A 57,509-nucleotide genomic window follows, 5' to 3' on the forward strand; every position below is an offset into this window, starting at 1 on the left:
ACCAGCATGGCGGCCAGGGGCGCGACGATCATCGCCGCGAGCACGCCGATAGCTCCAAGCGGATTGTTATTGTCGCGGCGGCCGCCGAAGAAGAAAGCGAAATTGCCAAGCATGGAGATGGCGCCGGCAAGCGTCGCCGTGATCGTCATTGTCAGCGTGTCGCGGTTCTGCACATGCGCCAGCTCATGCGCCATGACACCCGCCACTTCCTGCGGCGTTAGAGCATGCAGGAGGCCGGTCGAGGCGGCAACGGCGGCGTTCTGCGGATTGCGGCCGGTGGCAAAGGCGTTCGGCTGCGGATTATCGTAGAGGTAGACCTTCGGCATCGGCAGGCCGGCATTGCGCGCCAGATCGCGCACTATGCCATAGAATTCCGGCGCGCTGCGCTCATCCACCTCCTGCGCGCCATAGGTGGACAGCACCATGCGGTCGGAATTCCAGTAGGAAAAGAAGTTCATGCCGGCGGCGGCGACAAATGCGATCATCATGCCGGATTGCCCACCGATCAGATAGCCGACGCCCATGAACAGGGCGGTCATGAAGGCGAGCAGCATGGCAGTACGCATGAGATTCATTCGGTGTCTCCAACACGATCGGCAGTCCGAACCTTTCTCTTTGCGGCCGGACGCACTATGATTTGGCTATTCACCCGGCTATTTCAACAGTTCCAGGCCGCAGCAAGCCATGCAGACAGCAGATAACGACAATAAAACCGACATCGAAGCCGGCGAAGCGCCCCGCAAACCGCTCTCGCCCGCCGCCAAGCGTGCACTTGCCGAGGCCGAGGAACGCCGCAAGGCGCAGGCACAGGCCGACCTTCCCCCCGAAATCGGCGGCCGCGGCGGCGCCGACCCTTCACGCTTCGGCGATTGGGAGATCAACGGTCGGACGATCGATTTTTGATTAGTCGCTCCTACGGATCATTTGGTACGGCGTAGAAAATGCAGAGCCTATCTCGCCCCGGACGGGCGAGATAAACCTCCAATATGCCGCTCAAGATCAAGCCGCATCCGCCTTGTTCTGCCGATTGGCAATCAGATCATCAACTACAGCCGGATCGGCCAGCGTCGATGTATCGCCGAGCGCGCCAAAATCGTCCTCGGCGATCTTGCGCAGGATGCGGCGCATGATCTTGCCCGAGCGGGTTTTCGGCAGGCCGGGGGTGAACTGGATCTTGTCCGGCGAGGCGATCGGGCCGATTTCGGCGCGGACGTGTTTCACCAGCTCTTGGCGCAGCGCGTCCGAGCCTTCTTGACCGACCATCAGCGTCACATAGCAATAGATGCCCTGGCCCTTGATCGAATGCGGATAGCCGACGACGGCTGCTTCCGAGACATGCTTGTGCGAGACCAGCGCCGATTCGACCTCGGCCGTGCCGAGACGGTGGCCGGAGACGTTGAGGACGTCGTCGACGCGGCCGGTGATCCAGTAATAGCCGTCCTCGTCGCGGCGGCAGCCGTCGCCCGTAAAGTACTTGCCCTTGTAGGTGGAAAAATAGGTCTGGATGAAGCGCTCGTGATCGCCATAGACCGTACGCATCTGGCCGGGCCAGCTGTCGGCGATGACGAGATTGCCGTCGGCAGCACCTTCCAGCACCTTGCCTTCACTATCGACCAGTTCCGGCTGGACACCGAAGAAGGGAAGGGTGGCGGAGCCGGGCTTCAGGTCCGTCGCGCCCGGAAGCGGCGTGATCATGTGGCCGCCGGTTTCCGTCTGCCACCAGGTATCGACGATCGGGCTCCGGCTGTCGCCGACCACCTTGTAATACCATTCCCATGCCTCAGGATTGATCGGCTCGCCGACCGTGCCGAGCAGGCGCAGACTGGAGCGGGACGAACGCTTGACGAAATGATCGCCCGCGCCCATCAGCGAGCGGATCGCCGTCGGTGCCGTGTAAAAGATATTGACCTTGTGCTTGTCGATGATGTCCCAGAAACGGCCCTGATCGGGGTAGTTCGGCACGCCCTCGAACATCAGCGAGGTCGCGGCATTCGCCAGCGGCCCGTAGACGATATAGGAATGGCCGGTGACCCAGCCGACATCGGCGGTGCACCAGTAGATATCACCGGGGTGATAGTCGAAGGTGTATTCATGCGTCATCGCCGCATAGACGAGATAGCCGCCCGTCGTGTGCAGCACGCCCTTCGGCTTTCCGGTCGAACCTGACGTATAGAGGATGAAGAGGGGATCTTCCGCCTTCATCTTCACCGGCGGACAATCCGCCTTCACCTTGCCGGTTTCCTCGTGATACCAGAGATCGCGGCCGGGCGTCCAACCGGTCTTGCCGCCGGTGCGGCGCACGACCAGAACCGTCTTGACATCAACCTTCTGCTTGGCGGCGATCTCGACCGCCTTGTCGGTGTTTTCCTTGAGCGGGATCGACTTGCCGCCGCGAATGCCCTCGTCGCAGGTGATGACGAAGGTCGACTGGCAATCGACGATGCGGCCTCCCAGCGCTTCCGGCGAGAAACCGCCGAAGACGACGGAATGTACAGCACCTATGCGGGCGCAGGCGAGCATTGCATAGGCGGCTTCCGGGATCATCGGCATATAGATGGTGACACGATCGCCCTTCTTGACGCCCTGCTTCTTCAAGACGTTCGCCAGCCGGCAAACATGCTCGTAGAGCTCGTTATAGGTGACCTTCTTGTCGATATAGGGATTGTCGCCTTCCCAGATGAAGGCGACGCGGTCGCCGTGCTTCTTCAGGTGCCGGTCGATGCAATTATAGGAGACGTTGGTCAGGCCGTCCTCGAACCATTTGATCGAGACCTTGCCGGTAAACGACGTATTCTTGACCTTGGTGTAGGGCTTGAACCAGTCAATGCGCTTGCCGTGCTTGCCCCAGAACTTGTCGGGATCCTCGACGCTCTGCCTGTACCATTTCTGATATTTCGCCTCATCGATCAGGGCGTGTTCCTTGACCGCTTTCGTCACCGGATGAATCTTTTCCGACATGGTGTCCTCCTCGAATCCTGGCGCCCTTTTCGCAATTATGGGCACCCTTTCCAAGCAATCAATAGCAGCTCAAGTTACGACAGCAATTGGACAAAGCGCATTTCATCCGCAAAGAATTGCAATTCCACGACGCTGCGGTTATATAGGGCCATATTTCCCGGACAATGTGGTGTTACACCCCGGACCGCGACACCGGCGCGGACTGACAGAAGGACTATATCTATGGCTCAACAATTGCTCATGCCGAAGGCAACGGCCATCTGGCTTGTGGACAATACAGCCTTGTCATTCGACCAGATCGCGCAGTTCTGCAAGCTGCATCCGCTCGAAGTGAAGGCCATTGCCGATGGCGAAGCCGCCCAGGGCATCAAGGGCCTCGACCCGATCGCCACTGGTCAGCTGTCGCGCGACGAAATCGCCCGCGCCGAGGGCAATCCGAACCATAAGCTGAAAATTTCCGAGCCGAAGGTCCGCGTGCCGGAATCCAAGCGCCGTGGCCCGCGCTACACGCCGGTTTCCAAGCGTCAGGATCGCCCGAACGCCATTCTCTGGCTGGTGCGCAACCATCCGGAACTGAAGGACGCGCAGATTTCCCGCCTGGTCGGCACCACCAAGTCGACCATCGAGCAGATCCGCGACCGCACGCACTGGAATTCGACGAACCTGGCCCCGATGGACCCGGTCACGCTCGGCCTCTGCAGCCAGATCGATCTCGACATGGAAGTCGAAAAGGCCTCCAAGGGCCGTCCGCTGCCAACCGCCGCCGAACTCGGCGCGACATTGCAGCCCGCGCAGGAGACCGAGAAGCTCGGCTTCAGCTACGAGCGCGACGAGCCCAAGGAAAAGGAAATCGACGCCGACGCCGTTTTCGCCAAGCTGAAGTCGCTGAAGTCCACGACGCCGGACGACGACGACGATCAGTACTGAGACGTGATCGATCGCCTGTTTTCAAAGCCCTGGTTTCCCGACCGGGGCTTTATTTTTTTGAGGATACTTGAGCCTATCGCGCTCCGAAAATCGCCGAACCGACCCGGACACTCGTAGCGCCGAAGGCAACCGCGATCTCATAATCACTCGACATGCCCATCGAGAGCTTGTCGACGCCGGCCTTGGCCGCGAGCTTGGCGAGAAGCGCGAAATGCGGCCCCGGATTCTCGTCCGCCGGCGGAATGCACATCAAGCCCTCGATTGGGAGCCTAAGCTCGTTGCGGCAGAGATCAACGAAGGCAACCGTATCGTCAGGCGCAATCCCGGCCTTCTGCGGCTCCAGGCCGGTATTGACCTGGACGTAGAGCCTGATCGCCTTGCCTTGCCGATTGATTTCATCAGCCAAGGCGCGGGCAATCTTTTCCCGGTCAACCGTCTCGATGACGTCGAATAGCGCCACGGCGTCGGCCGCCTTGTTCGATTGCAGCGGTCCGATCAGATGCAGCTCGATGCCTGATGTCTCGGCTTTCAGACCCGGCCATTTGCCCTGGCTTTCCTGCACGCGGTTTTCGCCGAACACGCGCTGGCCGGCCGAGATCGCCGGGCGGATCGCATCGGCATCGAAGGTCTTGGAGACGGCAACGAGCTGCACGGCGCCATCGGGCCGGCCGGCCTGACGTTCCGCCACCGCGATATGGGAACGAACCTCGTTCAACCGCTCTTGAAGTTCCATCTTTTCGCCTCGATATATCTGCTTATTCCCAAGACTTTGCAGTAATGAGGCAGGCGGCCTTTGCCAAGGGCGAATGCCGTAGAATCCGGCTTTGCTTTGCAAGATAAAGCACTTGCAGCGCCCGCTAAACTTGACGCTTGGTTGGTTTCGTGATGAAGGTCACGGCCAACTCCCCATGATTTTCCGGAATACAAGAACAGATGGCTACCGAACGTTATAACCCGCGCGATGCCGAGCCCCGCTGGCAGCAGAAATGGAACGATGAGAACGTCTTTCTCACCGACAACGCCGATCCGCGCGAGAAATATTACGTCCTAGAGATGTTCCCCTATCCATCGGGCCGCATCCATATGGGCCATGTGCGCAACTACGCCATGGGCGATGTCGTCGCCCGCTACAAGCGTGCCCGCGGTTATAACGTCCTGCACCCGATGGGCTGGGACGCCTTCGGCATGCCGGCGGAAAACGCCGCGCGCGACAACAAGGTGCATCCGAAGGAGTGGACCTACCAGAATATCGCCTCGATGAAGGCGCAGCTGAAGGCCATGGGCCTGTCGCTGGACTGGAGCCGCGAATTCGCCACCTGCGACGTCGAATATTACCATCGTCAGCAGATGCTCTTCATCGACATGATGCAGAAGGGCCTGATCTATCGCAAGAAGTCCAAGGTCAACTGGGATCCGGTCGACAACACCGTGCTTGCCAACGAGCAGGTCATCGACGGCCGCGGCTGGCGCTCCGGTGCATTGGTCGAGCAGCGCGAGTTGACGCAGTGGTTCTTCAAGATCACCGATTTCAGCCAGGAACTGCTGGACGCGCTGGATACGCTCGACCATTGGCCGGAAAAAGTGCGACTGATGCAGAAGAACTGGATCGGCCGCTCCGAGGGGCTGACGATCCGTTGGGAAATCGTGCCGGAAACCGCGCCAAACGCCGACCGCGAGATCGCCGTCTATACGACGCGTCCGGATACACTGTTCGGCGCCTCCTTCCTGGCGATTTCGGCGGACCATCCGCTGGCCAGGGAAGCCTCGGCCCTCAATCTCGAGGTAGACGCCTTCTGCGAGGAATGCCGCCGCGCCGGCACGTCGCTGGCGGCATTGGAGACCGCCGAGAAGAAGGGCATCGACACGGGTATCCGCGTCCGCCATCCGCTCGACCCGTCCTGGGAACTGCCGGTCTATGTCGCCAATTTCGTGCTGATGGATTACGGCACTGGCGCGATCTTCGGCTGCCCCTCCGGCGACCAGCGCGACCTGGATTTTGCCCGCAAATATGACCTGCCGGTCATTCCCGTCGTCATGCCGAGAGACGGCGACGCCGCAAGCTTTGCCATCGGCGATATCGCCTATGGCGACGACGGCGTGATGATCAATTCGCGCTTCCTCGACGGCATGAGCCCGGAAGAAGCGTTCGAGACGGTGGCGGCGAAGCTGTCGGCCGCAAGCCTCGGCAATGCGCCGCAGGCCGAACGCAAGGTGAATTTCCGCCTGCGCGACTGGGGCATTTCGCGTCAGCGCTATTGGGGCTGCCCGATCCCGGTCATCCATTGCGACGATTGCGGCGTCTTGCCGGTGCCGAAAGAGGATCTGCCGGTCAAGCTGCCGGATGATGTCACCTTCGACCTGCCGGGTAATCCGCTCGACCGCCATCCGACCTGGCGACATGTCGCCTGCCCGCAATGCGGCAAGGATGCGCGTCGCGAAACCGACACCATGGATACCTTCGTCGATTCGAGCTGGTACTACACCCGCTTCACGGCCCCCTGGGCCGACGAGCCGACCGACAAGGCCGCTGCCGATCATTGGCTGCCCGTCGATCAGTATATTGGCGGTATCGAGCATGCGATCCTGCATCTGCTCTATTCGCGCTTCTTCACTCGCGCCATGCGCGAGACCGGCCATGTCGACGCCAGGGAGCCCTTCAAAGGCCTGTTCACGCAGGGCATGGTGGTGCACGAGACCTATAGCCGCGGCAATGGCCTGACGCGCGAATGGGTGTCGCCGGCCGATATCCGCATCGAGGAAACCGACGGCCAGCGCCGCGCGACCTTGCTGTCGACCGGCGAGGATATAGCCATCGGCGCCATCGAGAAGATGTCGAAGTCGAAGAAGAACGTCGTCGACCCGGACGATATCATCGCCTCCTACGGCGCCGATACCGCCCGCTTCTTCGTGCTCTCCGATTCGCCGCCGGACCGTGACGTCATCTGGTCGGAAGCGGGTGTCGAAGGCGCGCATCGCTTCACGCAGCGCATGTGGCGCCTGGTGTCGGAAGCCGCCGACGAACTGAAAGCTGTTGTTCCGGCTCCAGCAAGAGAAGGCGAGGCGCTGGCAATTTCCCAGATCGCCCACCGCACGCTGAAGGCCGTTCAGGCCGACTATGACAAGCTCGCCTTCAACAAGGCCGTCGCGCGCATCTACGAATTCGTCAACGCGCTGGCAGCGCCGCTGGCCAAGGTCGCCGCCGGCGGAACCGATACCGGCTATCGTTCCGCCGCTCGCGAGGCGGTCGAAATCCTGATCGCGCTGGTCGCGCCGATCACGCCGCATCTGGCGGAAGAATGCTCGACAGCGCTTGGCAACACGCATCTCGTCGCCATGAGCGCCTGGCCTGACTATGACGAAGCACTCGTCGTCGAGAACGAGATCGTCTATCCGGTGCAGATCAATGGCAAGAAGCGCGCCGAATTGACAATTGCGCGCGATGCGGATCAGAATGCCGTGCAGCAGGCCGTACTCGCCTTGGATGCAGTCACAAGCGCATTGAATGGTCAGGCGCCAAAGAAGATCATCGTCGTTCCACAGAGGATCGTAAACATTGTCGTCTGATAAGCTCTTCAAATTCGCTCGCCTTACGGGCGTTGCGTCCCTGATCGCCGTTGCGGGTCTACTGTCGTCCTGCCAGGTGCGGCCGCTCTATGCTCTGAGCACGGGTGTTACGCAGAAGCTTGCCGATGTCTCCTTCTCCGACGCCAATTCGCGCGTCGGCCAGGAAGTACGCAATCAGCTGATCTTCATCGCCGGTCGCGGCGCAGGCGAGACAAAGACGCCGAAATATACGGTCGATCTGAGCGTCAGCTCCGGCACAGGCGGCGTTCTCTACCTGCCGTCCTCGGCGACATCGGCCGCCGGCCGTACCACCGTCACGGCATCCTTCACGCTGAAGAATGCCAGCGACGGCAAGGTGCTGAAATCCGGCAGCCGTGCGGTCACTTCGCTGGTGGACTTCCCGACCCAGGAATTCGCCAAGCAGCGCGCCATTCGCGATTCGGAAGACCGCGCCGCCCGTGAAGTTGCCGAGATGGTCGCCGCCGATATCGGCGCGGCACTTAGCCGCTGATCTGAGCGCGGTATGTCGGAGATCAAATCCCACGAGTTTGACGGATTCCTTCAAAACGCCGCACGCAACTACCGCCTCTTCGTCATCTATGGCCCGGATCGTGGTCTTGTTTCCGAGCGGGCAGGGCAGGTGGCCGGTAAGACCGCCGTCGACCTGAAGGACCCTTTTTCGCTGATCAAGCTCGATGTCGGCGATCTCCAGAACGATCCTGGCCGATTGCTCGACGAGGTCAACGCCATCGGCCTGTTCGGCGGTGAAAAGCTGGTCTGGATTCGCGGCGCGGCCAATGAAAAGGCCCTGATCGATTCGCTGCAGATCATCGCCGACAATCCCCCCGACGCCAGTTTTGTCATCATCGAAGCCGGCGATCTCAAAAAAGGTTCCGGTCTGCGCAAGGTGGCCGAAGCATCGCGCAAGATCGCGACCATCCCTTGCTACGCCGATGACGGCCGCGCGCTGAACAGCTTGATCGACACCGAGCTTGCAAGCGAAAATCTGCGTATCTCACCCGCAGCGCGGCAGATGCTGCTGGAGCTGCTGGGCGGCGACCGGATTGCGTCGCGCAATGAGGTGCGCAAGCTGGCGCTCTATTGCCGCGGGGAGGGGACGATTGAGGAGGGTCATGTCGCCGATATCATCGGTGACGCCAGCGCCATTTCCGCGGATGACGCCGTCGACGCCATCCTGAAGGGCGATTCGGATGCTTTTCTACATGCCATGCAGAAGATCGCCGCCTCCAAGACGTCGATGTTTCTGGTGCTGCAAGGCTGCCTGAGGCAATTTCAGCTTTTGGACGTGATGCGTACGGAGATGGACGAGAAACGCGTGCCGCCGGCGCAAGTCATGCAGACACTCGGCCGGCATCTGCATTTCCGCCGCAAACCCATCATCGAGCAGGCGCTCCGGAGCTGGACGGCGCCGGCAATTGCCCGAGAAATGAACCGCCTGCAGTCGGCGATCCTTCAGACCAGACAGCGCGCGAGCCTCGAAGATACGATCGCCACGCAGACATTGCTGGCGACCACACTGCAATCGGCCCGCAAGGGCTAGAGAGCCGTCTTTATTTGAAGGCGGGATGATCTCTTTAACATATTGATTTTAAATAATAATATTATCTGCTTTCGAATGACGCCATCCGAAAGCAGATGTCCCGGTGTTTCACGGGAAACAGCTCAGCGCCGCTCAAGCAGCCGACAAATTTCTTCCAGCTGTTCCAAGGTCTTATAGGAAATCTTCACCTGGCCGCCATTGCCGCGATGGTTGATCGCGACATCAAGCCCGAGCGTGTCGGAGAGGGTACGCTCCAGCGCCAGCGTATCGGAATCCTTGTCATCCTTGCGGGCGCTAGCCGGCCGAGGATCATTCTGTGCCTTGATATCGTTCTGCGCCAGCCGCTCGGCGTCGCGCACCGACATCCCCTTGGAGACGATCGTGCGAGCAAGCGTTGCCGGGTCGGAGGTTGAGACCAGCGCGCGGGCATGGCCAGCCGAAAGGCTACCGCCGGCGAGCATGTCGCGCACCGGCTCCGGCAGCTTCAGCAGGCGCAGTGAATTGGCGACATGGCTGCGGCTCTTGCCGATAATCTCACCGAGGTCGTTCTGCGTATAACCATGTTCGGCAATCAGCTGCTCGTAGCCCAGCGCTTCTTCGAGCGGATTGAGATCGGCGCGCTGAACGTTTTCGACGATGGCGATTTCCAGCGCCGTCTTGTCGTCAACGTCGCGGACAATGACCGGAATCTCAATCAAGCCAGCCAGTTGCGCCGCTCGCCAGCGTCTTTCACCCGCGATGATCTCATAACGATCGGCAGAGACCGTACGCACGACAACCGGCTGCACGATACCGTGCTGGCGGATCGAACTGGCGAGGTCGTGCAGCTCGGTTTCATCGAAATAGCGGCGCGGGTTCTTCGGATTGCGGCTGATGAATTCAATCGGCACCATGCGATCCGGGTTTACGCCGGGTCTGCCAGCTTCCACGGGCGTCGGCTGATCCATCTCTCCGATAAGAGCCGCCAGACCGCGCCCGAGGCGCCGTTTCGAAAGATCATCATTCATCGCAATACTCACTCCAGAACAAACACACTATCAGGCAGCCGCCTTCCGCTGCCGCTCCCGCTGGATAACTTCCGACGCCAGTTGCAGATAGGCCTGGCTGCCGGCACATTTCAGATCGTAAAGGATCGCCGGCTTGCCATAGGAAGGCGCCTCAGACACGCGGACGTTGCGCGGAATCAACGTATGGTAGACTTTTTCGCCGAGATGGGTCCGCACGTCATTGACGACCTGCTGGGCGAGATTGTTGCGGGAATCGAACATCGTCAACACAATCCCCTGAATATCCAGGGATGGGTTGACGGTGCGACGCACCTGATCGACCGTTTCCAGCAACTGGCTGAGGCCTTCCAGCGCGAAGAATTCGCACTGCAGCGGCACCAGGACCGAATGCGCAGCCGCCATGGCGTTCATCGTCAGCAGATTGAACGAAGGCGGGCAATCCACCAGAATATAGGAAAAAGCCGTCGCACCAGCGCCATTGAGAGCCCGGCGCAGCCGGAAAACACGATCAGGCTGCTGCGCGATCTCCATTTCGATACCAAGCAGGTCCATCGTCGAGGGGACGATGTAAAGATTCGGCACAGCCGTCTCCTGAACCGTATCCAGGATCGTATGCGTACCGACCAGAAGATCGTAGGAAGACACTTTTCGGTCGCGACGGTCGATGCCGAGGCCCGTGCTGGCATTTCCCTGCGGATCGAGATCGACGATCAGGACACGCTCGCCAATAGCGGCCAGAGCCGTGGCAAGATTGATCGCGGTGGTTGTTTTTCCAACACCACCCTTTTGGTTTGCGATAGTAATAATCCGGTTTCGCTCGCCGATCATTTGCCGCATATCCATCATGGTTAAATTCGACGACGAGGGCGCATTAACTCCAAGATCACGGAATCGCTCTCGACAACACTGTTGTGTTTTACCAGATCGAACTCCCAACGACCACGGGCTTTCTGGATCTCGCGCTCGTAATCCCTACCTTTATGCAGCAGCAAACACAGGTTTTCATTGCGCTCGACCCACGGCGCCGCGTAATCCAGCAGCATATCCAGTTCGGCAAGCGCGCGTGCGGAGATCACATCGCAATCGGCAATGATCTTCGACGCCTCTTCGATACGCACTGCATGAACGGCGCCGCGAGCCTCGCATTCCCGAAGGCAAACCCGCAGAAACGCTGCCTTTTTCTGGTTGCTTTCCACCAGATCGACATGTCCGTCCTTCTGCTCGGCCAGGAGAATCGCAGTGATGATCCCTGGAAAGCCACCACCACTTCCGAGATCGACCCAACGCGCCGGCTTTGGATGAAGCTGGAAGATCTGGGCGCTATCGGCAATATGCCGGCGCCAAAGATCATCGATGGTCGAAGGCGCGACCAGATTGATGGTCTTCGCCCACTTCTGAAAGAGCTCGGCAAAGTGCTGCAGCCGCCCCTGTGTTTCACGTGAAACACGCACACCGTTTAATTCCATGGCAGGACTCTCACACCTTGCAATGTCTTGATATTACGAAACAAGCTTTCGCTCGCCCACAACCGTCAGCTTTCGCAGGTGCGCGAGCAGCAGCGATATCGCCGCCGGTGTCATCCCATCGATCCGCGACGCCTGGGCGATATTCTTCGGCTGCGCCTTCGCCAGTTTCTGCTTCAGCTCGTTCGACAGACCTGACAGAATCGAAAAATCGAAATCCTGAGGGATAAGCCGCTCTTCCTCGCGCCGAACCTGAACGATATCCGAGGTTTGCCGATCCATATAAACCGCATAAGCGGCCTCAATCTCGACCGCTTCGACCACGCGGCGATCGATAGAGCGCAGTTCCGGCCAAAGACCGGACAGCGAGTCGATCGAATGCTCCGGATAGGACAGAAGATCATAGGCTGTCCGGCGCTGGCCGTCCTTGTTGAGATGCAACCCTGCCTTCTCCGCCTCGCTCGGCGTAACGCTCAACGCCTTTAGCTGAGCACGCGCCCATTCAAGCTTTTCCATATAATCGCCGAACCGGGCAGCACGGGCATTGCCGACACAGCCGATGGTCGAGCCAAGCGGCGTCAAGCGGACATCGGCGTTGTCAGCGCGCAGCGACAGCCGATATTCGGCGCGTGAGGTAAACATGCGATAGGGTTCGGCAACGCCGCGCGAGGTGAGATCGTCGATCATCACGCCGATATAGGATTCGGTTCGGCTAAGCTGGATCGCATCACCGCCCGCAGCCAATCGCGCCGCGTTGAGACCGGCGATCAGCCCCTGCGCGCCCGCTTCCTCATAGCCGGTGGTGCCATTGATCTGCCCGGCCAGGAAAAGACCCGGGATCTTCATCACCTCAAGCGAGGGCTTCAATTCGCGCGGATCGACGTGGTCATATTCAATGGCGTAACCGCATTGCAGGATCCGGACTCGTTCCAGACCCGGAATGGTCCGGATGAAAGCATCCTGAACATCTTCGGGAAGGGAGGTCGATATACCGTTGGGATAGACCGTCGTATCGTCGAGCCCTTCCGGCTCCAGAAAGATCTGGTGGCCATCACGCTCGCCGAACTTAACGATTTTGTCCTCGATCGACGGACAATAGCGCGGTCCGACACCCTCGATCTGCCCGGAATACATCGCCGAACGCATGAGATTATCGGCAATGATCTTATGCGTCGCCGGCGTCGTCCGCGTCACGCCGCATTCGATCTGCGGATTCACGATCCGATCCGTCATGAAGGAGAAGGGCACCGGTTCGTCATCCGCGCCCTGGCGTCCAACCGCGTTCCAGTCGATCGTCGAACCATCAAGGCGCGCGGGTGTTCCGGTCTTCAGACGGGCCAGCGCAAGCCCATAGCGCTCCAGCGTCCCCGAAAGACCAACCGATGGGTCTTCGCCGACACGGCCCGCAGGAATTTTCCTGTCGCCAATATGAATCAGGCCCCGTAGAAACGTGCCGGTCGTCAAAACAACGGCGCCGCAGCGGAATGACCGGCCGTCCTTCAAAACTACCACCGAGACCCGGCCGTCGCTGATCGTCAGATCGAAGGCATCACCTTCGATAATATCGAGATTTTCGATCGCGCCGATCTCAACTTGCATGGCAAGGCGATAAAGCTTGCGGTCGGCCTGCGTGCGGGGACCGCGAACCGCCGGGCCTTTTTTCCGATTCAACATGCGGAATTGAATGCCACCGGCGTCAGCCACGCGGCCCATCAAGCCATCGAGTGCGTCGATCTCACGAACCAGATGGCCCTTACCGAGACCGCCGATCGCCGGATTACAGGACATCACACCGATCGTCTCGCGTTTGTGAGTGACCAGCGCCGTTTTCGCGCCCAAGCGCGCAGCTGCAGCCGCAGCTTCGCTGCCCGCATGTCCGCCGCCAACCACAATCACATCATATATAGTCTCGAGCATTGTCAGGCCCTCAGTGTTGCCGTCTGTTTGGCACACCAATTTCAGGAGTCAAGAAGGTTTCACGTGAAACGTTTTGAACGACCCATCTCATAGGTCGTGTTTCACGTGAATCATTTGCCGATGCAGAATTCCGAGAAGATCACATCGAGAAGATCTTCGACATCGACCCTTCCGGTGATCCGGCCGAGACTATGCCCGGCCTGACGAAGGTATTCCGCGCGAATATCCAATCCCGTGGAGATGGCGCTAACCGCCTGAGTTAGTGCCGCCAGACTTTCGGTCAGCAATGTCCGGTGCCGCAAGCGACTGGGCAGAGCCAATGATAGAGACGTCGAGCGTTCCTGGAGATCTTCGACCAACAGCTGATGCAATTCCGCCAGACCGGAGCCGGTGCTTGAGGAAATGCAGAGATCATATGCAGTTCCATCCGCCGGATGAATATCCGCTTTAGTACCAACACGAAAAATCCGACCGCCAAAACCAGGAAAGTCGGTCTGCGCCTCAGTGCCAATCTCGGCAAGAGAGAGGATAACATCGGCTTCCGCCGCTGTTCTCAAGGCACGCTTGATCCCTTCGCGTTCAATGACTTCCTCGGTTTCGCGCAATCCGGCGGTATCGTAGAGCCGGACCGCATAACCCTCCATATTGAGATCGACATGCAGGACATCGCGCGTCGTGCCGGCAATATCAGTGACGATCGCCACCTCGCGACGCGCCAGCGCATTCATCAGGCTGGATTTGCCAGCGTTGGGTGCGCCGACGATAACAACTTTCAAGCCGTCCCGAACAATCTCGCCGAAGCCGGCGCCGGCGAGATGCGCTGAAAGCTCCGCGCGCAGCTTCGCCATATCGTTCCAGACCATATCAGATACAGAACCTGGAACGTCGTCCTCGTCAGCGAAGTCCAGCTCCGCCTCGATCAGCGCACGAGCGCGCGTCAGACGATCGGCCCATCCTTCGTAAAGTTTGGAAAGACCACCAGCCGCGTGTTCTACTGCCAAACGACGCTGCATTTCCGTCTCGGCGGCGATGAGATCAGCGAGACCTTCAACCTCGACAAGATCCATCTTGCCGTTTTCCAAGGCGCGGCGCGAGAATTCGCCATGCTCAGCCAGGCGGCACCCTTCGATACCGGAGAGTTCGTCCAGAAGGGCGGCAACAACGGCCTTGCCACCGTGAACCTGGATTTCCGCACAATCTTCCCCCGTAAAGGAAGCGGGAGCAGGGAAAACCAAAACCAAACCCTGGTCGATCGTTAAACCGTTACGAGTCCGAATCGTTTTCAAAGCTGCTTGTCGCGGCTTCGGTAAACTGCCGGCGAGCGCAGCTATCGCGGCAAGCGCTTTCGGGCCGCTAATCCGCACCACCGCGACACCGGCCGGAAGAGCGCCGCTGGAAAGCGCAAAGATCGTATCGCCGACTGCATTCATAAATTGATCCGTATCCGAATCGATTCCCGGCCTTTATCAGCAAGGGGTCGATTTCTAACTATCACCCAATCTAACCGGCCTCCGTCGGGCTGACTCAAAACCGTCTAATGTTCCACGATATATGGATCACGAAGGCGAAGAATATCCCGCTATCGAAGCCTCCGCTGCGCTGGCAAACCACCAACACCAGCTCGATCTCAATGCATGTTCCGGAGATTATAAACGAAATCGGGCCGCAAGCGCGACCCGATCCGTATTATCATCAGCCTTCGTCACGATGAGCGACGGTCAATCCGGTTAAGGACTACGTGTTCATCGAGTCGAAGAAATCCGGATTGTTCTTCGTCTGCTTCAGCTTGTCGATCAGGAATTCGATCGCGTCGGTCGTGCCCATCGGCGCGAGGATACGGCGCAGAACGAAGATCTTCTGCAGATCCTGACGCGGCACCAGCAGGTCTTCCTTACGCGTGCCGGACTTGAGGATATCCATGGCCGGGAAGATGCGCTTGTCGGCAACCTTGCGGTCGAGGACGATTTCCGAGTTACCGGTACCCTTGAATTCTTCGAAGATCACTTCGTCCATGCGGCTGCCGGTATCGATCAGCGCGGTGGCGATGATCGTCAGCGAGCCGCCTTCTTCGATATTACGGGCCGCGCCGAAGAAGCGCTTCGGGCGCTGCAGGGCGTTGGCGTCGACACCGCCCGTCAGGACCTTGCCAGAGGAGGGAACGACAGTGTTGTAGGCGCGACCAAGACGCGTGATCGAATCGAGCAGGATGACAACGTCGCGGCCGTGTTCGACAAGGCGCTTCGCCTTCTCGATGACCATTTCGGCGACCTGAACGTGGCGCACAGCCGGTTCGTCGAAGGTCGAGGAGACGACTTCGCCGCGTACGGAACGCTGCATGTCGGTCACTTCTTCCGGGCGTTCGTCGATCAGCAGAACGATCAGATAGCAATCGGGATGGTTGGCAGTGATCGAATGGGCGATGTTCTGCAAGAGGACGGTCTTACCGGTACGTGGCGGCGCCACGATCAATCCGCGCTGACCCTTGCCAAGCGGTGCCACCAGATCGATGACGCGGGACGACAGATCCTTGTTGGTGGGAACGTCGAGCTCCATGCGGAAACGCTCGTTCGGATAGAGCGGTGTCAGATTGTCGAAGTGGACCTTGTGACGGATCTTTTCCGGATCGTCGAAGTTGATCGTGTTGACCTTCAGCAGCGCGAAATAGCGCTCGCCTTCCTTCGGTCCACGGATCGGTCCCTCGACGGTATCGCCGGTCTTCAGCGAGAAACGGCGGATCTGCGACGGCGAAATATAGATATCGTCAGGGCCTGGCAGATAGTTGGCATTGGCGGAACGCAGGAAACCGAAACCGTCCTGCAGAACCTCGACAACACCTTCCCCGATAATTTCAACATCCTGGCTGGCGAGCTCCTTCAGGATGGCAAACATCAGTTCCTGTTTGCGCATCGTGCTGGCGTTTTCGACCTCGAGCGATTCAGCAAAAGCCAGGAGTTCGGTCGGGGATTTGTTCTTAAGTTCTTGAAGCTTCATTTCAGCCATGAAGGGAATTACTCTATTTTAGAAGGGGAAAGGCAATGTTGATCGTATTCAGAGCCGCGATGGGGGAGCTCGCGGGCGATAGAACTGATACATGCCACGAAGAAGAGATGGCGGGAAAATAGCGATTCAGTTAGCGCCCCGCAAGGGGGGCCGGCGAAATGAAGAAAATTTAACTTCGACGCGCGATTCCGCCGCTTTCACGCGAAGGGCTTTACCACCGCCAGGATGACGATCACAATCATCAACAGTGTCGGTCCCTCGTTGATCAGCCGCCAGTGCCGGGCCGAATAGCGATTGTCATCGCGGGCAAAGGCCCGCACGGCGCGGCTGAGGAACATGTGAACGCCCGTCAGCACCACGACAAGCCCAATCTTGGCATGAAGCCATCCGCCATGGAAACCATAGACCGACCAGGCGAGATAGAGCCCGAAGATCCAGGTCAGCATCATCGCCGGCGTCATGATCCCCTTCAAAAGCCGCCGCTCCATCACCTTGAAGGTTTCGGATTGCTGCGAACCGGGCTCGGCATCGGTGTGATAGACGAACAATCTCGGCAGATACAGCAGGCCCGCCATCCATGAGATCACCGAGATGATATGCAGGGCCTTGACCCAAAGGTAGAGATCAGCGGGATGCCAGGCGAACAGGCCGATCGCCAGCACCACGAACAACAGGATCATGAAATAGGATCGCCGGCTGGCGCGGGCGCCGGCGGCCGCATCCGTCTGCTTCTCCATCGGCTGCTCGCTCATAGGCTCAGCCCTTCCATCCACGCACACGCTCCACCAGCGCCGTGACATTGGCCGGATCGGCCTGCGGTGTGATGCCGTGGCCGAGATTGAAGATCAGCGGGCCATGACCCAGTTGCTGCAGGATTTCGTCGATCCCGTCTTCCAGCGCCTTACCGCCGGCAACGACGCGCATCGGATCGAGATTGCCCTGGACCGGTCCTTCTTGCTGCAACTCCTTGGCAAAGGCGAGCGGCACCGACCAATCGAGCCCGATCGCATCGGCACCTGTCTTCTGCCGATAGGTCTTCAGCTGATAACCGGCACCCTTTGCGAAAGCGATGATCCGCGCCTCCGGCCGCTGTGCCTTCACCGAAGCGATGATCCGTGCCACCGGTTTGACGGCAAAAGCCTCGAATTCCTTCTCGCCAAGTACACCCGCCCAAGAATCGAAAATCTGCACGGCATCGGCACCGGCATCGATCTGCGCCACGAGATAGGCGACGGAGATATCGGCAAGCAGCATCAGCAGATGTTCGAAGGCCTTTGGATATCGGTAGGCGAAAAGTCGGGCAGGGGCCTGGTCCGGCGTGCCGTGGCCGGCGATCATGTAGGTCGCGACCGTCCAGGGTGCACCGCAGAAACCGAGAAGCGTCGTCTCCACTGGCAGCTCCGCGCGCAGCCGCCGCACCGTTTCCATGACCGGAGCGAGATATTCGACCACACCTTCCGCTTTCAGCGCGAAAATTCCCGCCTCGTCGATCGGATCCATTTCAGGGCCATGCCCTTCGGTATAACGGACATTGCGGTTCAGCCCATCGGGGATCACCAGGATATCCGAAAACATGATCGCTGCATCAAAGCCATAACGCCGGATCGGCTGCAGCGTCACTTCGACCGCATGCTCTGGGCTGTAACAGAGATCGAGAAAGCTCCCGGCCTTTGCCCTCGTCTCCCGATATTCCGGAAGATAACGTCCCGCCTGGCGCATCAGCCAGATGGGGGGAGGGGTCAGCGTTTCCCCGCTGAGTACCCTTAGGATCTTCCGGCGCGCACTATTCACAGTCATCATCCCATATAAAAACAAAGATATATCTTAAGTTTCTATTTCTTAGAGTCTGTGACTATCAAGGATTAAAATTCATCCACCCCTGATCCAATTTGTCGCGCATCCATCCGGGATTTCGCAAAACGTTCGGGCTCTCTCCGGGATATGTGGATGAGAAAAGCGTTAGATCAATAATTCTAAGTGCTTGGCGTCGATTCCGTTTCGCTGCGATCTGGGGATAGATTGGGGAGACGCACTGCCCAAAATAGATTATCCACATTACCCACAAGCCCCGATGAAAGCCTTCCCGAAAAACCGAAATGTGGAAAAGTCGGAGGTTTTCCACTTGCCCCCGACCGGGCGGTTCCCGTACCTCTCTTCTCTCCCAAGATATCAACAGGTGATGGAAAGTAGCGTGGAAAACCGGACAAGCTTCTTTCATCTTCATCTGATTTCTGACTCAACCGGCGAGACTCTGATCTCCGCCGGACGTGCTGCATCCGTTCAATTCCATGCCAGCCAGCCGATTGAGCATGTCTACCCACTGATTCGGAATCGCAAGCAGCTGCTGCCGGTTCTCGAAGCCATCGACCATAGTCCCGGCATTGTCCTCTATACGATCGTCGACCGCGAGCTTGCCGATTTCATCGATGAGCGTTGCCGGGAGATGGGCGTACCCTGCGTCAATGTGCTTGAACCGGTGATGAACGTCTTCCAGACCTATCTGGGCACGGCGTCGCGCCGCCGCGTCGGCGCCCAGCATGTCATGAATGCCGACTACTTCGCCCGCATCGAAGCGCTGAACTTCACCATGGATCACGATGATGGGCAGATGCAGGATGATTATAATGACGCCGATGTCGTCATCATCGGCATCAGTCGGACATCGAAGACGCCGACCAGCATCTATCTGGCGAACCGTGGTATCAAGACCGCCAATATCCCGATCATCGCCGGCGTGCCTTTGCCCGAAAGCCTGATCCAAGCCACCAGGCCGCTGATCGTCGGGCTGGTGGCGACCACCGACCGGATATCGCAGGTGCGCGAAAATCGTATTCTCGGGGCGACCACCGGCTTCGATCGTGGCGGCTACACCGATCGCGCCACCATCTCCGAAGAGCTGAAATATGCCCGGTCGCTCTGTGCCCGGCATAATTGGCCGATCATCGATGTTACCCGCCGCTCGATCGAGGAGACGGCCGCCGCCATTGTTGCCCTGCGCCCGAAGCTGCGCTAAGCGCTGCATAGCATTCTATTTCCAAGGTTCGTCCGATCATGACAACGCCGCTCATCCTTGCCTCTTCCAGCCCGTTCCGGCGGATGCTGATGGAAAATGCCGGCCTGCATTTCCAGGCGATTGCGGCTGATATCGACGAGCGTGTAATCGAGGCGCCGTTGGAGCGGGATGGAGCAGGACCGGACGCCGTGGCGCTGGTGCTGGCCAAGGCCAAGGCGAAAGAGGTGAGCGACCGCTTTCCGGGATCGCTTGTCATCGGCTCGGATCAGACCATGTCGCTCGGCAGCCAGGTCTTCCACAAGCCGAAGACGATGGCGGAGGCGGAGGGCCATCTGCGGAGCCTGTCCGGCAAGACCCACCGCCTGAACAGCGGCATCGCGTTGGCGCTGAATGGCGATATCATCTGGGAGCATGTGTCCCACGCCGAACTGACGGTGCGCGATCTCTCCGCTGATTTCATCCATCGTCATCTGACCCGCGTCGGCGACAAGGCATTGTCGAGCGTCGGCGCCTATCAGCTCGAGGGTGAGGGGATCCAGCTCTTCTCTAAAATCGACGGTGATTATTTCACCATTCTGGGATTGCCGATGCTGCCGCTGCTGCAAAAACTACGCGAATTGGGGGCGATCGATGGGTGATTCACGTGAAACACACAGCCCGAATGCCTTCGTCACCGGCTATCCCGTCAAGCATTCGCGCTCCCCGCTGATCCATGGCTACTGGCTGCGTACGCTCGATCTTGCGGGCAGCTATCGTGCTGTCGAAGTGACGCCGGATGATTTTCCGGCCTTTATTACGGCCCTGAAAGACCGTTCGAGCGCCTTCGTCGGCGGCAATGTGACGATCCCGCACAAGGAGATCGCCTTCAAGCTGGCGGATCGGCCGGATGAATTGTCCGAGGAACTCGGCGCGTCGAACACGCTCTGGCTTGAGGACGGGCTGCTGCATGCGACCAACACGGATGGTCGTGGTTTCACGGCCAATCTCGACGAGCGTCATCCCGGTTGGGATCGGACTGATAGGGCAGTGATCCTTGGTGCAGGTGGTGCCAGCCGCGCCGTCATCCAGGCGGTGCGCGACCGTGGCGTCAACGAGATCCATGTCGTCAACCGCACCGTCGAGCGGGCGCAAGAACTGTCCGATCGTTTTGGCGCGCATGTCCATGCCCATCCCATGGCGGCGCTGGGCGAGGTGATGCGCATCGCCGGTCTCTTCGTCAACACCACCTCGCTCGGCATGGAAAACGAGGTTGCGCCGACAATCGATTTTTCGCCGCTCGCTGAAAATGCCGTCGTCACCGACATCGTCTATGTGCCGTTGAAAACCCCGTTGCTGGCCCAGGCCGAGGAACAGGGCTTCGCCACTGTCGATGGTCTCGGCATGCTGCTGCATCAGGCCGTGCCCGGTTTCGAGACATGGTTCGGCAAGCGCCCAGTGGTCGACGAGGCGCTGCGGGCACTGATTATCGCCGATATGGATAAGCACTGATGATACGTGTTGGCCTCACCGGTTCGATCGGCATGGGAAAGTCGACCTCGGGCAAGCTGTTTGCCGAGGCCGGTATCCCCGTCAACGATGCCGATGCGGTGGTGCATGATCTTTATAGTGACAGCGGTGAAGCCGTTCCCCTGATCGAGGCCGCTTTTCCGGGGACGACGAAGAACGGAACCGTCGACCGGCAGGAGCTTGGCCGGCAATTGGGGCTCGATCCCTCCGGTTTCAAGCGCCTGGAGGCGATAGTTCATCCGCTGGTGCGGCAGCGCGAATGGATATTTCTGGACCGTCAGCGTGCCGCCGGCGCCGATATCGTCGTGCTGGATATTCCGCTGCTGTTCGAGACCGGCGCGGACAAGAGGGTCGACAGGATCGTCGTCGTCAGCTGCGATCCACAGGTTCAGAGAGAAAGAGTGCTTGCCCGGCCGGGCATGACGGAGGAAAAATTCAATATGATTCTCTCCCGCCAGACGCCGGATGCGGAGAAGCGGGCTCGGGCTGATTACATCATCGATACCAGCCACAGCCTCGACACGACGCGAGAGCAGATAAGAGTGATCATAGCGGACCTCCGGCACCAACCGGTGAACGACGGACCCACAGGCGGAGAGCCCTGACATGCGCGAAATCATCTTCGATACGGAAACCACCGGGCTCGACAACAGGGCAGACCGCATCATCGAAATCGGCGGCATCGAGCTCTTCAATCACTTTCCGACCGGCAAGACCCTGCATCTCTTTATCAATCCCGGCGACCGCAAGGTTCATCCGGATGCGTTGGCCGTGCACGGCATCACCGACGAATCCCTGAAGGACAAGCCGCCCTTTGCCGACGTCGCCGACGAGATCCTCGCCTTTTTCGAAGGCGCCAAGTGGATCGCCCACAATGCCACCTTCGACATGGGCTTCGTCAATGCCGAATTTAACCGGCTCGGCCGGCCGCCGATCCTGCCCGACATGGTCATCGATACGCTGGCCATGGCGCGGCGCAAGCATCCGATGGGTCCGAACTCGCTGGATGCGCTCTGCCGTCGTTACGGCATCGACAATTCCCACCGTACCCGCCACGGCGCGCTGCTCGACTCCGAACTTCTGGCCGAAGTCTACATCGAAATGATCGGCGGCCGGCAGACGGCGCTCGGGCTTGGCAGCAGCAACGGTTCGTCCGCGCGTTCCCGTCGGAATGACGATGTGGAAGAGGTCGTCGAGGATATTCTGGCGCGGCCTCAGCCCTTGCCGGGCAGGGTGAGCGAGACTGAAGAAGCCGCTCACGCCGCCCTGGTTGCCAAGCTCGGCGAAAAAGGCATCTGGTCGAAATACCGCGCCTCGAACTGAGGGAATATCTCAAGCACTCAATAGCGCTAGGCCCTGGTTCCCAGAGCGAGCCGGCAGGCCAGCCCCGTGAATACAGTCGCCAGAAGATATTGCGGCAGTTTCGGGAACCGGGAAAAACCAGCAAGGCGGGCGCGGATATGGCTGCCGACCAGGATCACCGAGCCATTCACAAAAAAACCGATCCCGTTCAAGATCGTCGCGAGCAAAAGCATCTGCCCGATCATTGACCCACCCTGGGGGCTGACGAACTGGGGGAACAGGGCAAGGACGAACAGCACCATTTTCGGGTTCAGGAGATTGGTCGCTAGGCCCTCCGTGAAAATCCGCTTGTTCGAAAGCTGTTTCAGCGCCGATGTCGGAGAAAAGCTCGATGCTTTCGAGCGGATCGTTTTGTACGCTAGAAAAAGAAGATAGGCGCAGCCGGCCCAACGCACGATCTCATAGGCGATCGGCGCGGTCATGAAGAGCTGCGAGAGGCCGAGTGCTGCGGCCAGAGCATGGCAGTATGTGCCGAGCGCAATGCCCGCATACGTCACGAAACCCGCGGCCCGCCCCTGGCTGACGCTGCGCGACGCGATGAGCAGCATATCGGGGCCGGGCGTGGCGGTGAGAACCACGGCGGCGGCGGCAAAAAGTGCAAGTGTGGAGAGATCCGGCATAAGTCTTCCCTTCGGATGGAGCCGGAATTCCCGTCTAGCAAATTTCGCTGGAATGGCAAGTCATGCCTGGCGTGGTCTGCGAACGAAAAATGCCCGGACATTGATCCGGGCATTTTCATTTCCATCGATGGAATTGACCGAAAGCTTAGTTCGGAACCGACGACACCTGGGCGCGGGCCTGCTCTTCGGCCATGCGCTGCGTGAACATCTGCGCGAAATCGATCGGGTCGATCATCAGCGGCGGGAAACCGCCATTGCGGGTGATGTCGGCAATGATCTGACGGGCAAAGGGGAACAGCAGGCGCGGGCACTCGATGAAGAGCAGCGGCAGCATATGTTCCTGCGGGAAGCCGGTGACGCGGAAGACGCCGCCGTAAACCAGCTCGGTATGGAAGAGAACCCGGTCGCCGTCCTTGGCGTCGGCATTCAGCGTCAGCACGACGTCGAAATCGGAATCCGACAGCGGATTGGCGTTGACGTTGACGTTGATGTTGATATCGGGAGCGTTTTCCCGGGCCTGCAGCGAGCGCGGTGCACCTGGATTTTCGAAGGAAAGATCCTTGGTGTATTGAGCAAGGATGGTAAGGCTCGGGCTGGCTGCGCCGTTGCTGTTTTCGTTGGCCATGGGGTTTCCTCTGACGTCAATAGGTGTCGCCATCTAGCATTTCGAATAAGGGCTTACAACCCTCGAGGCTCAGGCGAGCCTGGCCTCTTTGGCCTACTCTTCAAGGCGTTTGCGGTCAGACCAGGGTGAGTTGCGATTGGGCTCGCGATGGAAATCGGTCTCGTCGAGATCGACGACCCGTCCAGGCCCGGCCGGCCGGGGTTCGGGGCCGGGACCCGCACTTGCGCTCGGTCCTCGCCCGGGGCCGCGCCTGAACGGGCGCGTGCTGCCCAGAACGACGATGCGCTTGCGCAGGACCTTCCAGGCGAGCTCGCGTACGGCCGGAATGAAGAGCAACAGGCCGATAATGTCGGAAAGGAAGCCGGGGAGCATCAACAGAAAGGCGGCAACGACGATCATCGCGCCATGCACCATTTCGCGGCCCGGATCGCCGCCATTGCGGCTTTCGGCCGAAATGCGCTGCAGAATGCCGATGCCCTGAATTCTAAGAAGGGCCGCGCCGAGAACGGCACTCAGGATGACCAGCGCCAATGTTGCCCACACGCCGAGCATTTTGCCGACGATGATAAATCCGGCGATTTCGGCAAGCGGCATCAGAAAGACGAAGATAGGTACAAGGGATAGGCGCATGTTACGGTGTCCTGGAAGCGGGCGTATCTCTGACTTAGCATGATTTGGCTCGAAAACCGCGTCACACTTTAGGGGATCATGCTAAAGCGTTAGTTCATCGCATGTAATAAAGATACCGGTCCGCCATTTGAATGATAGATGGATGCAGACTATATGGGGAATGAAACTCTTAATTTTAATGGTGGTTCCGACACGAGATGGGTGCAAACGACTTTGTGACGATCTTTTTCCTGGTGGCAGCGGTGCTGATTTTCTTTCAGTTGCGCAGCGTCCTTGGCCGCCGCACGGGGAATGAGAAGCCGCCGCGCGATCTCTATGGTTCGCCCGATCAGGCCGCTGGCCCGAATGCGCCGGATGCCGGCAAGGTGGTAACCTTGCCGCGCCGCGATGCGACCGAGGATGAGGACCGCTTCGCCGCCATCGACGCCTTCACGGCAGCCGGCACGCCGCTCAATGATTCGCTGCGCGAATTGAACAAGGCGGATCCGAGCTTCAGCCCGAAGGAGTTCGTTAATGGCGCCCGCATGGCTTACGAGATGATCGTCATGGCTTTTGCCGATGGTGATCGCAACGCGCTGAAGGGTCTGCTGTCGCGCGAGGTCTATGAAGGCTTCGATGCCGCCATCACCGATCGCGAGGCCAAGGGCGAAAAGGTAAAGTCCACCTTCGTCGGCATCGACAAGGCCGATATCGTCAGCGCCGAGATGAAGGATACGGAAGCCACGGTGACGATGCGTATCGTCAGCCAGATGATTTCGGCGACCTACGACAAGGCAGGCACGCTGATCGATGGCGATGCCGAAACCGTGGCCGAAATTAGCGATGTCTGGACCTTTGCCCGCGACAGCCGTTCGCGCGACCCCAACTGGAAACTCGTGGCGACCGAATCCGAACAATGACGACCGCATCGAAGGATTTCAGGCTGGAGCCGGCAGCCTTCGCCGATCTGAAGGGCTGGGGGGATGATGATCCCTCCAGCCTTTTTCGTGCCATGCGGGACTGTCGGACCCATGTCCGCGATGTAAAGCCTTATCGCACCGGTGCCGCCGGCCTGACTGTCGATGATCTTTTGACCTTGCTTGACGATGCCGAAGGTTACGAGCCAAGTGACGCGGCCGAAGCCCGCGCCTTCTTCGAGGAGCGCTGCCAGCCCTTCTTCATTCGCCGCGGCGATGGCACCAAAGGTTTCGTCACCGCCTTTTTCGAGCCGGAAATTGCCGTTTCCGCAACACCGGACGAGACCTATCGCTATCCCTTCTATCGCCGGCCGGATGATCTGATCGATCTTGACGATGCCAACAGGCCCGCCGAGTTGGATCCATCCTATATGTTCGGCAGGTTGAAGGATGGGGTGATTTCCGCCTATCCCGACCGGGGCGAGATCGATCGCGGCTATCTGGAGGGCAGGGGCCTGGAGATCGCCTGGGCGAAGTCCAAGGTCGATGTCTTCTTCGTGCATGTGCAGGGCGCTGCGAGGCTGCGCTATCCCGATGGGCACATGGGCCGCATCACCTATGCCGCCAAGGCCGGCCACCCTTTCTCGGCCGTTGGCCGCCTGCTGATCGAGCGCGGCCTGCTCGACCGTGCCACAATCTCGATGCAGACGATCCGCGATTGGCTCTACGCCCATCCGCAAGAGGTCGACGAGGTTCTGTGGCATAACCGGTCCTATATCTTTTTCCGCGAGGCTGATGTCAGCGATCCCGCGCTCGGGCCGATCGCGGCGGCGAAGGTGCCGCTGGTTGCCGGCCGTTCGCTGGCGGTCGACCGGCTGATCCACACCTTCGGCTTTCCCTTCTTCATCCAGTCGGAAAGCCTGACCCATCTCGACGCCGGCCAACCCTTCGGGCGGCTGATGCTGGCGCTCGACACCGGTTCGGCGATCGTCGGTCCGGCGCGTGGCGATATCTTCACCGGTTCGGGCTACGATGCAGGAGAGCTCGCCGGTACCGTGCGCAACGATGCGGATTTTTATATATTGGTTCCGAAGGCGGCAGCTCAGAGGTTTGGCTGATGGCCCCAGAACGCAAAAGCCCAGAAGGCAAAAGCAAGGAACGAAAGCTCAGCACGGATGAGCGTGTGCTTTGGGGCAAGGTGGCGAAAAGCACCCGGCCCATGCCCGGGCGACAGGCCGACATGGAATCGTTCGACGAGGTTCTGGCGGCAGAGGCCAAGGCGGAGGAGACCGCGCGCGCCGAAAAGGCAAGGGTCGCTCCGGCACCCGTCGATCCGCAACTTTCGCCGGCACCAACAAAACAGCCCTCCGGCACGCATCATCCGCTGGAGCGCCCCGTCAAGCGCAAGATCGCCAAGGGGCGGCTGGCGCTGGAGGCGCGCATCGACCTGCATGGACTGATCCAGAGCGAGGCGCATGTGATGCTTCTGGACTTCTTGTTCCGGGCGCATGAGCGTGGTCTTCGCCATGTGCTCGTCATCACCGGCAAGGGCAGCTCCATGGGCAGCGACGGCGCCTTGAAGCGTGCCGTGCCGCTGTGGTTCTCCAAGCCGGAATTCCGCTTCCTGATTTCCTCCTACGAAACGGCGGCGCAGCACCATGGCGGCGACGGCGCCCTCTATATCCGCCTGTCGCGGCCGAAGGGGGACAGGCCGTGACCCCCTTCGGCGAAGCGGTCCGGAAACTGAGGGCACGCAAGGGTGTCTCGCAAAAGGACATGGCGGCGGCACTGAATGTGACGCCCGCCTATCTATCCGCCCTGGAGCATGGAAAGCGCGGCACGCCGACCTTTGATCTCTTGCAGCGCATCGCCGGATATTTCAACATCATCTGGGATGAGGCCGAGGAATTGTTCCTTTTGGCGCGCTTCTCCGACCCGCGCGTCGTGGTCGATACCTCGGGTCTGGCACCGGAATATACGGCCTTTGTCAACCGCCTGGCGGACCGGATTCGCAATCTCGACGCGACCACCATCAGGGAACTGTCCCTGGTTCTGGAAAATGCCGGAAAAAGGGGCTGAAAACCGCCTTAATCCCCTGTTTTATACCCCATATAGGGGCCTTCCGTTTGGAAGTTGCGGACGAAACATCCTATATTCAGGGAAAGAAAAACTGCTGATTCGTTAACGATCGGCGGTGTTCTCTAAAACACTGGAAAGACTTCAATAAATGACCGACATATCCGTAACCGAAAACGACGGCAATGCCGAGTATGGCGCAGACAGCATCAAGGTTCTGAAGGGTCTTGATGCCGTACGCAAACGGCCCGGCATGTACATCGGCGACACGGATGATGGTTCCGGTCTGCATCACATGGTTTACGAAGTCGTCGACAACGCCATCGATGAAGCGCTCGGCGGCTATGCCGATCTCGTCACCGTCACGCTCAATCCGGATGGTTCGGTGACGGTCACCGACAATGGTCGCGGCATCCCGACGGATATCCATACCGGTGAAGGCATCTCGGCGGCTGAAGTCATCATGACCCAGCTGCATGCCGGCGGTAAGTTCGACCAGAACTCCTACAAGGTCTCCGGTGGTCTGCACGGCGTCGGTGTCTCCGTCGTCAACGCTCTGTCCGTCTGGCTGAAGCTGAAGATCCGCCGTCAGGGCAGGATCAATGAAATGAGCTTTACGCACGGCGTCGCCGATGCGCCGCTGAAAGTGACGGGCGATGCCGGCAGCGAGACCGGCACTGAAGTCAGCTTCATGCCGAGCTCGGAAACCTTCACCATGACGGAATTCGACTATAGCACGCTGGAGCATCGCCTGCGCGAGCTCGCGTTCCTCAATTCCGGCGTCCGCATCCTGCTCACCGACAAGCGCCATTCCGACGTCAGGCAGGAAGAGATGCTCTACGACGGCGGTCTTGAGGCTTTCGTCAGGTATCTCGACCGCGCCAAGAAGCCGCTGGTCGACAAGCCGGTCGCCATCCGCAGCGAAAAGGACGGCATCACCGTCGAAGTGGCGATGTGGTGGAACGACAGCTACCACGAAAACGTACTCTGCTTCACCAACAACATCCCGCAGCGCGACGGCGGCACACATATGGCCGGCTTCCGTGGCGCTCTGACCCGCCAGATCACCTCCTACGGTGAGTCATCGGGCATCACCAAAAGGGAAAAGGTGACGCTGACCGGCGACGATTGCCGCGAAGGTCTGACGGCGGTGCTGTCGGTGAAGGTGCCGGACCCGAAATTCTCCTCGCAGACCAAGGACAAGCTGGTTTCCTCGGAAGTCCGCCCCGTGGTCGAAAGCCTCGTCAACGAGGCGCTCGGCACCTGGCTGGAAGAACATCCGGCCGATGCCAAGGTGCTGGTCGGCAAGGTTGTCGAAGCTGCGGCTGCCCGCGAAGCCGCCCGCAAGGCGCGTGAACTGACCCGGCGCAAGGGTGCCCTCGATATCGCATCGCTACCCGGCAAGCTCGCGGATTGCTCCGAACGCGATCCGGCCAAGTCCGAAGTCTTCCTCGTCGAGGGCGACTCGGCAGGTGGTTCGGCCAAACAGGGCCGTTCGCGCGAAAACCAGGCGATCCTGCCGCTGCGCGGCAAGATCCTCAATGTCGAGCGCGCTCGCTTCGACAAGATGCTGTCGAGCCAGGAAATCGGTACGCTGATCACCGCACTCGGCACCGGTATTGGCAAGGACGAGTTCAACGCCGACAAACTGCGCTATCATAAGATCATCATCATGACGGACGCCGATGTCGACGGCGCCCATATTCGCACGCTGCTGCTCACCTTCTTCTTCCGCCAAATGCCCGATCTCATCGAGCGCGGCCATCTCTACATCGCCCAGCCGCCGCTCTATAAGGTGACGCGCGGCAAGTCGGTGCAATACGTGAAGGATGAAAAGGCGTTCGAGGAATATCTGATCGGCCAGGGTCTGGACGATGCCAGCCTGCGGCTCGGCACCGGTGAAGTCCGCGCCGGCGAGGATCTGCGCGAACTGATCTTCGATGCCCTGCGCCTGCGCACGCTGCTCGGCAATCTGCATTCGCGCTATAATCGCGCTGTCGTCGAACAGGCGGCGATTGCCGGCGCTCTTAACGCCGAACTCGTCAGCGACCCGGCGAGTGCCGAAGGTCTGGTGAAGGATGTCGCCAGACGACTCGATATCATTGCCGAGGAAACCGAACGTGGCTGGACCGGTGCCGTGACCGGCGAAGGCGGCCTGCGTTTCGAGCGCATAGTGCGCGGCGTCAAGGAAGTCGTCGTTCTCGACATGGCGCTGATTGGTTCCCAGGATGCGCGCCTGATCGATCAGGTCGGCTCGCGCCTCAAGGACGTCTACGACCAGCCGCCGAAGCTTGCGCGCCGGGATGGCGAGACGGAGATTTCCGGCCCGGGCATGTTGCTGGAAACGGTGTTTGCCGCCGGCCGCAAGGGTCTCACCATGCAGCGCTACAAGGGTCTCGGCGAGATGAATGCCGAACAGCTCTGGGAAACGACGCTCGATCCGAACGCACGCTCGCTGCTGCAGGTGAGGGTTCCCGACGCGACCGACGCCGATGGCCTGTTTGCCCGCCTCATGGGCGATGAAGTCGAGCCGCGGCGCGAATTCATTCAGGACAATGCGCTGAACGTCGCAAACCTCGATATCTGATCGTCGGAATACCGACGAACGAAAAAGGCCCGCCTGGTTTTCAGGCGGGCCTTTTCATTTTGAGATCAATTACTTGGCGATGAAGGTGCCGTTGAAGGCAACTTCTGAAAGTGGCTTGCGGTCGTTCGGGGTTTCGCGTTCCCGAAGCTTTTCCGGAAGCTGGTTCTTGTCGCCGATCTTGCCGATCGCCACAGCGGCTTCGACGCGGAAGCCGTCCGGAATGCCGAGAACCTCATAGGATTTCTCGACATGGAAACCGCCCATGCCATGCGCCTCGTAGCCGGCCAGATGCGCCTGGATCGCCAGGAAGCCCCAGGCGGTGCCGGCATCGAAGGTGTGGCTGTAGTTCGGCTTCTGCTCGGCCGAACCAAGCTCACCGCCATGCGTGCGCGAGACGACGAAAAGCAGGGCGGAGGCGGACTTGGCCCAGCCCTGGTTGAATTCGATCAGCAGGCTCAGAAACTTGTCCCAGTTTTCCGAGCCGCGGAGCGCATAGACGAAGCGCCAGGGCTGCAGATTCGAGGCGGACGGCGCCCAATGCGCGGCCTCCAGAATGGTCAGCAGGTCTGATTCCGGCATGGTTTCGTTGGAATAGGCACGCGGCGACCAACGGTCGAGGAAGAGCTTGTCGATCGGATATTGCGATTCGCGGTTGTTGCTGGATGTCATGAGGGGTCTTTCATCTGAAGGAGGCTGTCGTGGAACTGTGGGAAGGGTCGACGACAAGCCCTGGGGGATACGCGTGAAATCTATACCTTGCTCGCATCCGCAGTCCAGACCACGTCGAGTTCCTCGCGGAAGGCGAAGCGCTTCAGGTGATCGGCAACGACGTTCTGCATGCGGTCGAGGTCCTGCGGATTCTCGACATGCAGGGTCATCAGCAGCGAGGAGGCATTTGCCGCCAATTCAAGCGAGGTCTCGGGGTTGAAGGGCACCGTGCCGGCGGTCTCGTTGAATTCGATGGTGAACTTGTGGCTCCAATGCTTGCAGAGCTGCTGCAGATAGCGGCTGGCATGATCGGTTTTCACGGAGGAAACGGAGGTGGGCATGCGGCACTCCAATAACTGGAATTTGAACGACAGGTTTTCCTACATAGTCGCATCCGGCTCGGCCAGGTAGACAGTCTGCTTCAACATTCCGTTATTTTAAGGATAGCCGATCTCGGCGGTGGCCAGCTATCGCGCTTTTCTGATACTCGACCATCTCCTAAAACCGGTCTAAGGTCCGCCTCGTTTCGGTGGAACGGAGGCCTTCATGGACTGGGAGGAGTTTCGGCGCTGGTCGGAAAAGGCGGCGGATTGGGGCGCGGATTATCGCGCATCGCTCCGTGAGCGGCCGGTCAGGGCACAGACGGCGCCTGGCGAGATTGCGGCGCATATTGCTGATTCTCCACCTGAATCCGGCGAATCCATGGAGGATATCTTCAGGGATTTCGAGGATATCCTCGTGCCCGGCATGACCCATTGGCAGCATCCGCGCTTTTTCGCCTATTTCCCCGCCAATGCGGCTCCGGTCTCGGTTGTCGCCGAATATCTGGTGAGCGCCATCGCCGCCCAATGCATGCTCTGGCAGACTTCGCCATCGGCCACAGAACTGGAAACCAAGGTCGTCGACTGGCTGCGGCAGGCGCTCGGCCTTCCGAATAGTTTCACCGGCGTCATCCAGGATTCCGCCTCGACGGCGACGCTTGCTGCCGTGCTGGTGATGCGCGAAAAGTCGCTCGACTGGCAGGGTAACAAACAAGGTCTCACGGCCAACAAGACGGTGCGGATCTATTGCACAGATCAGGTCCACACTTCGATCGATCGCGCCATCTGGATATCCGGCATCGGGGCTGACAACCTGGTCCGCATCCCCTCTAGCGGCCCGAACAGTGCCATGGATCCGCAGGCGCTGTTGGCCGCGATCGAGCGGGATCGTGCCGCGGGCCTGCTGCCGGCCGGCGTGATCGCCTGTGTCGGGGGCACCAGCATCGGTGCTTGCGACGATATTGCCGCGGTTGTCGATGTCGCGCACGCTCACGGTCTCTATGTGCATGTCGACGCGGCCTGGGCCGGTTCGGCGATGATCTGCCCGGAATTCCGCACGCTATGGCAAGGCGTCGAGCAGGCCGATTCCATCGTCTTCAATCCGCATAAATGGCTCGGCGCCCAGTTCGATTGCTCGGTACAGTTCATCCGCGAGCCGGAATCGCTGGTGCGGACGCTGGCGATCCATCCGGAATTCCTGCGCACCCACGGTCATGACGGTATCACCAATTATTCCGAATGGTCGGTGCCGCTCGGCCGCCGTTTTCGTGCGTTGAAGCTCTGGTTCTTGCTGCGATATCATGGGCTTGAAGGCTTGCGGGCGATGATCCGCAATCATGTGGCCTGGTCGCAAAATCTGGCTCAGCGTCTGGCGGCGGAGCCGGATTTCGAGATCGTCACGGAGCCGTTCCTGTCGCTGTTCTCCTTTGATCACAGGGCGCCCGACGGTGTCGATCAGGAGAGCCATACCCAGCGCCTGGTTGCTGCGATCAACAATGACGGCCGCATCTACCTGACACAGACGCGGGTCGGCGGCCGGTTGGTCATCCGTTTTCAGGCCGGTCAGTTCGAGACCACGGCGGAAGATATCGATGTGGCCTTTGCGACGATTGTTGAGATTGCGCGATCTTTGCCGTCCACATAGGAAAGGCTGTTGTTCCGGCGCGGACAAACAGGACGTGCTATGTTTCGAAATCGATTGATGACACTGGTGAATAAGTCGTTCATATATGGTGAAATCAATCTCGTCTTTTAAAATGCAGGGAAGGAAGACCTATGAAATTGTTGCGTGTTGGCGCGGCCGGCAAGGAAAAGCCGGCGCTTCTGGATAGCGATGGCAAGATCCGCGATCTCTCCGCGCATGTCGCCGATATCGGCGGCGAGGCGATTTCGCCAGCGGGCCTCGCGAAGATCGCCGCGCTCGATCCGAAGAGCCTGCCGGAATTGGCTGAAGGCCGCCTCGGCGCCTGCGTCGCCGGCACCGGCAAGTTCATCTGCATCGGCCTGAATTTCTCCGACCACGCCGCCGAAACCGGCGCCACGGTGCCGCCGGAGCCGATCATCTTCATGAAAGCGACCTCGGCTATCGTCGGCCCGAACGACAATGTGCTGATCCCGCGCGGCTCGCAAAAGACCGACTGGGAAGTCGAGCTTGGCGTCGTCATCGGCAAGACCGCCAAATATGTCAGCGAAGCCGACGCGCTGGATTATGTCGCCGGCTATTGCGTTTCGCACGACGTCTCCGAACGTGCGTTCCAGACCGAACGCTCGGGACAGTGGACCAAGGGCAAGTCCTGCGACACCTTCGGCCCGATCGGCCCCTGGCTGGTCACCAAGGACGAAGTCGCCGATCCGCAGAATCTCGGCATGTGGCTGAAGGTCAACGGCAAGACGATGCAGGACGGCTCGACCAAGACCATGGTCTATGGCGTCGCCTATCTCGTCTCCTACCTCAGCCAGTTCATGTCGCTGCATCCGGGCGACGTCATCTCCACCGGCACGCCTCCCGGCGTCGGCATGGGCATGAAGCCGCCGCAGTTCCTGAAGGCCGGCGATGTCGTCGAGCTTGGCATGGAAGGCTTGGGCACGCAGCGCCAGACGTTCCTCGCCGACGCCTGATAGTCGGTGCGTTAAGGTTTTGAGACCATTCTGGATGCCGGGGAGCTTGTTCCCCGGCATTTTTGCTGGTTGGTGCGATGCAAAATTGATGTTGCCTTGCAGCAAAAGGTGCTATTCTGGCTTGAAGGATGAAGACCACGCGTGGGGAGCGGTCGTTATCTGATTGTGTAACGTGTCCGGGAGCACGTTGCGGAGGACGCAGTAACGCTTAAAGGCGCATTTAAGCTTTCTGGAAATCGCTGATTTTCGAGGCTTGGCACCAGCTTCTCGAGAGGAGACGCTTTCCGATGTTTTATCAGCTTTATGAACTCAATCATGCCGCCCTGGCGCCGTTCCGCGCCGCCGCCGACATGATGCGTTTGGCCTATGCCAATCCGCTCAATCCACTCTCCCATACGGTGCTTGGCCGCACGATGACGGCAAGTCTCGAGATGTTCGAGCGCACCACGCGGCGTTATGGCAAACCGGAATTCGGGCTCCCTGAAACCCAGATCGACGGCAAGCCGGTTTCGGTCCATGAAAAGATCGTCTGGAAGAAGCCTTTCTGCAATCTGATCCATTTTGAGCGCAGCCTGCCGGCAGGTCATGGCAGTGATCCGCGCATCCTGATCGTCGCGCCGATGTCTGGCCACTATGCGACGCTGCTGCGCGGCACCGTCGAAGCGCTGTTGCCGAGCGCCGACGTCTATATCACCGACTGGATCGACGCCCGCATGGTGCCGATGACCGAAGGCACCTTCGATCTCGAGGATTACATCGACTACGTCATCGAGATGCTGCACCATCTCGGCCCCGACACTCATGTTGTCGCCGTCTGTCAGCCCTCCGTGCCGGTTCTGGCCGCAGCCGCGGTGATGGAAGCGGCTGGCGACCCGCTGTCGCCCGCGTCGATGACGCTGATGGGCGGGCCGATCGATACGCGCATCAATCCGACGGCGGTCAACCAGCTCGCCAAGGACAAGCCGCTGGATTGGTTTGCCGACAATGTCGTCATGAACGTGCCCTGGCCGCAGCCGGGCTTCCTGCGGCCGGTCTATCCCGGCTTCCTGCAGCTCTCCGGCTTCATGTCGATGAATCTCGACCGGCACATGATCGCCCACAAGGACTTCTTCATGCACCTCGTCAAGAATGATGGCGAGCCGGCGGAGAAGCACCGTGATTTCTATGACGAATATCTGGCGGTCATGGACCTGACGGCGGAATTCTATTTGCAGACCGTCGATGAGGTCTTCATCAAGCATGCGTTGCCGAAGGGTGAGCTGATGCATCGCGGCCAGCGCGTCGATCCCTCGGCGATCCGCAATGTCGCGCTGCTGACGGTCGAGGGCGAAAACGACGATATTTCCGGCGTCGGTCAGACAGGGGCGGCGCAGACCATCTGCACGAATATCCCCGACGACATGCGGATGCATTACCTGCAACCCGATGTCGGCCATTACGGCGTCTTCAACGGTTCGCGCTTCCGCCGCGAGATCGCGCCGCGCATTCTTGCCTTCACCCGCGAGCATGCGCGCAGCGGCAAGCCGGTCGTCAAGCGCGTGATCAAGGGCGGCAAATCCGCCTGAGATTGCAAAGAATTAGCTTTTGTTGAATTATCGGGCCGGATTCAAAGACTTGCCCGATTTCCCCGGCAAAAGCCATTGAAGGCTCGCGAAGAGGTAACCATCTCGATTCCAGCGGTTCGGCATGTGGTCGAACCGACTTACTGCGAGGATACCTCACGATGAACCAGTCAGCATTGCTTCGCCCGGATTGGACTCCGGCCACCATTGCTCTGATGGTGCTTGGCTTCGTGGTCTTCTGGCCGCTTGGTCTCGCCATGCTTGCTTATATTCTCTTCGGTGAACGCCTGAGAGATTTCAAACGGGATGTGAACGAGAAGGCCGACGGCGTGTTCAACGGCTTCTCCGGCTGTGGTCGCCACCGTGGCCGTCACCGCGCCCATTTCACCACCGGCAACGTCGCCTTCGACGATTGGCGCCGGGCAGAGCTGGAGCGCCTTGAAGAAGAACGCCGCAAGCTCAATGAAATGCGTGCCGAGTTCGACACCTATGTCCGCGAGCTTCGCCGCGCCAAGGATCAGGACGAATTCGACCGCTTCATGCGCGACCGCAACAACGTCAAGCGCAACGACGATAACGGCCCGGCTCCGGAATTCCAGACGCCGTAATCGGCAGCCAGTCTTACCCATGAAACCGGCATCCTGTGATGCCGGTTTTTCTTTGCCAGAAACCCGAGCGAATCGTATAAAACTGCTGTCCATGTTTCCGCTTCTGTCCAGATCCCGCCGATCCGCTCCCCAGCCGCCTGCGCCGGAAACGCGCACGCTGGAGGTGGCTGGTCGGCTGATGCCGCTGACGATCCGCCAGAATGAGCGGGCGACACGGATCACGCTGCGGATCGAGCCCGGCGGACGGGCGCTGAAGATGACCATTCCGCGCGGTCTGGCGGCACGCGAGGTCAACGCCTTCCTCGACCGGCATCAGGGCTGGCTGCTGACCAAGCTCGCGAAATTCTCCACCGAAAGCAGTCTCAGGAGCGGCGGCGAAATCCTCCTGCGCGGCATCCGCCATCGCATCGTGCATACCGGCACCCTGCGCGGCCTGACCGAGGCGACCATTATCGACGGTATCCCGGTCCTGCGTGTCAGCGGCATGCCGGAACATGCCGGCCGGCGCATCGCCACCTTCCTCAAGAAAGAGGCCCGCGCCGATCTGGAAAGACTGGTGGCGGTGCATGCGGGAGCGATCCGCGCGCCTGTCTCCTCGATCAGCATGAAGGATACCCGCAGCCGCTGGGGTTCCTGCTCGTCCGAGGGAAATCTGAGCTTCTCCTGGCGCATCGTCATGGCGCCGCCGCTGGTGATCGACTACCTCGCCGCCCACGAAGTCGCGCATTTGCGCGAAATGAACCACGGCCCGCGCTTCTGGGCGCTCTGCCGCAAGCTCTGCCCGGAGATGGACGAGGCCAAGGCCTGGCTGAAACGCCATGGCAGCCACCTGCATGCGATCGATTTCGATTGATCGCATAGCCTGATGCACGAAATAAGAGACCAAGCATCCGCCCTCGTGGTTCGAGGTTCCGGTCCTTTCGACAAGCTCAGGAACCTACGCGCCTCACCATGAGGGCTACCCCCATGCAAGATGATACATTGAACTGGCCTCATGCGGCAGGAACCGGCTTAGTGCGACGATGCTTACTCCATCCTCACCCTGAGGTGCGAAGCCTCGAAGGGCGAGGATGGCCGGGAGGAGGCAACAATCGGCGCGTATGGGAAGAGCCTAAAAATCCCGCCTTTGTCGCGTTTAGGCTCGACTCTTTCTAATTTTCATGTCACTCCGCTGCCATGAACCCCGATATCAAAATTTGCGGTCTGAAAACGCCGGAAGCTATGGATCGTGCGCTTGAGCGCGGCGCCACGCATGTCGGTTTTATCTTCTTTGAAAAGAGCCCCCGCTATATCGAGCCGGATCTTGCCGGTAAGCTCGCCGAGCGTGCTCGCGGCAAGGCGAAGATTGTCGCGGTAACGGTCAATCCGACCAATGACGATCTTGATGAGATCATCTCGCTGGTGCGCCCCGATATTCTTCAGCTCCACGGCAATGAAAGCCCGGAGCGTGTGCTGACGATCAAAGCGGTCTATAATCTGCCGGTGATGAAGGCCATGTCGGTGCGTGACGCCGACGATCTGAAGCGGGTCGAAGCCTATATTGGTATTGCCGACCGCTTCCTGTTCGACGCCAAGCCGCCGGCCGGTTCGGAGTTGCCGGGCGGAAACGGCGTGTCCTTCGACTGGAGCTTGATGAGTTGGCTCGACGATCGCGTCGACTACATGCTGTCGGGCGGCGTGAACAAGGACAATTTCGCCCAGGCACTGGCATCCACCAAGGCCACGGGCATCGATCTCTCCTCCGGCGTCGAAAGCGCGCCGGGTGTGAAGGATCCGAAGAAGATCGACGAATTTTTCGACGCTGTTGCAGAAGCATGCCTGCCGGAACCGGCAGCAGGGAGTTAAGAGTGAACCAGACGCCAAAGCTGAATTCCTTCCGCGCCGGTCCCGATGAGGACGGCCGTTTCGGTATTTATGGTGGCCGCTTCGTCGCTGAGACGTTGATGCCGCTGATCCTGGATCTACAGGCAGAATGGGAAAAGGCGAAGAACGATCCGGCCTTCCAGGCGGAACTGAAATCGCTCGGTACCCATTATATCGGCCGCCCGAGCCCGCTTTATTTCGCCGAGCGCCTGACGGCCGAGCTTGGCGGCGCCAAGATCTATTTCAAGCGCGAAGAGCTGAACCATACCGGCTCGCACAAGATCAACAATTGCATCGGCCAGATCCTGCTCGCCAAGCGCATGGGCAAGACCCGCATCATCGCCGAAACCGGCGCCGGCCAGCACGGCGTTGCTTCGGCGACGGTTGCCGCCCGCTTCGGACTGCCCTGCGTCGTGTACATGGGCGCGACCGATGTCGAGCGCCAGGCACCGAACGTTTTCCGCATGAAGCTCCTCGGCGCCGAGGTCATTCCGGTGACGGCCGGCAGCGGCACGCTGAAGGACGCCATGAACGAGGCCCTTCGCGATTGGGTCACCAATGTCGACGATACCTATTACCTGATCGGCACGGCCGCCGGCCCGCATCCCTATCCGGAAATGGTTCGCGATTTCCAGGCCGTGATCGGCACGGAAGCCAAGCAGCAGATGCTGGAAGCCGAGGGACGCCTGCCGGATCTCGTCATTGCGGCCGTCGGCGGCGGTTCGAACGCGATCGGCATCTTTCATCCGTTCCTCGATGACGAGAGCGTCAAGATCGTCGGCGTCGAAGCTGGTGGTAAGGGCCTGCAGGGCGATGAGCATTGCGCCTCGATCACCGCCGGTTCGCCCGGCGTGCTCCACGGCAACCGCACCTACCTGTTGCAGGACGGCGACGGCCAGATCAAAGAGGGGCATTCGATTTCGGCTGGCCTCGACTATCCCGGTATCGGCCCGGAACATTCCTGGCTCAACGATATCGGCCGCGCAGAATATGTGCCGATCATGGACCATGAAGCGCTGGAAGCTTTCCAGACGCTGACGCGGCTTGAAGGCATCATTCCGGCGCTGGAGCCGAGCCACGCGCTCGCCGAAGTCATCAAGCGCGCGCCGAAGATGGGCAAGGACGAGATCATCCTGATGAATCTCTCCGGTCGCGGCGACAAGGACATCTTCACCGTCGGCAAGATTTTGGGAATGTGAGTTAGACATCATGACCGCACGTATGGACAAACGCTTCGCCGCTCTGAAGGCTGAAGGCCGCCCGGCGCTCGTCACCTATTTCATGGGCGGCGATCCGGACTATGACACCTCGCTCGGCATCATGAAGGCGCTGCCGGAAGCCGGCGCCGATGTCATCGAGCTCGGCATGCCCTTTTCCGATCCCATGGCCGATGGCCCGGCGATCCAGCTCGCCGGCCAGCGCGCGCTGAAGGCCGGCCAGACACTGAAGAAGACGCTGCAGCTCGCCGTCGATTTCCGCAAGACGGACGCCGAGACGCCGATCGTGCTGATGGGTTACTACAATCCCATCTACATCTACGGCGTCGAGACCTTCCTTGATGACGCGATCGCCGCCGGCATCGACGGCCTGATCGTCGTCGATCTGCCGCCGGAAATGGATGACGAGCTCTGCATCCCGGCGATCCGCAAGGACATCAATTTCATCCGCCTGGCGACGCCGACCACCGACGACAAGCGCCTGCCGACCGTGCTGAAAAACACCTCCGGCTTCGTCTATTATGTCTCGATGAACGGCATCACCGGTTCCGCCCTGCCGGATCCGTCGCTGGTCTCAGGCGCCGTGAAGCGCATCAAGCAGCATACTGAACTGCCTGTCTGCGTCGGCTTCGGCGTCAAGACGGCCGAGCACGCGAAGGTCATCGGCGCCTCAGCGGATGGCGTCGTTGTCGGCACGGCGATCGTCAACCAGATCGCCACCAGCCTGACCAAGGACGGCAAGGCCAGCGCCGATACCATCCAGGCCGTTGCGACGCTGGTGCGCGGCCTGTCGACGGGAACGCGCTCCTCGCGCCTTGTTGCCGCCGAATAGTTTCCCACATAAGCACAGGCCTTCGATCGGAAGAGATTGAAGAAATGGCTTATGCGCAGTAGGTGTCGACTACGATATCGATTAATTCAGTCGATCAGGAGTTTTCGAATTGAACTGGATCACCAATTACGTCCGCCCGCGGATCAATTCCATGCTGGGCCGCCGCGAAGTGCCGGAAAATCTCTGGATCAAGTGCCCGGAGACCGGAGAGATGGTCTTCCACAAGGATCTGGAAGACAATAAGTGGGTCATCCCCGCTTCCGGCTTCCATATGAAGATGCCGGCCAAGGCCCGCCTTGCCGATCTTTTCGACAAGGGCGAATATGAAGCCTTGGCCCAGCCGAAGGTCGCGCAGGACCCGCTGAAGTTCCGCGACTCGAAGAAATACACCGATCGCCTGAAGGACAGCCGCGTCAAGACCGACCAGGAAGACACGATCGTCGCCGGCGTCGGCAAAGTTCGCGGCTTGAAGCTCGTGGCCGTGGTGCATGAATTCAATTTCATGGGCGGTTCGCTCGGCATTGCCGCCGGCGAGGCGATCGTCAAGGCGTTCGAACGCGCCATTGCCGAGAAGTGCCCGCTGGTCATGTTCCCGGCTTCGGGCGGCGCCCGCATGCAGGAAGGTATTCTGTCGCTGATGCAGCTGCCGCGCACGACGGTTGCCGTCGACATGCTGAAGGAAGCTGGCCAACCTTATATCGTTGTCCTGACCAACCCGACAACGGGTGGCGTCACCGCCTCCTACGCCATGCTCGGCGATGTCCACCTGGCGGAGCCGGGCGCGGAAATCTGCTTTGCCGGCAAGCGCGTCATCGAACAGACGATCCGCGAAAAGCTGCCGGAAGGCTTCCAGACCTCGGAATATCTGCTCGAGCATGGCATGGTCGACATGGTCGTGAAGCGTCATGATATCCCCGATACGCTGGCGACGCTTCTGAAGATCCTGACCAAGGCTCCGGCGAACGACGTGTCGGCAAAGAGCCTGAACGGTGCAGCCGCGCCGCTGGTGGCGAACGGCTGACCTGAAACGGATGGCCGAAAGGCGGAGGTGCGGGTGATGGCGATGGATCAATCCGCAGTGAGCGAGGCAGCGCAGGAGATCGACAAGCTGATGGGGCTACACCCCAAGGGCTACGATCTCTCGCTGGACAGGATCACCCGCCTTCTCGACATCCTCGGCAATCCGCAGAACAAGCTGCCGCCGGTGATCCATGTCGCCGGCACCAATGGCAAAGGTTCGGTGACGGCCTTCTGCCGCGCGCTTCTCGAAGCGGGCGGCTACAGCGTGCATGTTCATACCTCGCCGCATCTCGTCAACTGGCATGAGCGCTACCGCATCGGCGTCAAGGGCGGCCGTGGCGAACTGGTTGATGACGCGGTCTTCGCCGAAGTGCTGAGGCGCATCGCCGATGCCAATGGCGGCGAGAAGATCACGGTTTTCGAGATCCTGACGGCGGCCACCTTCATCCTGTTTGCCGAGCATCCGGCCGACGCCGCCGTCATCGAAGTCGGCCTCGGCGGCCGTTTCGATGCCACCAATGTCATTTCCGATCCGGCCGTTTCGGTGATCATGCCGATCTCGCTCGATCACCAGCCCTATCTTGGAGATCGGGTCGAGTTGATCGCCGCCGAAAAGGCGGGGATCATGAAGGCCGGCCGGCCTGTCGTCATCGGTCATCAGGACTATGACGCGGCGCTCGACGTGCTGATATCGACCGCCGAGCGCCTGCGCTGCCCGACCGCCGTCTTCGGCCAGGATTTTTCCGCCCATGAGGAATATGGTCGGCTCGTCTATCAGGACGAATTCGGCCTTGGCGACCTGCCGTTGCCGCGCCTGCCGGGCCGGCATCAATATGGCAACGCCGCCGCTGCCATCCGCGCCGTCAAGGCGGCGGGCTTTACCGTCACCGAGGCGATGATGGAAAAGGCGATGATCTCGGTCGAATGGCCGGGCCGCCTGCAGCGCCTGACGGAGGGCGAGCTGTTACCGCATGCCCCGGAAGGTGCGGAAATCTGGGTCGATGGCGGTCACAATCCCGGCGCTGGCGAGGTTATAGCCGAAGCCATGGCCAGTTTCGAGGAGCGTCAGCCGCGCCCGCTGTTCCTGATCATCGGCATGATCAACACCAAGGATCCCCTAGGCTATTTCAAGGCCTTCACGGGTCTGGCGGAAAAGGTCTATTGCGTGCCGATCCGCGGCAGCGAGGCGATGATCGATCCGGTCATCCTGGCAAACTCGGCCTATGACGCTGGCCTGGTGGCCGAGCCGATGTCGACGGTCCGCCAGGCGCTGGACGAAATCAGGGAACTGGCCGTGCCCAACATGCCGGCGCCGCGCATCCTGATCGGCGGCTCGCTCTATCTCGTCGGCGATGTTCTCGCCGACAACGGTACGCCACCGAAGTAACGAATATTCCCAACAAAAAAGCCCGGACGAGCCGGGCTTTTTGATTCATTCAGTCGATACCTGATCAGGCAGCGGCAGCGCCTTTGATCCAGCTTTCCAGAGCCGATTTTGGCGCGGCGCCAACCTTGATGTCGGCGACTTCGCCGGCCTTGAACATGGCAAGCGTCGGGATCGAGCGAACACCGAACTGGGCAGCCAGTTCCGGGTTCTCATCGATATTGAGCTTGGCGACCTTCACCTGGCCTTCGAACTGCTCGGAGAGCTCTTCGAGAGATGGAGCGATCATCTTGCACGGGCCACACCATTCGGCCCAGAAATCAACGATGACGGGCTCTGCGGACTGAAGAACTTCGGAGGCGAAGTTAGCGTTATCGACTTTTACGGTAGCCATAGGCTGCTCCTTTACCGGGATTCGCGGTTGGAATGTATGTGAGGGCGCGGTGCCTCATTTTCAATGATCGGTATTTCACTTTGTCTTGAGCTCCGCAAGCGTCAATGCGAGCGCCTTGTCGGAGAGCGTGTGGATCGAGGCATTCTCGGTATAGACGAGCACGCAGTCGATGCGCTTGCCCGGGTAGAGCGGCGAGAGGATCTCGCGATAGATGGCAAGCTGCGCCCGGTGGGCAAAAGGAATCTGCTCGGCTGAGCGCGGCGGCACGCGGTTGGTCTTGTAGTCGAGGATGACGACGCGGTCGTCGAGCACGGTCAGCCGGTCGATGCGGCCGGAGACGGCATAGGTCTGGTCATCGAGCGTCAGCGTGCCCATGATCGAGACTTCGGCCTGGGCATGGGCGCTGAAAACGCCCTGTAGTTCCGGGTGTGACAGCAGCGCCATGACGGAGCCGATCAGCGCATCGCGCTCCGCTTGCGGCCAGAAGCGCGCGGCCCGTTCGGCATAGCGCCGCGCTGCCTCGGCGCGATCCGCCGACGCGATCTCGGGCAGCGTTTGCAGCATGCGGTGGATGAAGCGACCCTTTTCCAGCGAGCGGTCCGATTTCGCCTTCTCGGTGAACAGCGGCGAGGCGACCAGCAGATTGTCGGCCTCGTCGTCGATGACGGTGCCGGCGCCGGAAGGACTGAGCGGCCGGGGCAGGTTTCGCTGCGGCGGCAGCGGCCGGCTGAGCCCGGCGGGCAGCGCGCCACGGTCGATGGCCTTTTCCGCTTGCTCCATACGCTCGAAACTGCGCTCGACCTGGGTGACGCGCCAGCTCAATCCCTGCCACTCGCCATCCGGTCCCGAGAAGCTGACGGGCGTGCAGCGCTCGCCATCCTGCCGCAGCGCCGCGGAAATCATCGCATGCCATGTGTCGGCGTTTTCGCGGATGCCGCGATAGCCGCAGATGATCAGCCGGTCGGCGGCACGGGTCATGCCGACATAGAGCAGGCGGCGATATTCCTCCTCCGTCAGCGATTGCAGCCTTGCGGTGTCGGCCTGCGTCAATGAATTGGCCAGGGCCGAGACCGGCACCCAAACAGGCAGCGGGATATCCTGTTTGCCGGTCTCGATCAGCCGCATTTTCGGCAGATGCGTATGGGTAAAGGCCTTGCCGCCGCCATCGACGAGGAAGACGATTGGCGCCTCCAGGCCCTTGGAGGCGTGCACGGTCATGATCCGCACCTCATTGCGGCCCTTGTCCTGTTCGCGCTTCACCGTCGGCGCTTCCAGCTCCAGCGTCGAGACGAAGGATTGCAGGCCCGGCAGGCCAGAGGTCTCGTGGTCGAGCGTGAAGGTCAGGAATTCGTCGAGGATATCGCTGACCTCGGTGCCGAGCCGCGCCAGAAATTGCCGCCGGCCACCGAAACTGCCAAGCACGCGGGCGTAGAAATCATGCACGGACAGGCTTTTCGACAGAGCGAGGAAGGTTTTCAGCCGGTCGACCGCATAACGGAACCGCTCATTGCCGTCATCGGCGAATTTCTGCAGATGGCTCCACACGCTTTCATTGCTGTCGCGAAGGGCCGCGACGGCAAAGACATCGTCTTCGCCGAGATCGAATAGCGGGCTCTTCAAAAGAGCCGATAGTGACAGGTCGTCTTCCGGCAGAAGCAGGAACCGGCCAAGCGCCAGAAGGTCCTGAATGGCGATATGGCTGGTCAGCACCAGCCGGTCGGCGCCGGCGACGGGGATATTGTTGCGCCGCTTCAGCGCCCGGGTTAGCGCATTGACGAAGCTGTCGCGCTTACGCACCAAGACGAGGATATCACCGGCTTCGATGAAGCGGGCCTTGCCCTTGTCGATGATCGTCTCGCGGCCGATGAGGTTGCCGATCGTCTGCGCCATGCGCCGCGCCAGGATCGCCGCCGGCGCGCTTTCAGGCGTCGAATCGAAGGGTGCGGTCCAGTCCTCTTCCTTCGCCGCCGGTTCCGGCGCGATCATCTCCCAGAGATCGACGGCGCCGGGATGGCCGATGCGGCTGGAGCGGTGCACGACGGGTTCGTCGACGGCGCTCAGTCCCCGCGCATTTTCCGGCGCTGTGAAGACATGGTCGACGGCGGCGAGCACATCGGCGGTCGAGCGGAAGGAGAGCGGCAGGCGGATCGAGGAAAACTGCTGGCCGCTGGTGGCGACCCGCCGCCGTGTGCGATCGCTTTCCTCGGAGAAACGTTCGGGTCGCGCACCCTGGAAGGAATAGATCGACTGCTTCTCGTCGCCGACCGCGAAAATGGTCCGCAGCGTCTGCCGCGCGCTTTCGCCGGAGAAGAAATCCTCAGCCAGCGATTGGATGACGCTCCATTGGATCGGGCTGGTATCCTGCGCCTCGTCGACGAGGATGTGGTCGATGCCCTGATCCAGCTTGTAGTGGATCCAGGGGCCGACATCCTTCTTGGTGAGGAGATCGGCGGTGCGGGTGATCAGGTCTTCGAAATCGAGCTGGCTGCGGCGCTTCTTCAGCTCTTCATAGTCGCGGTTCAGCCGGTCGGCCAGAACGAGCGCCGCGCGGGTGGCGCGATACATCCGCATCAGCTTCAGCCGATCACGGCAGATGACGACATGGGCGCGGGCAGCAGCTACGGCCTCAGCAAGCGTGGGCGCATCCGCCAGCATCGCCTTGACGAAAAACTGGCTGTCGGATTTCGGTTCGCCCTTGCCCGTCAACATCACCTTTTCGAGGATTTCCGCACGGGCCACCGGGTTTGCCTCGCGCTTGGCGAGACGCAGTGCATAAACAACTTCCTGCGCCTTCGCGCCGCCCTTCTGGTCGGCAAGCGTCAGGTAGAGCTCCAGCGTCGCGCCGGAAAGGCCGGGCAGCGGCCAATACTCTCCCGCGATGCCGGCTTCCGTGTCATCGGCGGAAAGACCGAGCCGGGCGGGCAGTGTGGCGTCGATGCCGCCTTTCCGCTCTGCATCCGTGGTGAAGCGGCGAATGGCGTTGCGCTTGGCGACGATATCGCCAAGCAGCGTCTCCAGTCCGGATTCGTCACCGAGATCCAACACATAGGAAAAGGCTTCCGCAAGCTCGAGATCCCGCTGCGGCGTCGTCGCCGTCAGCAGCGAGCGGCGGGCGTCTTCCAGCAGGGTCGCGGCGGCGCGGTCGTCGAGCACGGAGAAATGGCCGGCGACATTGGCCTCCAGCGGAAATTGATGTAGCAGCGCCTCGCAGAAGGCGTGGATCGTCTGGATCTTCAGCCCACCCGGCGTTTCCAGCGCCTTGGCGAAGAGCCGACGCGCCTCTGCGAGCTTAAACAGATCCGGTTCCGCGCCTTCGATTTCGGCGATCCGGGCCTTCAACTCCTCATCAGACAAGGTTGCCCAGGCGGCCAGCCGGTCGAAGACGCGGTTCGACATTTCTGAGGCGGCGGCCTTGGTATAGGTCAGGCAGAGAATGGCCGAGGGACGCGCGCCGGCAAGCAGCAGGCGGATGACGCGCTGCGTCAGCACATGCGTCTTGCCGGAGCCGGCATTGGCCGAGACCCAGGCGGAACGCTCGGGGTCGGAGGCGATCGATTGCTGCACCGTCGTCCAGCCGATCCAGGCGCCGGCATCGTCGCTGTCGGGCAGGGCGGCCAGTTCGTTGGGGAGGTCACTCATCGCCGCCACCTTCCTGCTCGGTCTCCGCCGTCGACCATTCCGAGACGCGGGCGAGGTGATCGTAGTCACCGCCATATTCGAATTGCTGCGCTGGGATCAGCCGCGAGGAGAAGCCCTTTTCGCCGGATTGCAGCAGGGAGACGAATTTAACCAGCTGGTCCATCGACTCCTGCGCCAGGTCCAGAGCCGATTTCGTTTCCGTCTTGCCGCCACGGCTGGAAAGCTCGTTGTTGACCCGATCGACCTTGAAGCGGTCGCCGGGCCTCAACCGCACATAAAGCAGATTTTCCGGGACGAGCGCGTCGATATCGCGGAAGGCGCCGGCCTTGAGCGCATAGGCTTCCAGCGCCAATTGCGGATCGAGCAGCGTGCGGGCCTGCGCCGGCGAGGGATTGTAGCCGGTCTTGTAGTCGATGATATCGGCGGCCTTTCCACCCTTGAAGTCGATGCGGTCGGCAACGCCGGTGAGCCGGATGCCGATCGGCTCGATCTGAACGCCGGCTGGTACCTCCGTTGCCGTCTTGCGGATCTCCGGCCGCCGTTCCGCTTCCCAGACGAGGAAGGCGCGCGCGACTTCGCGGAAACGCGGCCGCCAGACGCTGTCGATATGCACGGGCAATTGCTCGGCGTCGAACAATTCGGTGAGGATACGGTCCATAGCCAGCGATGCATCCGGCGTGCCGGCGATGTGGCCCTCGCGAATGAAGCGGTCGATGATCTTGTGGTAGAGCGTGCCGCGCTCGGCCGGGCCGGGATCGCGGTTGAAGGGGTCGATCGGGTCGAGCCGCAACACGCGCCGGGCGTAGATCGCATAGGGGTCACGGCGAAGACGGCCGACCTCGCTGAAGGAATAGCTTTTCGGCTGTAGCTCGGCGGGCGGTCTCGGTGCCGGTCTTTGCGCCGGAGCCTGGTTCTCGCCCTGGTCGATCATCCCGGCCCAATGGCGATATTGATCGCCGCGCGTCTTCAAATCGCTGGCAAAAGCCTTGCCGCCCAGCGCCATCAGCCTTTGCAGCCAGCGCGAGGCCACTGTCGGGGTCGAGCCTTGGCGCAATGCCCGCGAATAGATCAGGTCGCGCGTGCCGTTCGCCATTTCGAAATCGTGGGCGAGCTGGCCGATGCGCCGCTCCGGCGGTTCCAGGCCGATCTCGGTCTTCATCGTGCGGGAAATGAAGGGATTATTGGCGGTCTGTCCCGGCCAGGAGCCTTCGTTCAGCCCGCCGAGGATCAGCGTATCGACGCTTTGCAGGCGCGCTTCCAGCGTGCCGAAGATGAACAGGCGCGGATGGCTCAAGGCGCGTGGCTTGACCGCTTGACCCGCGCAGAGTGCTGCCATGATATCGATCCATTGCGGCCCGTCCGCCTCGAGCTGCCCGTCGGTGTCGATGATTTCCTTCAGCAGGCTGGCGAGCGTATCGCCCGCCTCGCCGGACCAGAGTGCGGCCAGACTGCCGCGCTCGTCCGTGGCGACGGCTTCAAGCGCCCGGCCGGTGCGCTCGGCCCATTCGGAGAGAGTGGGGAGGCCGTCAGACGATTGCTGCGAAAGCGCGGATGCTAGCGGCTCGCATGCTCCGCTGACTTGCCGTGCCAGTTCACGCGCCCCATCCACCGCTTCGGGGGTCAAGGATTTGCGCCATTGCGGCGCGTGGCGGTTTTTCGCCTGTTCGGCTAGCTGCCGGTCGAGCAGCACTTCCAGCGCGCCGATATCGACATCGGCGATGCCGCCCCTCAGCGCCAGGATTTCCAGCGCGTCGATGCCGAGCTGCAATGCATCCTGCGGAAGGCCGAAACGGGCGAGGGGATGCTTGAGTAGTGAAACGATGGCAACGGGATCGCCGGGGCGCAATGTTGCCTCGAGCAGCAATTGCAACAGCGCGCCCTGTGGCGTCGCGGTCAGCGGCGTGCCGGCCGAATCGTCGGCGGTGATGCCAAAGCGCGCCAGCTCTGCCGTGACGCGTCGGGCGAGGTTACGGTCCGGCGTGATCAGCGCCGCCTGGCTCTCGCCGCCATCCCGTCCCGGCTTTTCCAGCGCCAGCCGCAAGGCAATGGCGATCGCCGTCGCCTCCTCGCGCTCGTTTGCCGCCTCGATCAGGGCAACATCGGCAAAGGCGTTGCCGATCGCATCGTCGCCAAGTGTTTGCTGCCACGCTCCCCAACCGCTCGTCGCTTTCGCGGGCGCCAGGGCGCGCGAGAGGACCTCGGCGCGCATCTGCATGTCCTCGGTCGCCTCGGCAACGGTTTCGACATCGTTCCGGGGCGTGTGCAGCCGCTTCAAGAGCAGCGACAGGCCATATTGCGGATGGCTGCGCGTTGTCGGATCGACCCTTTCGCCGATGCCGATTTCCGGCGCCACAAGCTGCCAATCCGCTTCCGGCATCGACTGATCAAGCCCCGGCAGGACGATGACCCCTTGCGGCAGCGAGGCGACAGCGGCAATCAGCTCCGCCGTTGCCGGTACGGAACCGGTCGAGCCGGCGATGATGATCGGGCCGGCATGCTGCATGGTGGCGATCCGCTGCGCCTCGGCGCGAAGAATGGCGTTGCGGTGTCGGGCGGGCGAGGATTTGCCAAGTTCCTCCAGCCGCGCCGGCCAGAAGGCGCTGGCGATCTGCAGGAATTCGGCGGTCAGCTGCCACCAGAGCGCATGATCCTCGGCGCTGAGATCGGCAAGTGCTGCCCAATCGCGATCCTCGGTCTCGATGGAGTCGATGAGTTCGGCAAGATTGCGGGCAAGCCAGATGGCATCGGCCGGGCTTGCGGGCGCGACCAGCGGCGAATCCGAATGGATGTCGCGGACGATCTGCGGCAGCTTGTTGCGCCAGGCAAGGATCAGACGCGCCAGTTCCAGCAGGCGGGCGGTATTGGCGAGTGGTTGCACCAGATCGGCGGTCGCCGGCAGCGCCTCCTCGAAATAGCCGCTGTCGTCATCGGTCTCGCCGAGAGGGCGGATCACCGGCAGGATGGCGGAGCGGCCACCGAGGAGGTCGACGAATTCCGAGCGCAGCACGCGCGCCGCGCGCCGTGTGGGCAGGAAGATCGTGACCTTGGCGAGCGACAATGGATCGCTCGGACCATGGCAGAAATGTTCAGTCAGCCGGCCGTCGCAAAGCGCGCTGGCAAGGGTCTTCAGGAAAGGCAGGCCCGCCGGGATCGTCAGGATGCGTTGCCGGTGGCCGCCCGTCATCGTCTCACGCAAACGCCCGGAAAGTCCGGATCGTCTCCTCCGCCTCACCGACCGCTTCCGGCGTGCCGACGGTCAGCCAATGGCCGTCGAGCATCGTGCCATAGAGCCGGCCCGTGGCAATCGACTTGTCGTAATAGGTGTTGACGTTGAAGGCGTCATCAGGCGCATCGTCGAGAACGGCTGGGGTCATGACCAGCGTCCCCGCATAGACGACGCCATTCTGAGCGACATCGCGATAGCGCGAAAGCCGACCATCGTCAGCCAGACCGAAATCGTTCTTGCCATTATGGCCGGTGGTCTTTTCGAGCGCGACACAGAGCATGGCCATGTCCATGCGCTCGGCATCGAAGAATCCGGCTAGGCGTTGCAGATTGGTGGGGCGACCCTGCGTTTCGCCGATCCAGAAGAGATCCGAATTCATGACGAAAACCGGGTCACGGCCCAGAAGCTTCAGCCCCTTGGCCAGCCCACCGCCATTGTTCATCAACGCCTCCCGCTCGTCCGAGATCAGGATTTCGAGCTTGCGATAATTGCGCAGATGCGCCTCCATCTGGTCGGCATGGTGATGCACGTTCACGACCGCCCGCTCGACGCCGGCTTCCGCCAGCGCATCCAGCGCATAGTCGATCATCGGCTTGCCGGCGATCTTTACCAGCGGTTTCGGGATGGTGTCGGTGATCGGGCGCATGCGGGTTCCGAGCCCCGCGGCCAGCACCATGGCTTGTCTGATGGTCATCTCGTCTCGAACTCGTGATTCGGCTGCTGTCTTCCTTTAGCACAACGCCGGAAAACCGTCGCCCGGTCTCGGGCTGCTATGCCTCGCCTATCCCGGCCTTCGCGCACCAGTCGCGCAAGGGGGCGAGCGCTTCGTGCTCGAAAGCGATGGCGAGATAGCTGAGCGTGCGCGGCATGTGCTTCAGGTAGCCGGGCTTGCCGTCGCGCTGCAACAGCCGCACCCAGAGGCCGGCGAGCTTGCAATTGCGCTGCGCCGACATGATCGCCCAGCTCTTCAGGAATCTGGCTTCATCGAAATTGCCCTGCGCGCGCCGGAGCGACAGGTAATCGTCCATCAGCTGGTCGTGCAAAGGCCGTTCGATGGTCACGCGCGCATCCTGGACGATCGAGGTGAGGTCGTAGGCCGTCGGCCCGATCATCGCATCCTGGAAATCGATCATGCCAACGCGCCGGATACCTTTTTCCTTCGCCTGCCAGATAAGATTGGGCGAGTGGAAGTCGCGCAGCAGCAGGCTCTTTTCAGCGCCGTCCAACTGATCGATCAGAGCGTCCCAGATTGCCAGATAGTCGGCGCGTTCCTCGTCGCTGGCCGGCGTGCCGCGTTTCCAGGGCAGGTGCCAGTCGAGGAGCAACCGTGCTTCCATCTTCATGGCCGTGCGGTCGAAATCGGGCACATGATGGATATGATCCGGCGGGACCGGAATATCCCGTGGAATGGTCAGGCCGTGCAGATGTGCGAGACAGGCGACGCTGGCGCGATAGCGCTCGGCAATCGGTCTGCCCTCGTCGTCGAGCACGCCGTCGGTGCCGAGATCCTCGATCAGCAGGATGCCTTGGTCGTAGTCGACCGCGAAGATCTCCGGCGCGGCAAAGCCGTTTTTATGCAGCTCATTGGCGATCGCGACGAAAGGATAGGCGTCTTCGGCCAGATGCGCGACCTTGGGGTAGGGCTTGCCGTCGAGCACCGCCGGTCCCTCCGGCAGGCGCGGCCAGTCCATCAGGATCACTTCGCTGCCGCCGCCCTGCGGATAGATCGATTCATAGGCGCGGAGCGACGCATCACCCGTCAGAAACCGGCGCTCTGCGCCCACATAGCCGTTGGCATCGAGAAAAGCGCGGATCGCCAAAACGCGCTGGATACGGGCCATTGGCTTTGCAGGTGCCGTGATCGTCGCCCGGCGTCCTTCGCTCTCATGCTCCAGCTTGAGGGCGATGCGCTCTTTCGGCAGCTCGCTCTCGGCCATCTCAGGCCATTCCACCAGGCAGATGCCGGTCTGCAGCGCCTCGTCAAAGCCGAGTTCTGCAAGCTCGCTTGGGTCGCCCAAGCGATAGAGATCGAAATGCGAAACCGGGATACGCAGCTCGTAGGATTGCACCAGCGTGAAGGTCGGGCTCGGCACGTCGAGTTCGGCATCGTCCGCCATGGCGCGCAGCAAGGCGCGGGCAAGCGACGATTTCCCCGCGCCGAGATCGCCCGACAGCGCCACGCAGTCGCCGACCCTCAGAGCGAGCGCCAGATCCTCGCCGAGCCGTGTGGTCGCCGCGTCGTCTGCCAGGAAAAGGGAGATGCTGGTGTTTGCTGCTGTCATTCTGCTGCGACGGAGTGCGGCGATTCGGCGGAAGGGATTCGGCAGTTGACCGTTGTTCCCTTGCCCGGCTGACTTTCGATCGAGACCTGGCCGTCATGCAGGCTGACGAAGCTTTCGACGATGGAGAGACCGAGGCCCGCGCCGCTGCGTTTGCCGCCCTTGCCGCTCGAGGCGAAGCGGTTGAACACCGTGCGCATGATCTCTTCCGAAATGCCAGGACCCTTGTCAGCGACCGAGAAGACGAAATCCGTGCCGTCACGCCCGCATGTGAGCGCGATGGTCGATCCCTCGGGCGCGAAATTGGCGGCATTGGTCAAAAGCTTGAGCAGGATCTGCTTCAGCCGCTGCTGATCGGCGACGACGGAGCCGAGATGGGCGGGCACGGTGATTTCCAGCGTCACGCCGCTTTCCTGCAGCCGGTCGGCGATCTGCATCGACACTTCATCGAGAAGGTCGTCGAGCGCTATCTCGGAATAGTTCAGCCGCATGATGCCGGCATCGACGGTCGCCAGATCGAGAATGTCGTTGACCAGCGTCAAGAGCACCGCGGACGAGGTGGAGATATGGTCGATATACTCCGCCTGCCGGTCGTTCAGCGAGCCGATGCCGGGCGTCTTCAGAAGATCGGTAAAGCCGATGATGTTGGTGAGCGGCGAGCGCAGCTCGTAGGAGACATGCTGGACGAAATCGTTCTTCAGCTCGTCGGCCTTCAGCAGCGCTTCGTTCTTTTCGGTAAGCGCCCGTTCGGCGCGCACGCTGTCGGTCTTGTTGACGAAGGTCAGCATGGTCTGCGCGTTCGGCAGCGGAATGACGGCATAGTCGAGGACGAGGTTGGAATAGAGCTCCAGCGTACCCTGTGATGACGGCCGTTCGTCATCGAAGCTGGTGATCTGCTCGGCAAACCGCTTCCAGCCATCCGGCCGGTCATAGGATGGCGTGCAGGCTTCGGCCAGCGCCTGGATATGCGTACCGGGCTTTGCCTGAACTTCGGTGATGTTCCACAATATGCGGAACGCCGGGTTGGACAGGCGGATACGGCCATCGGGGCCGAACACGGCCACACCTTCGGAAAGGTGGTCGATGGTCTCGCCCTGTACCTTGACCAATGTGTTGTATCGCGTTTCGAGATCGACCTGTTCGGTCAGGTTCTCGAACACCCAGGTGGCGCCGCCCTGCGGATGCGCTGTGGCGAAGACGCGTAAAATCTGGCCGTTCGGCAGGTGCCAAAGGTCGGCTTGCGTATCGAGGGCGCGGTAAACGGAGAGAACGCCGTCTTTCCAGGTCTTCCAGTTCAGTTGTTCCGGCAGCTTCTTGGCACTGCGCAACCGATCCAATAGCTCGCTATTATCCGGCTTTTTCTCGAGGAAGGCGATGTCCAGTTCCCAGAGCTGGACGAAAGCCTGATTGTAGAATTGCAGCCGCCGGTCGCCGTCGAAGATGGCAACCGGTGTCGCCAGGTGATCGAGCGTTTCGGCGTGGCTCTTCAGCGTGCGCTCCAGCTCGGCGCGAACTGTTTCGGTCTCGGAGACGTCGATCGCCATGCCGGCCGAACCGTTCGGCAACTTGATGTCGATGACGTCGAAGAAGGTGCGGTTGCCGTGAACGACGGTGGAAATCTTGTCGTGGAAGGGGGATTCCGGCGTGGCGGAGGCGCGAATGCGCTCGCGGGCGACGGTGGTCAGGAATTCGCGGCCTTCGCGAAGGGCCTCGTCCGGCGAAACGGCCTCGACCGCTTCGCCATAGGCATGGTTGACCCAGGTGAGCTGGCCGTCGGCGTCGCGTTGCCAGACCGGCAGGTCGATGGCGTCGAGCAGGTTCTGGAAGGCGGAGATCGAGGTCATCAGCCGTTCGCGCTCGATCTTCAGCTCGGCCAGTTCGGCGCGCAGATTGTTGAGCGCGATGAAGCGGACGAAGGCGCGGCCACCGGAGATGCGGCCCTGTGCTTCCAGGATCTCTTCACGGTTCGTTTCGACCACGATGTCGAAGCTCTGGCCGCTGCCACGCAGCTTGTCGATCGCCTTTTCCAACTCGCCGGCCGACCAGGATTTCAGCCAGCGGCCGAACGCGAGAAACTCGTTGTCCTGCGGTGCGCCGGTCTCGACGGGCAACTGGCCCAGCAGCTCCGGCCGTGCGTTCTGGCCGTCCCAGATGATGATGCGGCGGTTCTTGTCGGCGATCAGCGCCTGATATTGCGAGATGCGCTGGTTGGCATCGGAAAGCGCCGTGCGGATTTCGCGGCTCTCGCTTTCCAGATTGCCGCGCTGACGGACCATCCAGACGGTCGACAGCAGCGCCGCCGAAATCACGCCGATGATGACGGAGAAGACTGCCATTTCGGAGGAGGTGAAGAGACGGACCACCGCCGGCGCAGCTGTGCTGGTCTGCGCCAGAACAGGACCCGCCAGGCTGGTCGCAATGCCACCAAAAATGCTGAGGCGCAGCAGGCGCGCCAACGAGGCCAATGGGCGCATATCCCCGCGCCGCTTCATCCACGGTAAAAACATATATGCGCCGCCCTGCCGCCGCCGCGCGGATGCCTTTTCGGGCATCGCCGAGCCAAGCAGGTTGTCTTTCGCTTCAGACATAAGCGGTCTGTCTCCGTCCTTCAGAGCATGATGCCGAAAAGTGCAAGCGGTTTTCGGACGACATCATGCTCTACTTATTTGTTTGTGGAGCGGATTCAGATTTTAGGTCGAGCCGACCCAAAATCATCCGACTCTACTGTGCCGCATCTCGACAAGACATCCCATTTTCATGGCTCCGAGGAAGCCCCGGTTCGTCACGAATCAAGTCTAAAAACAATACTGCCTAAGGGAATCGCCGGGAAGGGAGTCGGCCAAAAAATAAGCCCCGGCATTTGTCAATGCCGGGGCCACAAGATGTTGTGGATATAGATCGCTAGATCAGTATCTGTAGTGGTCAGACTTAAACGGACCCTGTGGCGTCACGCCGATATACGCAGCCTGCTCGCCAGAAAGCTCAGTCAATTTCACGCCGAGCTTGCCAAGATGCAGGCGCGCAACCTTCTCGTCGAGGTGCTTGGGCAGCACGTAGACCTGGTTCTGGTACTGGCCAGGCTTGGTGAAGAGCTCGATCTGCGCCAGCGTCTGGTTGGTGAAGGAGGCCGACATCACGAAGGACGGATGGCCGGTGGCGTTGCCGAGGTTCAAGAGGCGGCCTTCCGACAGAAGGATGATGCGGTTGCCCTTGGCGAACTCGATCAGGTCGACCTGCGGCTTGACGTTCGTCCACTTGAGGTTACGGAGCGCCGCAACCTGGATCTCGTTGTCGAAGTGGCCGATGTTGCCGACGATCGCCATATCCTTCATCGCGCGCATATGGTCGATGCGGATGACGTCCTTGTTGCCGGTGGTGGAGATGAAGATGTCGGCGCTGGAGACGACGTCTTCGAGCAGGACCACTTCATAGCCGTCCATGGCAGCCTGGAGCGCGCAGATCGGATCGACTTCCGTGACCTTGACGCGGGCGCCGGCGCCGGAAAGCGAGGCAGCCGAACCCTTGCCGACGTCGCCATAACCGCAGACGACGGCGACCTTGCCGGCCATCATGACGTCGGTAGCGCGGCGGATGCCGTCGACCAGCGATTCCTTGCAGCCGTACTTGTTGTCGAACTTCGACTTGGTGACGGAGTCGTTGACGTTGATCGCCGGGAAGGGCAGCAGGCCCTTCTGGCTGAGCTGGTACAGGCGGTTGACGCCGGTTGTGGTTTCTTCGGTCACGCCCTTGATGGCGTCGCGCTGCTTGGTGAACCAGCCCGGCGATGCCGCAAGACGCTTCTTGATCTGTGCGAAGAGGATTTCTTCTTCTTCCGAATGCGGATCGGAGAGGACGTCCTCGCCGGCTTCGGCGCGGGCGCCGAGCAGAATGTACATGGTGGCGTCGCCGCCATCGTCGAGGATCATGTTGGAGAGGCCGCCATCTGCCCACTGGAAGATCTTATCGGTGTAGATCCAGTAGTCTTCGAGGCTTTCACCCTTGATGGCGTAGACCGGAACGCCGGAAGCGGCGATTGCGGCAGCGGCATGGTCCTGGGTGGAGAAGATGTTGCACGAAGCCCAGCGAACTTCTGCGCCGAGAGCGACCAGCGTCTCGATGAGAACGGCTGTTTGAATCGTCATGTGCAGCGAGCCGGTGATGCGCGCGCCCTTGAGCGGCTTGGTTTCGCCGAATTCTGTGCGGCAAGCCATCAGGCCGGGCATTTCGGTTTCGGCGATCGTGATTTCCTTGCGGCCGAAGTCGGCAAGGCCGATATCCGCGACGATGTAGTCGTTTTCAGTGCTCATCAAAGGGTCTCCAGCCTGAACGATGCAATCGCGCCTGGGCAAACGCCTCGGCCGAATGCAACAAAATTGCACGCTGACAGCGTGGTAGGATGATGCCGTGTAGCAGGCTTCAGGCGGGAAATCAATAATGATATAAAGAAGTCTTTATGTCTTTATATCCCAATTCATGAGACCAAGCAGCGAGGGCTTACATCTCTTCGCCGAACTTGTCGGCGACAAGCTTATCCAGCGCCTCGAGCGCTTCGGTAGCCTGCTTGCCGCTGGCGGTTACCAGCACGCTGCAGCCGGGGCTGGCAGCGAGCATCATCAGGCCCATGATCGAGTTGCCGCCCACCGTGGTTCCGTCCTTGGAGACGGTGATGGTGGCGTCGTAGGCTTCGACGGTCTGGACGAATTTGGCGGAGGCGCGGGCATGGAGGCCGCGCTTGTTGATGATCAGAAGTTCCCGGGAGAGCGCGGTCATGTGCAGGATGTTTGTCTCGTCATTTGCCGCTGAGCACGCGGCTGGCCACGTTGATGTATTTGCGCCCGGCCTCGGAAGCTTCGACCAAGGCCCGCTCCATATTGTTGTCGCCGCGCACGCCTGCGAGCTTGATCAGCATCGGCAGATTGACGCCGGCAATGACCTCGGTGTGGCCGCTATTCATGACGGAGATGGCGAGATTGGAGGGGGTACCGCCGAACATGTCGGTCAGGATGATGACTCCATGTCCGTCGTCAGCGCCGGTCACGGCCTGCAGGATATCCTGCCGCCGCTTGTCCATGTCGTCTTCGGGACCAATCGATACCGTCTCTATGAACTTCTGCGGACCAACGACATGCTCGACCGCATGCCGAAACTCTTCAGCCAGCTTGCCATGAGTGACAAGCACAAGTCCGATCATGATATTACTGCTCCCATCGCACACGCAAACAGGTGGGCCATATCGCAATGCAGCAATGTCGTCCACCAGTGGGGGGACATCTTGGCGATGAAAAGACGAAGTGCAAGCTTAAAATACGATAATTGCGCGGCTATAGAGGCCAGAATGGCCGATTAATCTAAATCCACAGCGATTTTTGCCATAATTGTGGCGAGCGGATTAATCGATATTGCCGAGAGCCGGATCAGCGGCAGGCGGATGGATCCGGTGACATCGACCTGCTCATTCTCGGGCGGAAGCCTCTCGGCCGTTGCCGGATCGACCGGGCGTATGGCGAAATGCATTTCGGCCTCAGAAACATGCGGCAGCCGCACGATCCCGGTATAGCGGATCTCCATCAGTCCGGCGATCGAAGGCGGACATTCGGCGATGACGGCGCCGCCCCGACGCGTGATGAAAACCTGATCGTCGGCGACCAGAGCTGCTGCAAGGCCAAGCGGCTTGGCGGCGGCAAGGCACGAGAAGGCGAGAGAGGATTTGCCGCTGCCCGAGGCCCCAAGAAACAGAAGGCCGGTCTTGCCGACGACGATCGCCGTTGCGTGGACGTTGGTTGCCTCGGTGCTCATGCCGGTGTTTCGGCGGGCAGCGACAGGATGAAGCGGGCGCCGAGCAGCGTCGTGCCGTCGCCGTCGACAATGTTTTCGGCACGCAGCGATCCGCCATGCGCCTCGGCGATCTGCCGGCTGATCGACAGGCCGAGACCCGAATTCTGGCCGAAATCTTCCACTTCCGGCCGGTCGGTATAGAAGCGCTCGAAGATGCGGTCGATGTTTTCCGCCTGAATACCCGGGCCGTTATCCTCGATATAGATGACGCAGCGCGTTCTCGTACGCGTCAGCCGGACGGTGATCTTTCCGATGTCCTTGGCAACGAAGGAGCGGGCATTTTCAACGAGA

The 57,509-nt window shown here is 60.7% G+C and carries 52 protein-coding genes (2 of these 52 only partly in view); 25 read left to right on the top strand and 27 right to left on the bottom strand.

Annotated features, from left to right (window positions below; genetic code table 11):
* Positions 1-575: the 5' portion of a zinc metalloprotease HtpX gene (gene htpX / locus AC1RO0_RS26475; RefSeq protein ID WP_498595535.1), read on the bottom strand. Its footprint begins 412 nt before the window's first position; only the first 575 of its 987 coding nucleotides appear in the window; the start codon lies at positions 573-575; its stop codon lies beyond the left edge, outside the window.
* A gap of 109 nt (positions 576-684) precedes the next feature.
* Between htpX and AC1RO0_RS26480 the strand changes: the two genes are divergently transcribed.
* Complete coding sequence (locus tag AC1RO0_RS26480) at positions 685-903, top strand: DUF1674 domain-containing protein (protein WP_498595536.1); 219 nt, start codon at positions 685-687, stop codon at positions 901-903.
* Positions 904-999: 96 nt separating this feature from the next.
* On the opposite strand, the gene acs is transcribed toward AC1RO0_RS26480, so the two are convergent.
* Entirely contained in the window at positions 1,000-2,958 is a 1,959-nt protein-coding gene (gene acs, locus AC1RO0_RS26485) for an acetate--CoA ligase (RefSeq protein WP_498595537.1), read from the bottom strand.
* Positions 2,959-3,180: 222 nt separating this feature from the next.
* On the opposite strand from acs, the gene AC1RO0_RS26490 reads away from it, so the two are divergent.
* Entirely contained in the window at positions 3,181-3,885 is a 705-nt protein-coding gene (locus AC1RO0_RS26490; RefSeq protein ID WP_498595538.1) for a DUF1013 domain-containing protein, read from the top strand.
* Between the two features lie 73 nt (positions 3,886-3,958).
* Here the strand turns inward: AC1RO0_RS26490 and AC1RO0_RS26495 are convergent, their stop codons facing one another.
* A complete protein-coding gene (locus AC1RO0_RS26495; protein WP_498595539.1) occupies positions 3,959-4,618 on the bottom strand; it encodes a YggS family pyridoxal phosphate-dependent enzyme in 660 nt (219 codons plus the stop codon).
* Between the two features lie 200 nt (positions 4,619-4,818).
* Between AC1RO0_RS26495 and leuS the strand changes: the two genes are divergently transcribed.
* From leuS to holA, 3 genes are read left to right on the top strand one after another with little or no spacing between them, the layout of a single operon-like run.
* Positions 4,819-7,449 carry a leucine--tRNA ligase gene (gene leuS / locus AC1RO0_RS26500; RefSeq protein ID WP_498595540.1) on the top strand — a complete coding sequence of 877 codons (2,631 nt, stop codon included), beginning with the start codon at positions 4,819-4,821 and terminating at the stop codon, positions 7,447-7,449.
* The gene (gene lptE / locus AC1RO0_RS26505) at positions 7,439-7,960 is read left to right on the top strand and encodes an LPS assembly lipoprotein LptE (RefSeq protein ID WP_498595541.1); all 522 of its coding nucleotides are present in this window, start codon (positions 7,439-7,441) and stop codon (positions 7,958-7,960) included. The genes leuS and lptE overlap by 11 nt, the downstream gene beginning before the upstream one ends.
* 12 nt (positions 7,961-7,972) lie before the next feature.
* Positions 7,973-9,010 (top strand): DNA polymerase III subunit delta, encoded by a 1,038-nt coding sequence (gene holA, locus AC1RO0_RS26510; protein ID WP_498595542.1) that lies wholly within the window; start codon positions 7,973-7,975, stop codon positions 9,008-9,010.
* A gap of 122 nt (positions 9,011-9,132) precedes the next feature.
* Here holA and AC1RO0_RS26515 read toward each other — a convergent pair whose 3' ends face one another.
* The 8 genes from AC1RO0_RS26515 to hemE all read right to left on the bottom strand — a co-directional run bounded on the left by AC1RO0_RS26515 (position 9,133) and on the right by hemE (position 18,188).
* Positions 9,133-10,017 (bottom strand): ParB/RepB/Spo0J family partition protein, encoded by an 885-nt coding sequence (locus AC1RO0_RS26515; RefSeq protein WP_007698704.1) that lies wholly within the window; start codon positions 10,015-10,017, stop codon positions 9,133-9,135.
* A gap of 30 nt (positions 10,018-10,047) precedes the next feature.
* On the bottom strand, positions 10,048-10,845 hold the full coding sequence (locus AC1RO0_RS26520; protein ID WP_498595543.1) for a ParA family protein: 798 nt from the start codon (positions 10,843-10,845) through the stop codon (positions 10,048-10,050).
* Between the two features lie 20 nt (positions 10,846-10,865).
* Positions 10,866-11,483, bottom strand: coding sequence for a 16S rRNA (guanine(527)-N(7))-methyltransferase RsmG (gene rsmG / locus AC1RO0_RS26525; RefSeq protein WP_498595544.1), 618 nt, complete (start codon positions 11,481-11,483; stop codon positions 10,866-10,868).
* Between the two features lie 33 nt (positions 11,484-11,516).
* Entirely contained in the window at positions 11,517-13,397 is a 1,881-nt protein-coding gene (gene mnmG, locus AC1RO0_RS26530) for a tRNA uridine-5-carboxymethylaminomethyl(34) synthesis enzyme MnmG (protein WP_498595545.1), read from the bottom strand.
* A 110-nt stretch (positions 13,398-13,507) separates the two neighbouring features.
* A complete protein-coding gene (gene mnmE / locus AC1RO0_RS26535; protein WP_498595546.1) occupies positions 13,508-14,827 on the bottom strand; it encodes a tRNA uridine-5-carboxymethylaminomethyl(34) synthesis GTPase MnmE in 1,320 nt (439 codons plus the stop codon).
* 304 nt (positions 14,828-15,131) lie between these two features.
* A complete protein-coding gene (rho, locus tag AC1RO0_RS26540; protein ID WP_007698693.1) occupies positions 15,132-16,397 on the bottom strand; it encodes a transcription termination factor Rho in 1,266 nt (421 codons plus the stop codon).
* 197 nt (positions 16,398-16,594) lie between these two features.
* Complete coding sequence (gene hemJ / locus AC1RO0_RS26545; RefSeq protein WP_498595586.1) at positions 16,595-17,134, bottom strand: protoporphyrinogen oxidase HemJ; 540 nt, start codon at positions 17,132-17,134, stop codon at positions 16,595-16,597.
* Between the two features lie 19 nt (positions 17,135-17,153).
* Complete coding sequence (hemE, locus tag AC1RO0_RS26550; protein ID WP_498595547.1) at positions 17,154-18,188, bottom strand: uroporphyrinogen decarboxylase; 1,035 nt, start codon at positions 18,186-18,188, stop codon at positions 17,154-17,156.
* Positions 18,189-18,588: 400 nt separating this feature from the next.
* Between hemE and AC1RO0_RS26555 the strand changes: the two genes are divergently transcribed.
* Genes AC1RO0_RS26555 through dnaQ form a run of 5 tightly spaced genes read left to right on the top strand, consistent with a single transcriptional unit; the run spans position 18,589 to position 22,239 of the window.
* A complete protein-coding gene (locus tag AC1RO0_RS26555; protein WP_007698683.1) occupies positions 18,589-19,410 on the top strand; it encodes a pyruvate, water dikinase regulatory protein in 822 nt (273 codons plus the stop codon).
* A gap of 38 nt (positions 19,411-19,448) precedes the next feature.
* A complete protein-coding gene (locus tag AC1RO0_RS26560; RefSeq protein ID WP_498595548.1) occupies positions 19,449-20,048 on the top strand; it encodes a Maf-like protein in 600 nt (199 codons plus the stop codon).
* Positions 20,041-20,898, top strand: a complete 858-nt coding sequence (locus tag AC1RO0_RS26565) for a shikimate dehydrogenase (protein ID WP_498595549.1) — start codon at positions 20,041-20,043, stop codon at positions 20,896-20,898. The genes AC1RO0_RS26560 and AC1RO0_RS26565 overlap by 8 nt, the downstream gene beginning before the upstream one ends.
* Positions 20,898-21,521 carry a dephospho-CoA kinase gene (gene coaE / locus AC1RO0_RS26570; protein ID WP_498595550.1) on the top strand — a complete coding sequence of 208 codons (624 nt, stop codon included), beginning with the start codon at positions 20,898-20,900 and terminating at the stop codon, positions 21,519-21,521. The genes AC1RO0_RS26565 and coaE overlap by 1 nt, the downstream gene beginning before the upstream one ends.
* Before the next feature lies 1 nt (position 21,522).
* Positions 21,523-22,239, top strand: a complete 717-nt coding sequence (gene dnaQ / locus AC1RO0_RS26575; RefSeq protein WP_498595551.1) for a DNA polymerase III subunit epsilon — start codon at positions 21,523-21,525, stop codon at positions 22,237-22,239.
* A gap of 26 nt (positions 22,240-22,265) precedes the next feature.
* Here the strand turns inward: dnaQ and AC1RO0_RS26580 are convergent, their stop codons facing one another.
* From AC1RO0_RS26580 to AC1RO0_RS26590, 3 genes are all read right to left on the bottom strand, one after another.
* The gene (locus AC1RO0_RS26580; protein WP_498595552.1) at positions 22,266-22,898 is read right to left on the bottom strand and encodes a LysE family translocator; all 633 of its coding nucleotides are present in this window, start codon (positions 22,896-22,898) and stop codon (positions 22,266-22,268) included.
* A gap of 145 nt (positions 22,899-23,043) precedes the next feature.
* Positions 23,044-23,523 (bottom strand): protein-export chaperone SecB, encoded by a 480-nt coding sequence (secB, locus tag AC1RO0_RS26585; RefSeq protein ID WP_498595553.1) that lies wholly within the window; start codon positions 23,521-23,523, stop codon positions 23,044-23,046.
* A 93-nt stretch (positions 23,524-23,616) separates the two neighbouring features.
* Positions 23,617-24,153: an FxsA family protein gene (locus tag AC1RO0_RS26590; RefSeq protein ID WP_498595554.1), complete on the bottom strand. Its 537-nt coding sequence runs from the start codon at positions 24,151-24,153 to the stop codon at positions 23,617-23,619.
* A gap of 197 nt (positions 24,154-24,350) precedes the next feature.
* Between AC1RO0_RS26590 and AC1RO0_RS26595 the strand changes: the two genes are divergently transcribed.
* The 5 genes from AC1RO0_RS26595 to gyrB all read left to right on the top strand — a co-directional run bounded on the left by AC1RO0_RS26595 (position 24,351) and on the right by gyrB (position 29,712).
* Positions 24,351-25,052, top strand: coding sequence for a Tim44/TimA family putative adaptor protein (locus AC1RO0_RS26595; protein ID WP_498595555.1), 702 nt, complete (start codon positions 24,351-24,353; stop codon positions 25,050-25,052).
* Positions 25,049-26,167: a murein transglycosylase A gene (mltA, locus tag AC1RO0_RS26600; protein ID WP_498595556.1), complete on the top strand. Its 1,119-nt coding sequence runs from the start codon at positions 25,049-25,051 to the stop codon at positions 26,165-26,167. The genes AC1RO0_RS26595 and mltA overlap by 4 nt, the downstream gene beginning before the upstream one ends.
* Entirely contained in the window at positions 26,167-26,766 is a 600-nt protein-coding gene (locus AC1RO0_RS26605) for a Smr/MutS family protein (RefSeq protein WP_498595557.1), read from the top strand. The genes mltA and AC1RO0_RS26605 overlap by 1 nt, the downstream gene beginning before the upstream one ends.
* Positions 26,763-27,128, top strand: a complete 366-nt coding sequence (locus tag AC1RO0_RS26610) for a helix-turn-helix domain-containing protein (RefSeq protein WP_498595558.1) — start codon at positions 26,763-26,765, stop codon at positions 27,126-27,128. The genes AC1RO0_RS26605 and AC1RO0_RS26610 overlap by 4 nt, the downstream gene beginning before the upstream one ends.
* 148 nt (positions 27,129-27,276) lie before the next feature.
* Positions 27,277-29,712, top strand: coding sequence for a DNA topoisomerase (ATP-hydrolyzing) subunit B (gyrB, locus tag AC1RO0_RS26615; protein ID WP_498595559.1), 2,436 nt, complete (start codon positions 27,277-27,279; stop codon positions 29,710-29,712).
* 69 nt (positions 29,713-29,781) lie between these two features.
* Here the strand turns inward: gyrB and AC1RO0_RS26620 are convergent, their stop codons facing one another.
* Positions 29,782-30,381, bottom strand: a complete 600-nt coding sequence (locus AC1RO0_RS26620; RefSeq protein WP_498595560.1) for a nitroreductase family protein — start codon at positions 30,379-30,381, stop codon at positions 29,782-29,784.
* Positions 30,382-30,461: 80 nt separating this feature from the next.
* Entirely contained in the window at positions 30,462-30,761 is a 300-nt protein-coding gene (locus AC1RO0_RS26625; protein ID WP_498595561.1) for a DUF2218 domain-containing protein, read from the bottom strand.
* A gap of 205 nt (positions 30,762-30,966) precedes the next feature.
* On the opposite strand from AC1RO0_RS26625, the gene AC1RO0_RS26630 reads away from it, so the two are divergent.
* The 10 genes from AC1RO0_RS26630 (at position 30,967) to AC1RO0_RS26675 (ending at position 41,848) form a co-directional block, all read left to right on the top strand.
* Positions 30,967-32,385, top strand: coding sequence for a pyridoxal phosphate-dependent decarboxylase family protein (locus AC1RO0_RS26630; RefSeq protein ID WP_498595562.1), 1,419 nt, complete (start codon positions 30,967-30,969; stop codon positions 32,383-32,385).
* Between the two features lie 131 nt (positions 32,386-32,516).
* Positions 32,517-33,359, top strand: a complete 843-nt coding sequence (locus AC1RO0_RS26635) for a fumarylacetoacetate hydrolase family protein (RefSeq protein ID WP_498595563.1) — start codon at positions 32,517-32,519, stop codon at positions 33,357-33,359.
* A gap of 287 nt (positions 33,360-33,646) precedes the next feature.
* A complete protein-coding gene (locus tag AC1RO0_RS26640) occupies positions 33,647-34,924 on the top strand; it encodes a polyhydroxyalkanoate depolymerase (RefSeq protein WP_498595564.1) in 1,278 nt (425 codons plus the stop codon).
* A 158-nt stretch (positions 34,925-35,082) separates the two neighbouring features.
* Positions 35,083-35,529 (top strand): DUF2852 domain-containing protein, encoded by a 447-nt coding sequence (locus AC1RO0_RS26645; RefSeq protein WP_498595565.1) that lies wholly within the window; start codon positions 35,083-35,085, stop codon positions 35,527-35,529.
* A 91-nt stretch (positions 35,530-35,620) separates the two neighbouring features.
* The gene (locus AC1RO0_RS26650; protein ID WP_498595566.1) at positions 35,621-36,382 is read left to right on the top strand and encodes a M48 family metallopeptidase; all 762 of its coding nucleotides are present in this window, start codon (positions 35,621-35,623) and stop codon (positions 36,380-36,382) included.
* A 323-nt stretch (positions 36,383-36,705) separates the two neighbouring features.
* On the top strand, positions 36,706-37,374 hold the full coding sequence (locus AC1RO0_RS26655; protein ID WP_047525365.1) for a phosphoribosylanthranilate isomerase: 669 nt from the start codon (positions 36,706-36,708) through the stop codon (positions 37,372-37,374).
* 2 nt (positions 37,375-37,376) lie between these two features.
* A complete protein-coding gene (gene trpB, locus AC1RO0_RS26660) occupies positions 37,377-38,591 on the top strand; it encodes a tryptophan synthase subunit beta (RefSeq protein WP_498595567.1) in 1,215 nt (404 codons plus the stop codon).
* Between the two features lie 10 nt (positions 38,592-38,601).
* Positions 38,602-39,441, top strand: coding sequence for a tryptophan synthase subunit alpha (gene trpA / locus AC1RO0_RS26665; RefSeq protein WP_498595568.1), 840 nt, complete (start codon positions 38,602-38,604; stop codon positions 39,439-39,441).
* 109 nt (positions 39,442-39,550) lie between these two features.
* Positions 39,551-40,462: an acetyl-CoA carboxylase, carboxyltransferase subunit beta gene (gene accD / locus AC1RO0_RS26670; protein WP_153369388.1), complete on the top strand. Its 912-nt coding sequence runs from the start codon at positions 39,551-39,553 to the stop codon at positions 40,460-40,462.
* Between the two features lie 36 nt (positions 40,463-40,498).
* Positions 40,499-41,848 carry a bifunctional folylpolyglutamate synthase/dihydrofolate synthase gene (locus AC1RO0_RS26675; RefSeq protein ID WP_498595569.1) on the top strand — a complete coding sequence of 450 codons (1,350 nt, stop codon included), beginning with the start codon at positions 40,499-40,501 and terminating at the stop codon, positions 41,846-41,848.
* A gap of 64 nt (positions 41,849-41,912) precedes the next feature.
* Here AC1RO0_RS26675 and trxA read toward each other — a convergent pair whose 3' ends face one another.
* The 11 genes from trxA to AC1RO0_RS26730 form a co-directional block, all read right to left on the bottom strand.
* A complete protein-coding gene (gene trxA / locus AC1RO0_RS26680) occupies positions 41,913-42,239 on the bottom strand; it encodes a thioredoxin (RefSeq protein WP_498595570.1) in 327 nt (108 codons plus the stop codon).
* A gap of 75 nt (positions 42,240-42,314) precedes the next feature.
* Complete coding sequence (addA, locus tag AC1RO0_RS26685; protein ID WP_498595571.1) at positions 42,315-45,878, bottom strand: double-strand break repair helicase AddA; 3,564 nt, start codon at positions 45,876-45,878, stop codon at positions 42,315-42,317.
* On the bottom strand, positions 45,871-49,062 hold the full coding sequence (gene addB, locus AC1RO0_RS26690; RefSeq protein WP_498595587.1) for a double-strand break repair protein AddB: 3,192 nt from the start codon (positions 49,060-49,062) through the stop codon (positions 45,871-45,873). Before addB ends, addA begins: the two co-directional genes overlap by 8 nt.
* Positions 49,063-49,066: 4 nt before the next feature.
* A complete protein-coding gene (locus AC1RO0_RS26695) occupies positions 49,067-49,798 on the bottom strand; it encodes a nucleotidyltransferase family protein (protein ID WP_498595572.1) in 732 nt (243 codons plus the stop codon).
* 76 nt (positions 49,799-49,874) lie between these two features.
* Entirely contained in the window at positions 49,875-51,386 is a 1,512-nt protein-coding gene (gene tsaE, locus AC1RO0_RS26700) for a tRNA (adenosine(37)-N6)-threonylcarbamoyltransferase complex ATPase subunit type 1 TsaE (RefSeq protein WP_498595573.1), read from the bottom strand.
* Positions 51,383-53,857 carry a PAS domain-containing sensor histidine kinase gene (locus AC1RO0_RS26705; protein WP_498595588.1) on the bottom strand — a complete coding sequence of 825 codons (2,475 nt, stop codon included), beginning with the start codon at positions 53,855-53,857 and terminating at the stop codon, positions 51,383-51,385. The genes tsaE and AC1RO0_RS26705 overlap by 4 nt, the downstream gene beginning before the upstream one ends.
* Positions 53,858-54,289: 432 nt before the next feature.
* A complete protein-coding gene (gene ahcY / locus AC1RO0_RS26710; protein ID WP_498595574.1) occupies positions 54,290-55,690 on the bottom strand; it encodes an adenosylhomocysteinase in 1,401 nt (466 codons plus the stop codon).
* Between the two features lie 187 nt (positions 55,691-55,877).
* Entirely contained in the window at positions 55,878-56,153 is a 276-nt protein-coding gene (locus tag AC1RO0_RS26715) for an HPr family phosphocarrier protein (protein WP_007698588.1), read from the bottom strand.
* Between the two features lie 19 nt (positions 56,154-56,172).
* Positions 56,173-56,574: a PTS sugar transporter subunit IIA gene (locus AC1RO0_RS26720; RefSeq protein ID WP_007698585.1), complete on the bottom strand. Its 402-nt coding sequence runs from the start codon at positions 56,572-56,574 to the stop codon at positions 56,173-56,175.
* A 152-nt stretch (positions 56,575-56,726) separates the two neighbouring features.
* Entirely contained in the window at positions 56,727-57,179 is a 453-nt protein-coding gene (locus AC1RO0_RS26725; protein WP_498595575.1) for an HPr kinase/phosphorylase, read from the bottom strand.
* On the bottom strand, positions 57,176-57,509 hold the end of the coding sequence (locus AC1RO0_RS26730) for a stimulus-sensing domain-containing protein (RefSeq protein WP_498595589.1). The gene runs 1,466 nt beyond the window's last position; 334 of the gene's 1,800 nt are visible here — the last part of the coding sequence; the start codon falls outside the window, past its right edge — the gene reads right to left on this strand; it ends in the stop codon at positions 57,176-57,178. The genes AC1RO0_RS26725 and AC1RO0_RS26730 overlap by 4 nt, the downstream gene beginning before the upstream one ends.

Source organism: Rhizobium sp. GW821-FHT14E12 (assembly GCF_058803745.1).

Bases quoted from the DNA above. Each gene is read 5' to 3' on its own strand.
- AC1RO0_RS26480 (WP_498595536.1), top strand. From the start codon at position 685: ATGCAGACAGCAGATAACGACAATAAAACCGACATCGAAGCCGGCGAA.
- acs (WP_498595537.1), bottom strand. From the start codon at position 2,958: ATGTCGGAAAAGATTCATCCGGTGACGAAAGCGGTCAAGGAACACGCC.
- AC1RO0_RS26490 (WP_498595538.1), top strand. From the start codon at position 3,181: ATGGCTCAACAATTGCTCATGCCGAAGGCAACGGCCATCTGGCTTGTG.
- AC1RO0_RS26495 (WP_498595539.1), bottom strand. From the start codon at position 4,618: ATGGAACTTCAAGAGCGGTTGAACGAGGTTCGTTCCCATATCGCGGTG.
- leuS (WP_498595540.1), top strand. From the start codon at position 4,819: ATGGCTACCGAACGTTATAACCCGCGCGATGCCGAGCCCCGCTGGCAG.
- holA (WP_498595542.1), top strand. From the start codon at position 7,973: ATGTCGGAGATCAAATCCCACGAGTTTGACGGATTCCTTCAAAACGCC.
- AC1RO0_RS26515 (WP_007698704.1), bottom strand. From the start codon at position 10,017: ATGAATGATGATCTTTCGAAACGGCGCCTCGGGCGCGGTCTGGCGGCT.
- AC1RO0_RS26520 (WP_498595543.1), bottom strand. From the start codon at position 10,845: ATGATCGGCGAGCGAAACCGGATTATTACTATCGCAAACCAAAAGGGT.
- rsmG (WP_498595544.1), bottom strand. From the start codon at position 11,483: ATGGAATTAAACGGTGTGCGTGTTTCACGTGAAACACAGGGGCGGCTG.
- mnmG (WP_498595545.1), bottom strand. From the start codon at position 13,397: ATGCTCGAGACTATATATGATGTGATTGTGGTTGGCGGCGGACATGCG.
- mnmE (WP_498595546.1), bottom strand. From the start codon at position 14,827: ATGAATGCAGTCGGCGATACGATCTTTGCGCTTTCCAGCGGCGCTCTT.
- rho (WP_007698693.1), bottom strand. From the start codon at position 16,397: ATGGCTGAAATGAAGCTTCAAGAACTTAAGAACAAATCCCCGACCGAA.
- hemJ (WP_498595586.1), bottom strand. From the start codon at position 17,134: ATGGAGAAGCAGACGGATGCGGCCGCCGGCGCCCGCGCCAGCCGGCGA.
- AC1RO0_RS26560 (WP_498595548.1), top strand. From the start codon at position 19,449: ATGACAACGCCGCTCATCCTTGCCTCTTCCAGCCCGTTCCGGCGGATG.
- AC1RO0_RS26565 (WP_498595549.1), top strand. From the start codon at position 20,041: ATGGGTGATTCACGTGAAACACACAGCCCGAATGCCTTCGTCACCGGC.
- coaE (WP_498595550.1), top strand. From the start codon at position 20,898: ATGATACGTGTTGGCCTCACCGGTTCGATCGGCATGGGAAAGTCGACC.
- dnaQ (WP_498595551.1), top strand. From the start codon at position 21,523: ATGCGCGAAATCATCTTCGATACGGAAACCACCGGGCTCGACAACAGG.
- AC1RO0_RS26580 (WP_498595552.1), bottom strand. From the start codon at position 22,898: ATGCCGGATCTCTCCACACTTGCACTTTTTGCCGCCGCCGCCGTGGTT.
- secB (WP_498595553.1), bottom strand. From the start codon at position 23,523: ATGGCCAACGAAAACAGCAACGGCGCAGCCAGCCCGAGCCTTACCATC.
- AC1RO0_RS26590 (WP_498595554.1), bottom strand. From the start codon at position 24,153: ATGCGCCTATCCCTTGTACCTATCTTCGTCTTTCTGATGCCGCTTGCC.
- AC1RO0_RS26595 (WP_498595555.1), top strand. From the start codon at position 24,351: ATGGGTGCAAACGACTTTGTGACGATCTTTTTCCTGGTGGCAGCGGTG.
- mltA (WP_498595556.1), top strand. From the start codon at position 25,049: ATGACGACCGCATCGAAGGATTTCAGGCTGGAGCCGGCAGCCTTCGCC.
- AC1RO0_RS26605 (WP_498595557.1), top strand. From the start codon at position 26,167: ATGGCCCCAGAACGCAAAAGCCCAGAAGGCAAAAGCAAGGAACGAAAG.
- gyrB (WP_498595559.1), top strand. From the start codon at position 27,277: ATGACCGACATATCCGTAACCGAAAACGACGGCAATGCCGAGTATGGC.
- AC1RO0_RS26620 (WP_498595560.1), bottom strand. From the start codon at position 30,381: ATGACATCCAGCAACAACCGCGAATCGCAATATCCGATCGACAAGCTC.
- AC1RO0_RS26625 (WP_498595561.1), bottom strand. From the start codon at position 30,761: ATGCCCACCTCCGTTTCCTCCGTGAAAACCGATCATGCCAGCCGCTAT.
- AC1RO0_RS26630 (WP_498595562.1), top strand. From the start codon at position 30,967: ATGGACTGGGAGGAGTTTCGGCGCTGGTCGGAAAAGGCGGCGGATTGG.
- AC1RO0_RS26635 (WP_498595563.1), top strand. From the start codon at position 32,517: ATGAAATTGTTGCGTGTTGGCGCGGCCGGCAAGGAAAAGCCGGCGCTT.
- AC1RO0_RS26640 (WP_498595564.1), top strand. From the start codon at position 33,647: ATGTTTTATCAGCTTTATGAACTCAATCATGCCGCCCTGGCGCCGTTC.
- AC1RO0_RS26645 (WP_498595565.1), top strand. From the start codon at position 35,083: ATGAACCAGTCAGCATTGCTTCGCCCGGATTGGACTCCGGCCACCATT.
- AC1RO0_RS26650 (WP_498595566.1), top strand. From the start codon at position 35,621: ATGTTTCCGCTTCTGTCCAGATCCCGCCGATCCGCTCCCCAGCCGCCT.
- AC1RO0_RS26655 (WP_047525365.1), top strand. From the start codon at position 36,706: ATGAACCCCGATATCAAAATTTGCGGTCTGAAAACGCCGGAAGCTATG.
- trpA (WP_498595568.1), top strand. From the start codon at position 38,602: ATGACCGCACGTATGGACAAACGCTTCGCCGCTCTGAAGGCTGAAGGC.
- AC1RO0_RS26675 (WP_498595569.1), top strand. From the start codon at position 40,499: ATGGCGATGGATCAATCCGCAGTGAGCGAGGCAGCGCAGGAGATCGAC.
- trxA (WP_498595570.1), bottom strand. From the start codon at position 42,239: ATGGCTACCGTAAAAGTCGATAACGCTAACTTCGCCTCCGAAGTTCTT.
- addA (WP_498595571.1), bottom strand. From the start codon at position 45,878: ATGAGTGACCTCCCCAACGAACTGGCCGCCCTGCCCGACAGCGACGAT.
- addB (WP_498595587.1), bottom strand. From the start codon at position 49,062: ATGACGGGCGGCCACCGGCAACGCATCCTGACGATCCCGGCGGGCCTG.
- AC1RO0_RS26695 (WP_498595572.1), bottom strand. From the start codon at position 49,798: ATGACCATCAGACAAGCCATGGTGCTGGCCGCGGGGCTCGGAACCCGC.
- tsaE (WP_498595573.1), bottom strand. From the start codon at position 51,386: ATGACAGCAGCAAACACCAGCATCTCCCTTTTCCTGGCAGACGACGCG.
- AC1RO0_RS26705 (WP_498595588.1), bottom strand. From the start codon at position 53,857: ATGCGCCCATTGGCCTCGTTGGCGCGCCTGCTGCGCCTCAGCATTTTT.
- ahcY (WP_498595574.1), bottom strand. From the start codon at position 55,690: ATGAGCACTGAAAACGACTACATCGTCGCGGATATCGGCCTTGCCGAC.
- AC1RO0_RS26715 (WP_007698588.1), bottom strand. From the start codon at position 56,153: ATGACCGCGCTCTCCCGGGAACTTCTGATCATCAACAAGCGCGGCCTC.
- AC1RO0_RS26720 (WP_007698585.1), bottom strand. From the start codon at position 56,574: ATGATCGGACTTGTGCTTGTCACTCATGGCAAGCTGGCTGAAGAGTTT.
- AC1RO0_RS26725 (WP_498595575.1), bottom strand. From the start codon at position 57,179: ATGAGCACCGAGGCAACCAACGTCCACGCAACGGCGATCGTCGTCGGC.